Origin of the sequence: Ekhidna sp. (genome assembly GCF_965212185.1) — a bacterium.
Taxonomy (GTDB): domain Bacteria; phylum Bacteroidota; class Bacteroidia; order Cytophagales; family Cyclobacteriaceae; genus Ekhidna.
This window is the reverse complement of record NZ_OZ243102.1, coordinates 2156959-2214629: the sequence shown is the minus strand read 5'-3', so window position 1 is coordinate 2214629 and position 57671 is coordinate 2156959. Positions and strand designations below refer to the sequence as shown.

Annotated in this window: 35 protein-coding genes (2 of these 35 only partly in view); 17 read left to right on the top strand and 18 right to left on the bottom strand. The window is 39.1% G+C overall.

What is annotated here, in order from left to right:
- A protein-coding gene (locus ACOMC3_RS09550) for a sigma-54-dependent transcriptional regulator (protein ID WP_420315655.1) crosses the window boundary here: on the top strand, positions 1-564 show its end. The gene continues 594 nt to the left of window position 1, outside the view; only the last 564 of its 1158 coding nucleotides appear in the window; its start codon lies beyond the left edge, outside the window; the stop codon is at positions 562-564.
- Here ACOMC3_RS09550 and ACOMC3_RS09545 read toward each other — a convergent pair.
- Both ACOMC3_RS09545 and ACOMC3_RS09540 read right to left on the bottom strand, forming a co-directional pair.
- Entirely contained in the window at positions 561-689 is a 129-nt protein-coding gene (locus ACOMC3_RS09545) for a hypothetical protein (RefSeq protein ID WP_420315654.1), read from the bottom strand. The genes ACOMC3_RS09550 and ACOMC3_RS09545 overlap by 4 nt on opposite strands.
- A gap of 106 nt (positions 690-795) precedes the next feature.
- On the bottom strand, positions 796-1755 hold the full coding sequence (locus tag ACOMC3_RS09540) for an acyl transferase (RefSeq protein WP_420315653.1): 960 nt from the start codon (positions 1753-1755) through the stop codon (positions 796-798).
- Between the two features lie 47 nt (positions 1756-1802).
- Between ACOMC3_RS09540 and ACOMC3_RS09535 the strand changes: the two genes are divergently transcribed.
- On the top strand, positions 1803-2564 hold the full coding sequence (locus ACOMC3_RS09535; protein WP_420315652.1) for a hypothetical protein: 762 nt from the start codon (positions 1803-1805) through the stop codon (positions 2562-2564).
- On the opposite strand, the gene ACOMC3_RS09530 is transcribed toward ACOMC3_RS09535, so the two are convergent.
- On the bottom strand, positions 2554-4959 hold the full coding sequence (locus tag ACOMC3_RS09530; RefSeq protein ID WP_420315651.1) for an alpha-ketoacid dehydrogenase subunit alpha/beta: 2406 nt from the start codon (positions 4957-4959) through the stop codon (positions 2554-2556). The two genes, ACOMC3_RS09535 and ACOMC3_RS09530, sit on opposite strands and share 11 nt — an antisense overlap.
- A gap of 266 nt (positions 4960-5225) precedes the next feature.
- On the opposite strand from ACOMC3_RS09530, the gene ald reads away from it, so the two are divergent.
- The 3 genes from ald to ACOMC3_RS09515 all read left to right on the top strand — a co-directional run bounded on the left by ald (position 5226) and on the right by ACOMC3_RS09515 (position 8236).
- Positions 5226-6338, top strand: coding sequence for an alanine dehydrogenase (gene ald / locus ACOMC3_RS09525; RefSeq protein WP_420315650.1), 1113 nt, complete (start codon positions 5226-5228; stop codon positions 6336-6338).
- A gap of 140 nt (positions 6339-6478) precedes the next feature.
- Complete coding sequence (locus ACOMC3_RS09520; RefSeq protein WP_420315649.1) at positions 6479-7510, top strand: sensor histidine kinase; 1032 nt, start codon at positions 6479-6481, stop codon at positions 7508-7510.
- Between the two features lie 15 nt (positions 7511-7525).
- Positions 7526-8236, top strand: coding sequence for a LytR/AlgR family response regulator transcription factor (locus ACOMC3_RS09515; protein WP_420315648.1), 711 nt, complete (start codon positions 7526-7528; stop codon positions 8234-8236).
- Here ACOMC3_RS09515 and ACOMC3_RS09510 read toward each other — a convergent pair.
- Positions 8214-10478 (bottom strand): patatin-like phospholipase family protein, encoded by a 2265-nt coding sequence (locus tag ACOMC3_RS09510; protein ID WP_420315647.1) that lies wholly within the window; start codon positions 10476-10478, stop codon positions 8214-8216. The genes ACOMC3_RS09515 and ACOMC3_RS09510 overlap by 23 nt on opposite strands.
- Positions 10479-10663: 185 nt before the next feature.
- On the bottom strand, positions 10664-11803 hold the full coding sequence (locus ACOMC3_RS09505; RefSeq protein WP_420315646.1) for a cystathionine gamma-synthase: 1140 nt from the start codon (positions 11801-11803) through the stop codon (positions 10664-10666).
- A 217-nt stretch (positions 11804-12020) separates the two neighbouring features.
- Here ACOMC3_RS09505 and ACOMC3_RS09500 point away from each other — a divergent pair, with 217 nt between their 5' ends.
- From ACOMC3_RS09500 to ACOMC3_RS09475, 6 genes are all read left to right on the top strand, one after another.
- A complete protein-coding gene (locus ACOMC3_RS09500) occupies positions 12021-12491 on the top strand; it encodes a hypothetical protein (protein ID WP_420315645.1) in 471 nt (156 codons plus the stop codon).
- 125 nt (positions 12492-12616) lie between these two features.
- Positions 12617-13771 carry a TIGR03032 family protein gene (locus tag ACOMC3_RS09495; RefSeq protein ID WP_420315644.1) on the top strand — a complete coding sequence of 385 codons (1155 nt, stop codon included), beginning with the start codon at positions 12617-12619 and terminating at the stop codon, positions 13769-13771.
- Positions 13768-16185, top strand: a complete 2418-nt coding sequence (locus ACOMC3_RS09490) for a tetratricopeptide repeat protein (RefSeq protein ID WP_420315643.1) — start codon at positions 13768-13770, stop codon at positions 16183-16185. The genes ACOMC3_RS09495 and ACOMC3_RS09490 overlap by 4 nt, the downstream gene beginning before the upstream one ends.
- Positions 16185-18332, top strand: a complete 2148-nt coding sequence (locus tag ACOMC3_RS09485; RefSeq protein WP_420315642.1) for a tetratricopeptide repeat protein — start codon at positions 16185-16187, stop codon at positions 18330-18332. Before ACOMC3_RS09490 ends, ACOMC3_RS09485 begins: the two co-directional genes overlap by 1 nt.
- 35 nt (positions 18333-18367) lie before the next feature.
- Positions 18368-24160, top strand: coding sequence for an FG-GAP-like repeat-containing protein (locus ACOMC3_RS09480; protein WP_420315641.1), 5793 nt, complete (start codon positions 18368-18370; stop codon positions 24158-24160).
- A 193-nt stretch (positions 24161-24353) separates the two neighbouring features.
- Positions 24354-30149: an FG-GAP-like repeat-containing protein gene (locus ACOMC3_RS09475; RefSeq protein WP_420315640.1), complete on the top strand. Its 5796-nt coding sequence runs from the start codon at positions 24354-24356 to the stop codon at positions 30147-30149.
- 52 nt (positions 30150-30201) lie between these two features.
- Here ACOMC3_RS09475 and ACOMC3_RS09470 read toward each other — a convergent pair whose 3' ends face one another.
- Positions 30202-31797 (bottom strand): mechanosensitive ion channel family protein, encoded by a 1596-nt coding sequence (locus ACOMC3_RS09470; RefSeq protein WP_420315639.1) that lies wholly within the window; start codon positions 31795-31797, stop codon positions 30202-30204.
- A gap of 75 nt (positions 31798-31872) precedes the next feature.
- On the opposite strand from ACOMC3_RS09470, the gene ACOMC3_RS09465 reads away from it, so the two are divergent.
- Positions 31873-33912, top strand: a complete 2040-nt coding sequence (locus ACOMC3_RS09465; RefSeq protein ID WP_420315638.1) for a M3 family metallopeptidase — start codon at positions 31873-31875, stop codon at positions 33910-33912.
- Between the two features lie 2 nt (positions 33913-33914).
- Here ACOMC3_RS09465 and ACOMC3_RS09460 read toward each other — a convergent pair whose 3' ends face one another.
- Positions 33915-34913, bottom strand: a complete 999-nt coding sequence (locus ACOMC3_RS09460; protein ID WP_420315637.1) for a hypothetical protein — start codon at positions 34911-34913, stop codon at positions 33915-33917.
- Positions 34914-35350: 437 nt separating this feature from the next.
- Here ACOMC3_RS09460 and ACOMC3_RS09455 point away from each other — a divergent pair, with 437 nt between their 5' ends.
- Both ACOMC3_RS09455 and ACOMC3_RS09450 read left to right on the top strand, forming a co-directional pair.
- Positions 35351-36757, top strand: a complete 1407-nt coding sequence (locus ACOMC3_RS09455) for an MATE family efflux transporter (RefSeq protein WP_420315636.1) — start codon at positions 35351-35353, stop codon at positions 36755-36757.
- 13 nt (positions 36758-36770) lie between these two features.
- Positions 36771-37304, top strand: a complete 534-nt coding sequence (locus ACOMC3_RS09450) for a dihydrofolate reductase family protein (RefSeq protein WP_420315635.1) — start codon at positions 36771-36773, stop codon at positions 37302-37304.
- On the opposite strand, the gene ACOMC3_RS09445 is transcribed toward ACOMC3_RS09450, so the two are convergent.
- Positions 37294-39984, bottom strand: a complete 2691-nt coding sequence (locus ACOMC3_RS09445) for a hypothetical protein (protein WP_420315634.1) — start codon at positions 39982-39984, stop codon at positions 37294-37296. The two genes, ACOMC3_RS09450 and ACOMC3_RS09445, sit on opposite strands and share 11 nt — an antisense overlap.
- A 130-nt stretch (positions 39985-40114) precedes the next feature.
- Between ACOMC3_RS09445 and ACOMC3_RS09440 the strand changes: the two genes are divergently transcribed.
- Entirely contained in the window at positions 40115-40546 is a 432-nt protein-coding gene (locus ACOMC3_RS09440) for a MarR family winged helix-turn-helix transcriptional regulator (RefSeq protein ID WP_420315633.1), read from the top strand.
- Positions 40547-40552: 6 nt separating this feature from the next.
- On the opposite strand, the gene ACOMC3_RS09435 is transcribed toward ACOMC3_RS09440, so the two are convergent.
- Positions 40553-41851: an amino acid permease gene (locus tag ACOMC3_RS09435; protein ID WP_420315632.1), complete on the bottom strand. Its 1299-nt coding sequence runs from the start codon at positions 41849-41851 to the stop codon at positions 40553-40555.
- 56 nt (positions 41852-41907) lie between these two features.
- Between ACOMC3_RS09435 and ACOMC3_RS09430 the strand changes: the two genes are divergently transcribed.
- Positions 41908-42996, top strand: coding sequence for an aromatic ring-hydroxylating oxygenase subunit alpha (locus tag ACOMC3_RS09430; RefSeq protein WP_420315631.1), 1089 nt, complete (start codon positions 41908-41910; stop codon positions 42994-42996).
- Positions 42997-43006: 10 nt separating this feature from the next.
- Here ACOMC3_RS09430 and ACOMC3_RS09425 read toward each other — a convergent pair whose 3' ends face one another.
- From ACOMC3_RS09425 to ACOMC3_RS09385, 9 genes are all read right to left on the bottom strand, one after another.
- Positions 43007-44215, bottom strand: a complete 1209-nt coding sequence (locus tag ACOMC3_RS09425) for a caspase family protein (protein ID WP_420319296.1) — start codon at positions 44213-44215, stop codon at positions 43007-43009.
- Between the two features lie 70 nt (positions 44216-44285).
- Positions 44286-45974, bottom strand: coding sequence for a sodium:solute symporter family protein (locus ACOMC3_RS09420; RefSeq protein WP_420319295.1), 1689 nt, complete (start codon positions 45972-45974; stop codon positions 44286-44288).
- Between the two features lie 8 nt (positions 45975-45982).
- Complete coding sequence (locus tag ACOMC3_RS09415; protein WP_420319294.1) at positions 45983-46237, bottom strand: DUF4212 domain-containing protein; 255 nt, start codon at positions 46235-46237, stop codon at positions 45983-45985.
- A gap of 98 nt (positions 46238-46335) precedes the next feature.
- Positions 46336-47430, bottom strand: coding sequence for a serine hydrolase domain-containing protein (locus ACOMC3_RS09410; protein ID WP_420319293.1), 1095 nt, complete (start codon positions 47428-47430; stop codon positions 46336-46338).
- 37 nt (positions 47431-47467) lie between these two features.
- A complete protein-coding gene (locus ACOMC3_RS09405) occupies positions 47468-49207 on the bottom strand; it encodes a gamma-glutamyltransferase family protein (RefSeq protein ID WP_420319292.1) in 1740 nt (579 codons plus the stop codon).
- A gap of 334 nt (positions 49208-49541) precedes the next feature.
- On the bottom strand, positions 49542-50102 hold the full coding sequence (locus tag ACOMC3_RS09400) for a hypothetical protein (RefSeq protein ID WP_420319291.1): 561 nt from the start codon (positions 50100-50102) through the stop codon (positions 49542-49544).
- Positions 50103-50314: 212 nt separating this feature from the next.
- A complete protein-coding gene (locus tag ACOMC3_RS09395; RefSeq protein WP_420319290.1) occupies positions 50315-53776 on the bottom strand; it encodes a T9SS type A sorting domain-containing protein in 3462 nt (1153 codons plus the stop codon).
- Between the two features lie 159 nt (positions 53777-53935).
- Positions 53936-55063 (bottom strand): 4-hydroxyphenylpyruvate dioxygenase, encoded by a 1128-nt coding sequence (hppD, locus tag ACOMC3_RS09390; protein ID WP_420319289.1) that lies wholly within the window; start codon positions 55061-55063, stop codon positions 53936-53938.
- Between the two features lie 81 nt (positions 55064-55144).
- Positions 55145-56269, bottom strand: coding sequence for an FAD-dependent oxidoreductase (locus ACOMC3_RS09385; protein ID WP_420319288.1), 1125 nt, complete (start codon positions 56267-56269; stop codon positions 55145-55147).
- A gap of 96 nt (positions 56270-56365) precedes the next feature.
- On the opposite strand from ACOMC3_RS09385, the gene ACOMC3_RS09380 reads away from it, so the two are divergent.
- Positions 56366-57671, top strand: the 5' portion of a protein-coding gene (locus tag ACOMC3_RS09380) for an NAD-dependent succinate-semialdehyde dehydrogenase (RefSeq protein ID WP_420319287.1). The gene runs 56 nt beyond the window's last position; 1306 of the gene's 1362 nt are visible here — the first part of the coding sequence; it begins with the start codon at positions 56366-56368; its stop codon lies beyond the right edge, outside the window.

Below are 57671 nucleotides of genomic sequence, written 5' to 3'. Positions count from 1 at the left end.
ATTCCATCGGAATTGATTGAAAGCGAGCTTTTTGGTCATGAAAAAGGATCATTTACCTCGGCTCATAAGCAGCGAATAGGAAAATTTGAACAGGCAAATGGAGGTACGCTATTTTTGGATGAAATAGGTGATATGAGTCTGTCAGCCCAGGCTAAAGTGTTAAGAGCACTGCAAGACAAAAAGATCACTCGGGTGGGAGGAGATAAATCAATCAATGTAGACGTACGTGTACTTGCTGCTACCAATAAGATTCTTAAAAAGGAGATAGAGGAGGGGAATTTTAGAGAAGATCTTTATCACAGATTGAGCGTGATGGTAATAAGTGTTCCTCCGCTTAGGGAGCGAAAAGAAGACATCAGATTGTTAACTGATCATTTTCTTAGACAGGTTGCTTCAGAATATGGAACTACGAAGAAGACCATTGAAGATGATGCAATTGCACAATTGGAAAAATATGAATGGACGGGCAATATTCGCGAACTAAGAAATGTAGTAGAACGCTTAGTGATCATGTCTCAAGAGAAGATCACTAAAGATGATGTGAAAAAATATGTGGAAGCTTAAGCGTTAGCCTGCTGCTCTGTTTTTACCTCCTTAGCATCCTCTTGTGCATAAGTAGGGCATGTTCTTTGAGTACATGCACTCATTGCAAGGATAATCACAGCTAATATTGTAAGTTTCAATTTCATAAGCGGTTAAATTCGATGAGCAAGCTCATTGTTTGACAACTATTCAAAAATAGGAGAAATAATCTACTATACAACAGAGAACAGTCTAAATTATTATGTGTTTTCGCTAAACCATCAGGTTACATCCACGAATATCACTATTATCAAAACGACCAAGAACTTCAAAATAGTTCCCATAAGACTTACCAAGGTCTTTTGTCTCTATAAATGAACAGGTATCTATGTTGCCAAGATCAATAATATTGATCCCACCTGTTTCATGATTATCTAAGTATGAAAAAGGGTCATTTATATCTCTAATTAAGCATTTCGCCCACTTTGGAAACTTAAATTTTCCTTCCACTCCATACGCTTGACTAAACAACTCGGTCATTCCATATTCAGACCATATTTCGCTAACATTGAATCCTTTTTTTAATCTTTCGTGAAGATCTTGTCTTGTAAGCTCTTTCCTTCTCCCTTTCATTCCTCCAGTTTCCATAATTATCGTCTGATCTAAATGCATCTTACCTTTTTCTGCTGCATCTAAGAGAGCATATGATACGCCAATTATTAACTTTTTTTGAGAGCTCGCTAATTCAGATGCAACATCACCTTCAAGATAATATCCAGATTCAGGATGTGCGTTTTCAATGAAATGATCAACCATTTTAATCAAAGAAGAATTTCCCTGTTGTTGATAGGAAGGAAGAAGCGCAACAATCATTAAATCTTTCAGTGATCCAAACTGCTCTTGGAATGCATGAACGGAAAGTTGATGATAAAACGACACATCTTGTACATAATGAATGCTTCTACCTGCATCAGTTGTGCCACTACTTTTGAAAATGATTGATTCAGACCATTCACCAGATTTTATAGCATGATTTTTGAAGAACTCAATGGGTAAGAAGGGAATATCTCTGATTGCTTTAACATTCTGAGGATTTTTTTTGAGGTAATTACAATATTCATTGTATGTTGAGCAGTTGTAATATTGATACTCGAATACATTAAGTGAACTATCCTCAAAAGTTTTTTCGTTAATGTCGAAAATTGTATGTTTAAAATCCTTTATGAAACTCATTTGATGGTTTCTTTAGGGGCTAATGAAGTTACTTTTGTTATCAAAATATGATTAGAAATCTGATTATCCTTTGTGTTGTTTCTGTGGCTGTATCAGGCTGCTTTGACAAAGATATTTTTCCAGACTCTCCGAAGATAACATTTGAGGAAATAAAGTTCATCGATACAGAGTTAACAGATTCTTTAAAATTAACATTCAGTTTCGAAGATGGTAATGGAGATGTCGGTTTAGAGGGAGGTCAAGATTTATTTAAACCTTATCAGATTTATAATTTTGTAATGGACAGTGAGGATAGTGTGGTGTTTATCAGTCAAGATCCATCTTCTATAGCCTTTCCGCTGTATTCAGTCCCGGTTCTTATAGATCAATTGGATGGAGAGATAGCCTATTTCTTCTTTCCTGATGAAAAGGTTCTTTTTTCTGAAACAGACAACCGTCCAGCTTACAGTTGTGATTCATATGAAATTATTGAATTTGATACGGTATATGTCGCAAGAAATGAATTCTACTATAATTTTCATATTGAATTTCAAAAAAAGATAGCGGAGGATACTTATGAGCCAATCAACTTTAGGCAAATATTTAATAGCCAGGATTGCTCCTTAGGTAATTTTAATGGACGTATTCCGTATTACGACCCTGACGGTAAAAGTGGGACTATCACGTATACAATGTTGTCTTTGTTATTTAGGTTAGGACTTCAAGATGAGGTTCGTGCTAAATTCTATATATACGACAGAGCCCTCAATAAAAGTAATGAGGTATTTACTCCAGATTTTTTTCTTTCAGATATAACTGTTAATAAATAGACGGATAAGTGTCTGGATCTACTTCTGAAAGTAATCCGTAAACTTTATCAAATACTTCCTCAACATTTGGCTTAGAGAAATAATCTCCATCACTGCCGTATGCTGGTCTATGATTCTTACCTGAAATGGTTAAAGGTTTAGAATCCAAGTGGAAGTATCCGTTATCTCGTTCAAGTATTTGCTGAAGAATAAATGCGGTAGCACCTCCTTCAACATCTTCATCTACAATGACCAATCTGTTGGTTTTTTTGAGGGAATCCACAATCATTTTTGGTCTATCAAATGGGATTAATGTTTGAGCATCAATGACTTCTGCTTCAATCCCTTCATTCGCTAGTTGATTTGCTGCTTCCATCACCACCCTGCAAGTTGATCCATAAGTAACAATGGTTACATTAGATCCTTCTCTTAATATTTCAGGTTCACCCAAGGCTAGTTTAAAATCTGATAGGTTTGATGGAATTCTCTCTTTCAGTCGATATCCATTAAGCGATTCGATCACTAAAGCTGGATCATCTGACTGCATGAGGGTGTTGTAGAAGCCTGCAGCTTGTGTCATATTTCGAGGAGTAAGCACAAACATTCCTTTTAGTGAGTTAAGAATCATGCCCATAGGAGATCCTGAATGCCAAACGCCTTCTAACCTATGTCCTCTGGTTCTAATAATAAGCGGTGCTTTTTGTCCTCCATACGTTCTGTACTGTAAGGTTGCCAGGTCGTCAGATAAAGTTTGGATCGCATATAATAAATAATCCAAATACTGAATTTCAGCAATGGGTCTTAAGCCCCTGACTGCAGCTCCAATACCCTGCCCAATTATGGTTGTTTCCCTAATACCTGTGTCAGTAACTTTAAGTTCTCCGTATTTCTGTTGAAGACCAGCAAATCCTTGATTTACATCTCCTATTTTTCCAACATCCTCACCAAAGGCAAAAATTCTCGGATCGATTTCGAGTAGGTGATCGAAGCAGGCATTCAGTACCTCACGACCATCTACCAATTCGTTTTCATCCGAGTATTCTGCAGGAACAGTTTCAACATTGAGTGCCGATTCATTCGATTCACTGTATAACTTCGAGTTAAACTGCTTCGCATAAACATCGGATTTCTCTTTTAGCCAATTGGAAAGGTTATCTTTCTCTGTAAATGACTGGCCTTTCAAAATTCGTAGTGTCTTCTTGGCTGCTTTTATTATATGAGACTTCTCAGGATTAAGTTCTTTCCTAAGAACCTCTGCTATTTTAGATATTTCCACTTTGGATGAAGAGGATATTGCAGCTTTCTCAATAAGACTAATTACTTCCTCTACATCTTTTTTGATGTCCTGAATGTATTCCTTCCAGGCAGTGTCTTTTGCTTGTTTTGCTGCGACTTTTGCTTCTTTTTCTATTACATCTAAGTCTTCAGGACTGGCAATCTTTTCTTTTTCTATCCACTTCCGCATCTGTAAGATGCAATCATATTCTTTCTCCCATTCCAGTCGATCTTTTGACTTATATCTTTCGTGTGAACCAGAAGTAGAGTGACCTTGAGGCTGGGTTACTTCAATTACATGAATTAGACACGGTATATGGTTTTTGCGTGAAATTTCTACTGCTTTATTATATGTCTCAAGTAGTGAGACATAATCCCATGCTTTAACTGTCAGTATTTCAAATCCAGGTTTATCTTTTGTTCGTTGGAAACCACTGAGTGCTTGAGAGATACTTTCTTTTACAGTATGATACTTTTGCGGAACTGAGATTCCATAGCCGTCATCCCATACGGACATAACCATTGGGACCTGAAGTACACCCGCAGCATTCATTGTTTCCCAGAAGTGACCTTCAGAAGTCGAAGCATTACCTATTGTGCCAAAAGCAACTTCATTTCCTTTAAGAGAGAAGTCTTCAAATTCACCTAAAGCTTTGTTTTCTCTGTAAAGTTTGGATGCGTATGCAAGACCCAGGAGCCTTGGCATCTGACCTGCTGTTGGAGAGATATCAGCACTACTATTTTTTTTGTCCGTTTGGGTCAGCCATTCACCTTTTTCATTGAGATACCTGGTGGCAAAGTGACCATTCATCATTCTTCCGGCTGAAGCAGGATCAGCTTCTACATCTGTGTGAGCATAAAGTTGAGCGAAAAATTGTTGAGTCGTTAATTGACCAATCGCCATCATAAACGTTTGGTCTCTGTAGTAGCCAGACCGCCAATCTCCATTTTGGAAATATTTAGCCATTGCAATCTGAGGCACCTCTTTACCATCTCCAAAGATTCCAAACTTAGCCTTTCCCATAAAGACTTCTTTTCGTCCTATTAAACTGGCTTCTCTGCTTTCTACTGCTAATTGATAGTCCTGAAGTATTTCTTTCTTAGAAACCGGAAGTTTTGATTTGCTTTTAGTCTCGCTCATAATCTCAGATATTAAGTCCTTAACTGGAAAAAGTCACTCTCAAAAATACTTAATTTTGATCACTTTTGAAAGCATAAACTTCCATACAAAACTATTGTTTTGATAGTTATAGATATTTATATAGAAATAATATACTGTATATAATGATTTAACAAAATAAAATACTATTATATTTCAAATTTTAGATGTGCATATTTTGTATTTCTAAATGTTAGGATTTGTCTGAATGCCAGTTCCTATATTTGCCCTCCATAAAGATTTTAACCATGATTATAGGCGTCCCAAAAGAGATAAAAAATAACGAAAACAGGGTAGCAGTTACTCCCTCAGGAGTGGTTGAATTTACCAAAAGAGGTCATGAAATATACATTCAGTCAACTGCGGGAGACGGAAGTGGATTTACTGATGAACAGTATATAGAAGCTGGTGCTAAAATTCTCCCAACAATCGAGGAGGTATACGGTATCGCAGAGATGATCATCAAGGTGAAGGAGCCTATTGAGCCTGAATATAAGTTGTGTAAAAAGGATCAACTAATATTTACATATTTCCACTTTGCATCTCATGAGCCTTTGACAAAGGCTATGATTGAGAGCGGTGCTGTGTGTCTTGCTTACGAAACTGTTGAAAAGTCGGATAGGTCTTTACCGCTACTGGTTCCAATGTCTGAAGTTGCTGGACGGATGTCTGTTCAGGAAGGAGCCAAATACCTTGAAAAACCAATGATGGGTAGAGGAATTCTACTTGGAGGGGTTCCCGGAGTGCGGCCTGCAAAAGTGATGATATTGGGAGGAGGAGTAGTAGGGACCAATGCTGCTAAGATGGCAGCTGGAATGGGAGCAGATGTGACCATTTTAGATTTGAGTTTACCAAGATTGAGATACCTCGATGATGTGATGCCGGCTAATGTCAATACCTTCATGAGCAGCGAATACAACATTCGAGAACTTATTAGTACACATGACCTTATTATAGGTGCAGTACTGATACCGGGAGCAAAAGCACCACACTTGATCACGAAGGATATGCTGAAAGAAATGCAACCAGGAACTGTCCTTGTGGATGTAGCAGTAGATCAAGGTGGATGTATTGAGACATGCAAACCAACGACTCACCAGGATCCTACGTACATCATTGACGATGTAGTTCATTATTGTGTGGCAAACATGCCGGGGGCAGTGCCATACACTTCCACGCTTGCATTAACTAACGCTACCTTGCCATATGCGATCCAGCTTGCGAATAAAGGCTGGAAGAAAGCTTGCAGCGATAGCAAAGAGCTTCGTTTGGGTCTTAATGTGATCAATGGAGAGATCGTATACAAAGGTGTGGCAGAAGCATTTGATATGCCATACACTGAGGTGGATAAGTATTTGTAGTAAAAAATAAATTGTGACATAAAGCCTGCCAAATCGAGCAGGCTTTTTTATTTCCATTCATGGAACGCTTTCGACCATTCGCTTCAAAGCGTACGGCTCTATGAGGTTATAACTATTTATTTGTGATTGGATTAACATTTATGACCCGAAACAACTCATATTGGCTTTTGCAATCGCTGGGATGGTTTACCTATGGAATCATCGGTGTAGGTATAGCCATTATATTCTATGAGAATGTCGATTTCTGGGTTATTTTGGCTCAATTTTTTGGTGCGATAGTTATGTTTTTATCCACTCATCTGCTGAGATATAAAATAAAGCTTGATGGATGGTTAAAACTAAAAATTCAAACACTCATCTTAAGATTACTTCCTACCCTTGCAATCCTTGCAATCCTCGCAAATGGCATTGTGGTCGGATATACAATTCTTACCACTGATATCATTGATGTAGAACGTTTTAGTTTTACAGTTTTCTTCCTGTTTGCATTTCAAACTTTTGTATACTTACTTCTTTGGACGGCCGTCTACTTGATCATTTATTTCTTTAGAAATTATAAAAAAGAGGAAGTAGAGAAGTGGCAACTTCAAACGGCAGTAAAGGATGCAGAACTTATAGCACTGAAAGCTCAGATCAATCCTCATTTTTTATTCAATGCACTTAATAATATTCGAGCACTCATTCTTGAAGACCATATGAAAGCTCGAGACATGGTTTCACATATCTCCGAACTTTTAAGGTATTCGATTCAATTCAATGATAATGAGAAAGTTACGATTGCAGAAGAACTTGAAATTGTAAATAAATACCTTGAACTTGAAAGCATTCATTATGAAAACCGACTTCATTATGAAATTCTCTCAAAAGAAGAATTGAATAGGTGTAAGATTCCACCTATGCTGATTCAATTGATGGCTGAAAATGCTGTAAAACATGGCATATCACAGGTAAAAAATGGTGGAGATATTTTAATTTCTATTGATACAGACGGAAAGGATTTGGTTCTTGAAGTGTGTAATACAGGAAAACTAAAAAAGAATCTGGGCAATGGGATTGGTCTGAGAAATGCCACAGAAAGGATAAGAATTTTGTTTGATAGTGAGCCTGATCTGGAGTTGAAACAAGAAGGTAATATGGTAAGGTCACGACTCAAATTACCAATAGAGAAGTAATAAATGAATCATTGAATGAAAGCAATAATTGTTGATGACACACGGTTGGCTCGTCAAGAGCTACAATTCTTACTCAAGAATCACAAAGACGTTCAGGTAATAGGAGAGGCTGAGAATGCTGATCAGGCCAAAGAAATGATTGAAGAATTGAAACCTGATTTAGTATTTCTTGATATTCAAATGCCTGATAAAGATGGTTTTGAACTCTTAGAAATGCTTGATGAAGTTCCTCAAATCATTTTCACTACCGCTTACAGTGAATATGCAATTAAAGCTTTTGATTATAATGCGCTCGATTACCTAAAGAAACCAATTACAGACGATCGACTGACATTGGCTCTTCAAAGAGTACAAGAGAATATTGAGCAAAGTGAGGATTCCAAAGATGTTCTTAACGAAAACAGTCAGGTTTTTGTAAAAGATGGAGAAAAATGCTGGTTTGTCACTTTAAAAGATGTTCGACTCTTTGAAATATGGGATAATTATACGAGAATCTACTTTGAAGATCATAAACCAATGATTCCTAAAACGCTTCAGTATATGGAAAGCAGGCTTGATCCTAAAGTGTTTTTTAGAGCCAACAGGCAGCAAATCATCAATATGAAGTGGATAGATAAAATAGAACCCTGGTTTAGTGGTACTATAAGGCTATACCTTAAAGATGGAACTGAAATTGAAGTTAGCAGAAGACAAACTTCTAGATTTAAGGAGTTGATGAGTTTTTAAGCAAGTCTTTTAGTTTATTTATCGCTTTCTGATTGCTCTCTATATTGATGTTTTCAATTACATGCTGCTTTTCTTTGGTAGTAAGGTGCCAGCTCAATGAAGCTCTTTCTGCTTCTGAAGGATTGCCATTATTCTGATAGGAATCATAAGCCAATTCTATTATATCCACATCACCATCAAACCAACTTTTCATTTGTTCGATACGAATATCGTTGTTGATGTCTTGCATGTTCATCAGGTTATTGTACACACTGGCAATGGGGTAAGTGAGTCTGTCCACCACAGAGGGGTCTGGTCTTGGCTCAATTGGTGAATTTGACTTAGTATCTCTGATAACAAGTAACACGATTCCATCAGTATTTTCAGATATCCAGTCTTCAAATACTTGAATAAATCTGATAGCGTCTGAGATACCAAAATTATCAGAGATACCAGCATCCATAATCTCAACTCTTGGCTTGGCTGGCAAACTAATATTTGGTGTAATGTAAGGAAATGATGCTGACATTCTCAGTGCCGTTAAAAAACTCAAACTAGAAGGGTCATTTGTTTTGAAAAACGTCTGAAAATCTACTCCTCTTACCGCTGATTTTTTTCCTTTCGTAACTTCAGATGAAATCGCTAAAAATGAAACTGGTTGAGAAGAGATGTACAACTTCCTACCATCATTTGCAATCGTAGGAGACATGATCAATGTTGGAATCTGAGACTGCACTTCAGGCGCATGATATTCTTTGATTTGTTTGTCTAAAATGAAGCCAAGATTTTTATCTAAATTTCTTTCAAATACATAGCCTCTATCTACATTATATGTTCTACCAGCATATTCATGAGTTCTGATCTTTAAGAAAAGGTCATTGGCTAAGAGACCGAATATTACTGGATTTAGGTTGTCTTTGCCCATCTTGAGAATCATATTCTCTTTACCATTATTCAGATAATTTCTATCCCTAAGAAACATTTCACGATAAAATGCCGCACCGATTACACCACCAGATGCACCTGTGATTAAAAACGTATTATCCATCAATGTACCACCTACTGATTGGTCCGCCTCTAGCAATGAATTGACGGTCCATAGTGCTGCTCTCTGACCACCACCACTAACACATAGAAAAACCATTTTTTGCTTCTCTTTTGTTTGCCATTTGGCTTTCCAGTTTTCTAGGGTCTCCAGCATATGCCATTTGTCATGCAGAAATTGTTCCTTGGAATGTACGGACTCAAGGTTTTCAATAGAGTATGTCGTATGAATCGTGTCATAATTAAGTCCGGGGGCCTTATTGTATCCCTTTCCTAATCCTGCTTTCGCTCCGAAATTCACCAGGATGAATATTCCTAGTGCAAAAGCCAACCCCCATCCTTTAAACCAATAGCTGATTGCTCCTACCAACATGACGGCTATAGCAAAAATCAACAGGGAACTCGCTGCAGCAGGAATTTGAAGGAATTCTATATGCATGAAAAAACCCAGCAATAGGATTACTCCAATTATGCAAAGCTCAACTACGACAGAATTGAAATGATTCTGATCAAATACTCTTAGAATAGCTTTTTTGTTTCTGAAATCAACAATGTGCTCGGTAGACCTAACCTTGAGTTTCAGGTCAAGATAGTTTGTCACATTATATCTATCTGCTCGGTTCTCCCTTAGTCGCTCCATGACTCTGTCACGACTCAGAATGTTTTTTCTAAGCTTACGATCTAATGTTCCGGCAAGAAATATAAAGATGTCTTTGTTGGTGAATCGGAAATACAGAATCATTATTAAATGCATCGCAATGATTCCCAATATCAAACCGGTAACAAAAAGTCCAATTTGGAAGGAGGAAGTTAGTCCATTGTTAATCTGAAACCTTACCAATAAAACGATGTAAATGAGTAGTGTAAATAAGGGTATAAGGCTATTGTTAATTGAGAATTTAGTGAATGGGCGTTGCAAGACGCCAATAAATCTAAACCTATGACCATCCAGGATGTAGGTAGTGATGTGCCAGGCCATAATGAGATTACCAAATGACACACCGACAATAAAAAAACTCCAGAAACTAACTTTACCTAGGTATTCAGGATCAAGAAACAAGTAGTGAATTCCATACACTTTACCTAACCCACCACTAAACGCTGAAATTATAATGATCCAAACAGTAAGCAACGCCAAATTCTTTTTTAAATGATGAAAAGTCAATTGCACCATTAAAGAATGAAGAATTTGATTCAACTTATGTTTGATGTTGTTCATAATTGATTAATCGAATAAAAATACCTATCGAGGTGATTAAACTGGTTGGTTGTCGAAACCAACCAACCAAGACCGAATATAGTAAGTATATTCATACAACCATTCACTACTAATTCCGATTTCAAGGTCTTTTCGACGTAGCATAATAAATCCCGGCAAACACTGCTGGGATTATTTTTTTATGGCTATCTCAATGCTCCCTCCAGATCATTGATCAAATCGACAACATCCTCTATTCCAACGCTTAGCCTGATTAATGAATCTTTAAGTCCTACTTTTAGCCGCTGTTCTTTAGGAACACTGGCATGTGTCATACTTGCTGGATGTCCTACCAGAGATTCTACTCCGCCAAGGGATTCTGCAAGGCTGAATATTTTAAATCTGCTTAGTGTTTCTTTTGCTTGTTCAAGCGTATCTTCTTTTTGGATGAAGGAAATCATTCCCCCAAATCCTTTCATTTGCTTTTTAGCAACTTCGTGATTTGGGTGATCTTCAAACCCAGGCCAGAATACTTTCTCCACATTCGGATGATTTCTTAAGTAGTTTGCTACAACCTCTCCATTTTCACAATGACGTTGCATTCTCACGTGCAGAGTTTTAATGCCTCTTAATGTTAGAAAGCAATCCTGCGGTCCGGGGATGGCTCCACTGGATTTTTGTATGAATCCAAAATCCTCATCAAGTGATGGGTCATTTGTGCCTAAGAATCCCATAACCACATCTGAGTGGCCGGCGATAAATTTTGTAACCGAATGCATGACAACATCTGCCCCTAGATCGAGTGGATTCTGCAGATAGGGTGATGCAAAAGTGTTGTCGACTGCTGTGATAATATTTCTTAGTCTTCCGATTTCAGCAATTTCTTTAATGTCTATAATCTTCATCATTGGATTGGTAGGCGTTTCAATCCAAATAAGTTTTGACTTATCTGTTATTACCTTTTCAACATTGGAAGAATCTTTCATGTCAACAAATATGAATTTGATGCCAAACTTTGAGAATACTTTAGTAAAAAGCCGATAGGATCCACCATATAAATCAGACGTGCTTATGACTTCATCTCCGGGTTTTAAAATTTTAAGGACCGTTTCTGTGGCACTCATTCCTGAACTAAAGCATCTCCCAAATTTGCCATTTTCTAAAGCTGCAAGGTTGTGTTCTAACACATTTCTTGTTGGGTTTTGAGTTCTTGCGTATTCATAGCCTTTGTGAACACCAGGTGCCTCCTGTACATAAGTGGAAGTTTGAAAAATAGGGGTCATTATTGCTCCGGTGGAAGGATCCGGAGAAATGCCAGCGTGTAGTGCTTTAGTACCGAATTTCATAATGTTGATTTATATCTCTGAAAAGAGTGAATTTATAAATTATGAGCGGCCTTCAGAAATACTTCTGATTTTAGGTTCATTGATTAAAATCTTGGTTTTGTCGAAGTGAATATTCCAACTGTCGTAATTGAGGCTTATGTTACTGAGAATATTCGTATTCTTGATGTATCAAACAGCTATTTATTTTTTGACTCACCACTCAAGAAAATATAGCAAAATGAAAATTATCGCCTCTGCATTACTGTTTTTAGCGACTCTTTATTCGTATGGTCAATACTATTCAGGCAATTATGTAAGTGAACCTCAAGTTCATTCATTTGATCACTTCAAGATCAAGCATAAACACGACCAAACCAAATTGGATGGAGACCTTACGATTCATGCCTTTTCGAGTCAGAGTGAATTATGGAATCAGACTGCCCATTTTGTCGCAGATAAAGAAATCAGTCAGAAAATTATCAACTCTTATGGCTCTGATGAAGCAATTATTTCCGTTCATATGTTAAAGTTTATGTGGGATGGCAATGAATGGGAATATATCTTACTTGGATACCTGGGAGATGATCATCACCGTCATTTTATTGTGATTGAAGAAGTCTTTAATGATGAAACTGAAACAGAATTACTAGAATTCAATAGGTTTGATTGGGTGAAAGGTCATCACATTACAGCTACAGGAAAACCTTAGAATACATACTTTCAGAGGTCATTCGGATTCATAATTAAAAAGGCATCATTTAGCGCCTTTTCTCTGCTTTCAGATACTTTCTTGGTAAAAGACTTTAATTTAACATTCAAAAAATATCTGTTTGGATGAATGATTCAGAATCGACCCATACGAAAGAACTGAAAGAGGATAATCCTTTTGTTTACCATCATACCAAGTCATTCGCTCAAATTTTACATGGTTTAAAGAGCAGTTTAGTGTTGAGTACCTATCAAACGGGAAAGGTGGTGATGTTTAGTCCAAAATCTGAAGAGCAGATGATTCAACTTCCACGAAATTTCAGAAAACCATTAGGAGTTGCCACTTATGACAAACATTTAGCAATTGCCTGCTACAATGAAGTAGTACTTACTCATCGATCACAAAATGCCGCAAAATCGTATCCAAAGAAACCTGGTGTATACGATGCAATATATTTGCCACGATCCTCACATTATACTGGTGCGGTTGACACACATGATATTAGCTATGGCAAAGGTGGTCTTTGGGCAGTTATCACACAGTTTTCGTGTATTGCACAGTTAGATCCAAGATTCAGTTTTCTTCCTAAGTGGAAACCTCATTTTATATCTGAGATTGCTCCAGGAGATAGGTGTCATTTAAATGGGATGACCTTAAAAGATGGGCTTCCAAAATATGTAACAGCATTAGGAAAAACTGACAATCCTGGCGGATGGCGAGATAGCAAATTGAATGGAGGAATTCTCATGGATGTGGACTCTAATGAGATTTTACTTAATAATCTGGCCATGCCTCATAGTCCAAGATTGGTTGGAGATGATATTTACTATTTACAATCTGCTGTTGGAGAGTTATGGAAATATCACATTCCGTCTAAATCTAATGAGCGAATTTGCGAAGTTCCTGGGTTTGCCAGAGGTATGTCATTTCATCAAAACTTTTTGTTTGTTGGATTATCCAAAATCCGAGAGGATAGTAAGGACTTTGGCAAAATGCCAATTGCGTCCAAAAATCCAATTGCTGGAGTTGCAATTGTAAATCTTCGAACAAAGGAGGTGCAGGCAATTTTGGAATATAAAAATGCGGTCAAAGAATTGTATGATGTACATGTCTTACCTGGCATAATTCGGCCTAATATCCTTAATACATTTGATGATTTACATGCCCGCGCAATCATCACACCTAAAAAAATCTTTTGGCAAGAAGAACCAAAAGAAAAAGGTAATTCAGTTTCTTCTCAAAGTGAATCTTTAAAAACTCCTATTGATGATTCAAAATGAGCAGAGTGAGCATAAATGCCTACTTTAAATTAGCCCTCGATTTACATAAATCAGGCAAACTTCCTCAAGCTCGAAAAATTTATCAGGAAGTCCTCAATATCGACCCTAAAAATCTGGATAGCCTTTTCATGATTGGTCAATCATTTTATCAAGAGGCAAATTTTGAAATGGCCCTTGAATACTTTGACAAATTGCTAACCATTGAAGCATCAAATGTCAATTTTCTTTTACAAAAAGGAAAAACACTTATAAAACTTGGTCGACATGAAGAGGCTAAATTACTTTTTGGCGAAATGATTAAAGCCTATCCAACGAATCCCAGCGTATTATTTCACTCCGCAAGAAATATGAAGGCGATGGGACAATATGAGTCTGCGATTGAATTATATAATAAAGTCATCAAGCTTGAACCAGAAAATAAGAAAGCTCTAAACAACCTTGCAAATGCGTATCAGCAGGTTCATGACTATAAAAATTCTATGCAGTGCTATGATCGATTAATTACGCTGGATCAAAATTTCATAATGGCCCATTGTAATAAAGCGGGTCTACTGCAAAAGATGAATCAATTGGTAGATGCGGAGAGGCTTTATCATGATGTTTTAGAAATTGATAAATCCAATGCTATAGCCATGTATAATTTGGGTGTAATTCATAATCGTCGATTTGAATATAAGCAGGCAATTGGTTGGATTGAACAGTCGATTAAATACTCCCCCAATAATCATAAATACTTAAGTACTTATGCACATACACTTTACCAATTAGGTAAAAAGGTGGAGGCTATTTCTATTTTAAGGAAGCTTATTGAGACAGGTTCTGTGAAAGAAGAACCTTACCTTAAACTGGCAAGGATTTACATGTCAGAGCATCAGTTAACAAGTGTAATTGAACTTCTCGAGCCGTATATTCATAAAAACCCTTACAGTTATGAAGCAATATGTTTGGTAGGCACAGTCTATGACTTGACCCAGCAATTTGAGAAAGCGGAGAACTGTCTTACAAAGATCAATCATCATGAAGAGTTTGCACTTAGAGCTAACTTAATTCTTCAGCTTATGTATTCTAAGATGGGAAGAATGGATATGTATGAAGAGATGATCGAAAGAATTTCCGTTTTATTAAAGAAATTCATCACTGATGAGCGACCAGACAATGAAATACCCATTTATAACCTAACATATTTTCCATACGATGCAGATCTAGTTACCAAAGCGACGAAAAGGTTTTCAGAAAATTTAGTTAATAGCATTCGCCCGCTTCGAGTTCGACTCCAGTTTAAATATGAACCAAAGAAACAACGAATTAGGATTGGATATTTATCACCGTATTTTAAGAATCATCCAGCGGGACAGTTGGTGAAAGATGTACTGAAAAATCATAATCGTGAAAGGTTTGAAGTCATTGGATATGCAATCGATGGAGGGACAGATGAAGTAAATGCGGAATTCCGTTCATTGGTAGATGAATATAAGGAACTAGGAAACATGAAAGTTTCTGATGCAGCCAAAATAATTAATGATGACGGTGTGCAGATTTTGGTAAGTATGGCGGGGTATAATTACGGCATGAGATCAGAAATTCCTGCTTTAAAACCAGCCCCAATTCAGGTGATCTGTATGGACTGCCATGAAACGATGCAGGCAGATTTTTATGATTACGTTTTCAAAGATGAAGTTGTCTTAACTGAGGAAAATCGAACAAATTTCAGTGAATCGATTGCACTACTACCTCCGAGCCATTTTTTCAATACCGAATTGATACCATCAAAGAATCGGTTGGACAGAAGTACCTATGGATTACCTTCAGATGAGTTTGTTTTTGGTTGCCTTAATCATCCGCGAAAATTAAACCCATGGGCGATTGAGGCATGGGCTAAAATATTGAAGCAAGTGCCAAAATCGGTATTATGGTTGTACGATGCAGGAATTGATTCGTTTAAAACGAATATTCGCGATCTAATGGAAAATGAGGGTGTTGATGCATCTAGAATTCTTTTTTGTGGGAGAGAATACCAAAAGGATCACTACCGGCGAATGGAACTCATCGACCTATTTTTAGATACTCCGATATATAACGGACACACTACTTGTCTGGAAGCACTCTGGATGAGTGTACCTGTATTAACAGTTCAGGGAAAATCCGTGAGCTCACGTTTATGCAGCTCATTTCTCGTTGCAATGAACATCAAAGAAATGATTTGCCAGTCTATGGAAGAGTATGTGAACAAAGCAGTGAGTTTGGCTCAAAATCAAAAGGACTACCAAAAGGTAAAAAATGAATTTATCAGGTCCAGAGAATCAAGTCCATTTTTTGATCTTAAGGTCTTAACGAAAAATATGGAGGAGGCATACGTTAAAATGTGGGATAAATACGAGAAAGGGGAGTCACCTTCAGATTTTAAGATAGCGTAGTGGAAGTTTCGCAATATATCGATGAAGTAAAAAAAGCCATTGCTCTATTTAATAACGGAGCGATGAATGAAGCAATGAATGCATGCTCAAGGCTTATTAAAGAGCGGCCTGAACGGAAAGGTGCGTATCTCTTACTTGCTCAGATCTATTCTAAGAAAGGTGAGCTTCAGGAAGCAGAAAATACTTTAAAAACAGGTCTTGAAGAATCAAATGATCCTGATTTCCATTCTAAAATAGGAATCATTCAATCCAAAATGGGATTGCACAACGAAGCTGTGAAGTCATTTTCTAAATCCGCAAACAAGGAAGGGGATAATGAAATGACCTATTTCTATCATGCCAAATCTTTAACGGCTATTGGACTCATTGAGGAGGCCATCCATCAATACAAAAAAAGTCTGCAGTGTAAACCGGGTTACAAGATGGCATTAAACAATCTAGCCAATCTACTGTATCAATCAGGTAAATTCATGGAAGCCATTAAGTTCTTCCGAAGACTGACTGAATTGTACCCGGAAGAAGCGATAGCTTATTGCAATCTTGGGAGCATTTACGAGAAGCAAAATCAATTAAACGAAGCAAGGCGTTGCTATGAAAAATCGTTAAAGCTTGATCCTTCTATGTCAATAGCATATTTCAATTTAGCTCAATTACTTGGTGGTCGTTTAAATGACTTTAGAGGAGCACTTACACTATTAGATCGAGGGTTGAAGTTAGGAGATAGCCAATATCAAAAGGGAATAAGATTCTACCAAATTTTGTATCGGCAGCATGTTTCTGATTGGTCAGATCATGAGACTGATGTTGCTGATTTAAACAGAATCCTGGAAGAGTCTTTATCCAATGATTCTGAGTTGCCATTTGAAATTGTCCCTTACTCTTTGTCACATTCCAAAGTTGATAACCACTTATACCGGAGGCTTGCGGAACGATATGCAAAAACGATTGAAAAAAGAGTAAGCACAAAATATCCTGGAGTGAAGTATGATCATTCATTGAGTGATGGCAAGATGAAAATTGGCTATTACTCCCCAAACATGCGTCTACATCCGGGAGGGCTTTTGGTAAGAGGGCTATTTGATTATCATGACTCAAGCAACTTTGAAATTCACGCCTTTTCATTAGTAAAATCGGAAGATTTTGTAAGTAAGGAAATTAAGAATTCAGTTGATTACTATCATGATATTTCGACCCTAGACACCTTGGAGATTGCTAACCTCATCAATCGGAAAGGGATTGATATATTGGTTAGTTTGGCTTTTTATAACACCGCCATGAATGTAGAGGTATTGGCGCTTAGACCTTCCCCTCTTCAAATGGTCTTGATAGGATCGCATGAAACAACAGGAGCTTCATTTATTGATTATGCTTTCTCAGATGAATCCATGATGGATAAGGAGATTAGGGAAAATTTCACTGAAAATATTATCACCTTGCCATGTTCTCTATTGTTGAATAGCGAACTACCTGTTGACGAATCAATTAATTCCTCTAGGTCCGATCACGGCCTGCCTGAAAATGCTTTCATTTACACCAGTTTTAACCATCCACGGAAACTCGATCCTGAAACCTTTGATGCTTGGATGGAAATTCTTAAAGCTGTTCCAGATGCTGTTCTTTGGATTTACGATGCAGGGAATGAAGATTTTATCCGGACATTAAAATCCATAGCTAAAAAAAAAGGTGTCTTAAATGAGCAAATTGTTTTTGCTCCACCTTTAGATATAAAGAAGCATTGGGAGCGAATAAAACATGCGGACCTTTTTCTAGATTCTTTTAACTACAATGCACATGTCACAGGTGTAGAGGCCTTAAGAATGGGGATGCCGATTCTTACAATGCGAGGAGACAATCATAACAGTCGCTTAGGGTCCAGTTTGGTTCACTATTCAAACCTCCCTAATTGTGCAATTTTCACTAAGAATGATTATATTGAGAGGTCAATTCAGCTTGCGGTAAATAGGGTAGAAATAAACACTTTGAAAAAAAGCCTGCAATCTGAGTTTGATAAACTCATTTTCGATACGGAATTGCAAGTTAAATACCTGGAAAAGGCCTATCAAAAAGCATTTCTTAGATTGAAAAAGAAACTACCACCAAAGGATTTCTCTGTGGGTTCTGCCTTAAGGTTAGATTCTTTGGTTTGAACGTATTTATTATCGCCACACAATATTAAACCACTATGAATATTTATCACCTTACTCTTCGAGCTACCAAAGAAAAATACTTGAAGTTTAAACATAGATTGGAGAAGAGCATTTCTTCTGGGTCTTTCGACAAACTTTCGAGAAAAGATAAGAATAGTCGCATTGCTCGTGTCGAGAAGTTGAGGTCTCGACTTGAGAATTACTCCCTTTTTAAGAAAAGTATGCTAGCAGCAGGGTCTGCTGCCTTTATCCCAACAATGGCCTTGTCACAAGTCATTGCTTTACCACCTCCAGATCCAGAGCTTCGTTTTGAAAAAGGTGAATTTGATTTGAATCAATCTGGCTCGAATGTGCAGATTGAGGTAGTGAATATTGATTCAGATTCAGATCTTGAAGTATTGCTTTCTACCACATCCGCAGGTTTTATCCAACAAAGAGAAGGAGCCAAGTTTGAAGATTCCAGTCCACCTTCATTGCAAAATATGACTGAAGAATTTTTCATCGGTGATATAGATGGAGATTTAGATATAGATATTGTTTTTAAAAATGGTAATTATTTCTTCCTGGCCTTTAATGATGGTGATGGCAATTTTGAACTAACGAGTCAAGCCTATTATTACTCCGCATCTTCAACTCCAGGAGCCATAGGACGTGAGACAAGTGCTCAAGATGTGGATTTGGTTGACTTTGATAGTGATGGAGATTTAGACCTTGTGATTGCCAATAATGGAAGCAACTTAAAGCATTTCAAAAATGATGGTAGTGGAAACTTTAGCAGCGCCGGTTATTTGTCGGTTGGAAGCTATTCCGGTATTACTGATTTTGAATTTGCTAATCTGGATGGAGATGGAGATCTGGATTTAGTACACAATCAAAATAATGGTGCTTATGAATCCGCAGTTTATGCAAAAGAAAATGTTCTTAATGCAGCTGGCGATCCTGATTTGTCAGGTGCGGATGCTGAGTTGATGTATTATAACTATGCTAATCTTCAAAACATTGTCACCTTTGATATGGACGGAGATGGTGATCTTGATGTCCTTATTTCAGAGAGTAAATACAGTTATCATCTGGTATTAGAAAATGAATATGATGATGGTGCATCACCGTTTTCATTCTTAAGTGTGCCTCTGTCAGGATTTCCAACAGAAAACATCAATGACGTTGCAGTATCTGACCTAAACGGTGATGGTAATGATGATTTATTATTAGCCTTTTCTTCAGATAGTAAAGTAGGTGTTTTAGAAGATGGCACATTTACAGTCTCTAGCAATAGCTTGAATGGGGACATTGGTGATGCAACAAGCGCATTTGTTACTGTGGCAATTGGAGATTTGGATAGTGATGGTTTGAGTGATATTGTAGGAGCGCAAAATAACATCAATGACCCATATATTTATTATGATCGATCTGCACCACGCCTTTCGGGTTGGATAGGTGATAACATAATAGATGAAAATCGTCCTGCGGGAGTTGTTGGTGAGCTGGTTTTTAGTGATTTTCATGGGGATCCCGTTACAACTTTCGGTTTATCGGGAAGTGATGCGAGTTCATTTACATGGGATGCAGCTACTAACGAATTATCAAGTAATCAAGCGTTTGATTGGGAGGAAGTTGGGAGTGAATTGGATCTATCATTGACATTAAGTGATGGTATAAAAACGCGAACTGAAAAGCTCAGCGTTCGCATTAATAACGTTGCTGAAAAGGGACATGGATTATTGGAAGAACAAGAAGCTAGGTTGGACCTTATTGAAAATAAGTACCTCGAGAATTTCATTCCAGTAGATTTTGATGTGGATGGGGATATGGATCTATTCTACGGAGAAAATTACTTATTAACTAAAAATGATATAACATTTACTGAGCAATGGATCAGTGGATTCTCAAGTGGTGCTACAGAGGTCGCATTTGCAGATTTTGATCTCGATGGAGATTTGGATCTTTTTGGGAAGGATAACTTCGCTATTTATTTACAGGAAAATGTGGAGAGATCAGTATCCTCAGATGGATGGTACGTTTTTGATACGTATGGGGTTGGGAGTAATAGTTTCGGATTAGTAGCTGGTGATTTTGATAATGACGGTCTAAAGGAAGTGGCTTTAATAGGTTACTCTGGAGGATCATATAATTTTCAAACCATTGAGGTCTCCAATGATGGCAGAAGTGGCATGGTCCTCGACCAAGATATTCCACTGCAATTCTCAGCCGGTGGTGGTTACATGGATGGCTATGGCCAGTTTGTAGATATTGCAATTGCAGATTTTGATGGGGACGGTAATGATGATTTACTAGTGATAACAGAAGCTAGTGGAGGTCCAGGTACAGACGCAATATTCCTTGGAACACCTAGCAGTGGGTTTGACACAAACGTAACTGCATTTACAGGTGGCGATGATAATGGCTTTAATCGAGTAGAGGTTGGTGATTTCAATGGAGATGGTGATCCTGACATAGCGTTTATGCGATCAAATGGTATCTCTATCGAAATCGATGTGATGAATAATGATGGAACAGGTGGTTTTACAGTCGGCCAAACACTAGATGTAGGAGGAGAGGAAGGTACCGGTCAATTTGATATGAAGCTTGGTGATATGGATGGTGATGGGGTATTGGATATTGTAGCTTCTGCATCCGATTACAGCGATAACCACTCCTTGAAAATGTGGGGAAATGATGGGGCTGGAAATTTCAATCTTTTGCAGACGATATCAGATGTGAGTGGCTATGAGTTTGAGCTAATGGATATTGATGGAGATGATGACTTAGATGTGATCGTCAGAGAAGATCTAAACGTCTTTAGCTTTGGTTACCTAAATATTCATTTTAATGTCAATTTACCAGCGACTGATATAGCGCTCTCAGCTACTTCATTTGACGAACACATTTCAGAAGACACCCAAGTGGCTACAATTTCTGTAACAGATGCAAATGTTACAGACACTCATGTGTTCACGCTTGCTGCAGGAGATGGCTCGAATGATGCTCATAATAATTTCTTTAGTGTCAATGGAAATAACTTAGTTCTTACGCGAGATGTTAGCACCGAAGAGTTCCCAACATTGAATATACTCTTGGCGGCTGATGATGGTGAGAATATTTACCAGCAAGCATATACGTTGACTGTAAATCAAGTCAATGTAGCCCCTACGGCTATATCTGCCCCTGCAAGTTTTGATGAAGGCACTGCAGCTGGTACATCCATCGGAACACTATCAGCGACTGATGATGGAGTCGAGAGTATCTCGTTTGCTTTAGCAATAGGTGACGGTAGCAATGATGCAGATAATGGATCTTTTATAATCGATGGTGATCAACTAATCATTACTGAAGCATCAAGTTTTGAAGCAAAGCCTTCCTATAACGTATACATAAGTGCTTCAGATATTGACGGCACTATTGAGCAAGCATTTACCATTAATGTAAATGACCTAAATCAAGCACCTACAGGTATTACACTTTCTTCAACAACCATTGAGGAGAATGTGGCTGCAGGCACAGCTATTGCTACGCTCGATGCTACTGATGCCAATATATCAGATGAGCACGAATTTGAATTGGTAGCCGGAGACGGATCCAATGATTCAGACAATAATAAGTTCGTTATTGAAGGGGATCAACTAATCATAAAACAAAATTCTAGTTTTGAGACACAGCCAAGTTACAATATCTACTTGCAAGCGTCAGATAGTGAAGGAAGCGTAGAGCAAGCCTTTACGATAACGGTTAACAACACAAACTCAATTCCAACAGGAATCCAACTTTCCAGCACTTCATTTGATGAAGGCGTTGCAGGAGGGTCTTCTGTTTCGACATTGACTGCTGATGATGTAGATACCGGAGATAGTCATACCTTCACTCTTGCGACAGGCGATGGCTCAAACGATGCAGACAATGCCAAGTTCTTGATCGATGGTGATCAGTTGGTGATCAAGTCCTCCCCGAGCTTTGAAACCCAATCGAGTTACAATATTTACCTATCCGCTGCTGATTCCGAAGGCAGTGTGGAACAGGCGGTAACACTTACGGTCAATAATCTGAATAGTGTTCCAACAGGGATTCAGCTTTCCAGCACTTCATTTGATGAAGGCCTAGCAGGTGGGTCCTCTGTTTCGACATTGACTGCTGATGATGTAGATACTGGAGATAGTCACACGTTCTCATTAGCAACAGGAGATGGATCGAATGATGTGGACAATGCCAAGTTCTTGATCGATGGTGATCAGTTGGTGATCAAGTCTTCCCCAAGCTTTGAGACCCAATCGAGTTACAATATTTACTTATCCGCTGCTGATTCTGAGGGCAGTGTGGAACAAGCGATAACACTTACGGTCAATAATCTGAATAGTGTTCCAACAGGAATCCAACTTTCCAGCACTTCATTTGATGAAGGCATAGCAGGAGGGTCCTCTGTTTCGACATTGACTGCTGATGATGTAGATACTGGAGATAGTCACACGTTCTCATTAGCAACAGGAGATGGGTCGAATGATGTGGACAATGCCAAGTTCTTGATCGATGGCGATCAGTTGGTGATCAAGTCGTCTCCGAGCTTTGAGACCCAATCGAGTTACAACATTTACTTATCCGCTGCTGATTCTGAAGGCAGTGTGGAACAAGCGGTAACGCTTACGGTCAATAATCTGAATAGTGTTCCAACAGGAATACAACTTTCCAGCACTTCATTTGATGAAGGCATAGCAGGAGGGTCCTCTGTTTCGACATTGACTGCTGATGATGTAGACACTGGCGATAGTCATACTTTCTCCCTGGCAACAGGAGATGGAACCAATGATGTTGACAATGCCAAGTTCTTAATCGATGGCGATCAGTTGGTGATCAAGTCGTCTCCGAGCTTTGAGACCCAATCGAGTTACAGTATTTACCTATCCGCTGCTGATTCCGAAGGCAGTGTAGAGCAGGCGTTTGTGCTAGATGTGAATAATATCAATGAGATTCCTACAGCCATAAGTCTTTCATCTACTTCTCTGGATGAGGATACCCCTGCAGGTTCAGCAGTTGCGACCATTGACGCGACTGATGTAAATGCATCTGATGTCCATGAATTTGCATTGGCTTCAGGAGATGGGACCAATGATGCGGATAACAGCAAATTCCTCATAGAAGGAGATCAATTGATTATCAAACAGAATTCACGATTTGAGACTCAGGCAAGCTATAATATCTATTTATCAGCATCTGATGCTGAAGGTAGTGTAGCCCAAGCCTTTGTTATAGATGTTGTTGATGTCAATCAGGCGCCAAACTCCATTTCTTTATCCATCACCTCTCTGGACGAAAGTGTAAGCCCGGGATCTTCTGCTGCTACTATTACAGCGACCGATCCTAATGCTGGGGATGTTCATACATTCACGCTTGCAGAAGGAGATGGTACTAATGATGCCCACAATGATTTATTTGTAATCAGTGGTGACAAGCTGATTTTATTGGAAGCGATTGAATTTAATGATCTACCATCCATTAGCATCAATATTCAGGCAGATGATGGAGAAGAGACCTTTACTCAGGTATTTACATTAATAATAAATGAAGTGCTGGGAGTATCAGATGAAGTATCCAATACCTTGGGAGTTTATCCGAATCCGGGACGAGAAAGATTCCAGATTAACTTTGAGAGCACCTATCGTGGAGAAGTGTCCATTAGAGTAAGTGATTTATCAGGTAAAATGATTCATGATTTATCTACTCAAAAAACAATAGAAACTCTGACCTATGAAGTAGACATGAGTGGTGCAGAGACTGGCGTTTACATCATTGAGTTGATATCAGATGATGAAGTCATTACTCAACGATGGGTTAAGAAATAGGATTACCTAATCAGATTTTGATAAAGCGATTGGTCCGATTGGGCAGGTCGCTTTTTTTATTTTTCAGCAACTACATTTCGATAAAATTGAATAATACAAAGATGTAATTGCAGTTTACTCTGAGATGATTACGTTAAAGTACGTATCTTTACCTAGTTAAAATTCTTAGTATTTCACCTACATCATTATCCGTATGAACCACTACCAGCGGCTACTTCTCAACTCAACCCGAACCAAGTACTTTAAATACAAAACTCGACTGGACAAAAACATTGCGAATGGATCATTTCAAATGATGCCCTATCGCAAGAAGAAAAGTCTTATAGAAAAGGTTGAAAAGTTTAGAAAAAGGCTTGAAACCTGGAATAATTCTCTTCGAAGAGCTGTGGCAGCAGGAACGGTTGCTGGGGCTGCAATGATGCCCAACTTAGCAGATGCCCAAATTGATCCAAATATTTATTTAAACGAAGGATCTACAATATCACTTTCATCACCAAGAAATATTGTAGCAATCAATATCGATGAAGATGATGACCTTGAATTAATAGCAACTACCCCTGTAGGAGGTGAAGTCGGTCAGTGGGACGGAAAGGATAGTTATGTATTTAACAGACCCAATTCACTTGAATATGCAACTCAGTTGCTGCTTGTTGGCGATATCGATGGTGATTCAGATGAGGATATCATATTCACCAATAATGGAGACTATACCTATTTATATAAAGGGATCAATACAGGTGTTGGAACCATTGTTTCCACTAATATTGGAACAAGTGAACGGCCCGATGATATAGAGCTGGTTGATTGGGATTCGGATGGAGATTTAGACATTGTTGTAGCCAGTGGAGAAACCTACCTGGAAGTATTTGAAAATGATGGTGGAGGCAACTTCTCACCGTTTGGAAATTTTGATTTGGGAGGAGTAGGAACTATTGGTGGTGAAGGTCTGATTAATAGTTTTGAGTTTGTCGATTTTGACGAAGATGGAGATATGGACCTCATCCATAATGGTTATTATTCTACTATTCCATATACAGGTAGTATTGTATTATTAGAAAATACCACTGACGATATTGGGACACCTACGATTGATCCTTCAAATCCTGCTTTCGTTCATCAGGTAAATTATTCAAGACTTGGTAACATAGAATCTCTTGATTTTGATGGGGATGGAGATTTAGATATTTTCTTCTCTCCCAACTTTGCAAATGGTTATGCTTTTTCTAACCAATACATTGAGGGATCTCCACTGTCATTTAATCCCATTACAGTTTCATATATAGGTTCAGGAAATATAAATGATGTAGTATCAGGAGATTTTGATAATGACGGAAACGATGAACTCGTCATAGCAGGTAGTTCATTCAATCGTTTATTAAGTTTTGATGCAGGTATTCTTCAAGGTATAGGAGGAAATCTTGGAGGTGAGATAGGCAATATTTATGGAGACTTAAATTCCATTTTTATTGCAGACTTGAATGGTGATGATAATCTGGATTTAGTAGGAGTAGACAATGTAGCAGGAAGTGTAGCTACATATCTTGATCGATCAGCACCTTACATTTCATATTTTGCTGGGGATTTAATAGTGGATGAAAACACTCCGGTGGGTCATTCATTTGGGACATTTGGATTTTCCGACGTACAAGGAGATCCAATTACCATTTCATTGACTGGAGATGATGCTTCTTTTTTTAATTATGATGATGTCACCGGTAATCTTACATTAAACGCTGAATTAGATTGGGAAACGAAAGGGAGCGATTTATCTCTTCTCTTTGATTTGTCCGATGGATCAAAATCTCAGGTTCAAGGAGGGACTGTCAAAATCAATAATCTAGCGGAAGCGGGGAATGGTACTTTTGATCCTGAGCCCATTAAATTGTTTGGAGACAGGCAAGTCACACTTTTTGAGCCCGGTGACTATGATATGGATGGTGATATTGATCTTTTTTTATCATCTCCAAATAGTCTATTTTATAATAGTTTGCTACAGCAAAACGCTGGAAGTTTTACTGATGTTGGTATAGGCCCATTCAGTGGTGAGCAAAATGCCGCAGGGTTCGTTCATGCTTACGCGGCACAAGATCTTATATTACATGATCCATCAACTAATGAGATACGACTATTTAGAAACGATGGCGGGTTTTCATCAAGTTATAATACCCTTCAGACTGGAATAACAGATGTTGACCAAATAGTGACTGGCGATTTTGATGGAGATGGCAGTTTCGAGTTTGCCATAAAAGCAACTAACACACTTGGGTATGAAGTGGTGCACACTTTCGAAGATGACCCTAGTGATGGTTGGATGAATAATCAATACTTTCTGATGAGTGATGGCTCCTCTACCGGTATACTTGATGGTGTTGGTGGTTTTAATGCAATTGAAATTGCTGATTTCAACGGAGACTCTTATGATGATATGTTGGCTACAACAGTTAATGGAGATGACGTTATTTTTCTTGGTGGGGAAACAGGTATAAGTAGTTCATTCTCCCCATTAATCACTCAAGCAGATGGAGGGGAAACAGAGATAGCCATTGGTGATATTGATGGTGATGGATCTATTGATATAGCAATTATGCGTTGGCAGGATAATGTTGATTATCAGATTCATGTAGACATTCATGTAAATAATGGATATGGCTCATTTTCATTGGATCAAAGCATTGCTTTAGGAGGTGAATTCTGGGGGAGCATTGACTTGAATGATATTGATGGAGATGGAGATAAGGATTTAATAACAACAAATCTAAAAGCTGTAGATATAGGAGGGGAATTCGATTTTTCACTTGAGATCGAAACATTTACAAATGATGGCTTAGGGTATTTTACTCTATTTCAGACGGTAGAAGAGGCTGGAGGTGAAGGATTTAAGATGATGGACGTGGATGGTGATGATGATTTGGATATTGTCTTAATAGGAGATTTAGGTGCGCCAGTAGGTGAAGAACTTCAATTGAAAGTTTTTAAGAATACAAACGTTTCTCCTACAGCTATCAATTTGAGTTCATCTACAATAGATGAACACTTACCAATTGATACTGAAATTGCAACCATTAGTGTGGATGATTTAAACATCAGCGATAATCACATTCTAAGTCTCGCAACGGGAGATGGCTCCAATGATTTGCATAACAGTTATTTTAATTTAAATGGCAATAGCCTACGCTTAACAAAAGATGTAAAGTTTGAAGAAACACCACAACTATTCATTTTGCTAAGTGCCAATGATGGTCATCAGATTTTTGAACAAGCTGTTGTAATCAATGTCAATGACATCAACCAGGCACCAACTGCAATAGGTTTGTCTTCGACAAGTTTTGATGAAAGCACTTTAGGAGGAACAGCCGTTTCAGATATTATCGCTACTGATCCGAATGGTGGGGATACACATACCTTTGATTTTGCAATTGGCGATGGTTCCAATGATGCAGACAATGACAAGTTTGCCATTGAGGGAGATCAATTGATTTTACTGCAAAAGCTAGCGAATGAGGATCAAAGCAGCGTAAGTATTTATTTAGAAGCTACAGACTCCTATGGAGAAACTTTTGAGCAAGCACTTACACTGACAGTCAATAATGTAAACAGTGCACCTACAGGGATTCAATTATCAAGCTCAGGTTTTGATGAGGATACAACACCAGGATCATCAGTAGCAACTTTAAGTGCTGATGATGTAGATGGTTCAGATTCGCACTCCTTTGAATTGGCAACCGGAGATGGATCGAACGATGCAGACAATGACAAGTTTGCGGTAGAAGGAGACCAATTAATTCTATTACAGTCGATCTCTCAAGAAGACCAAAGTAGTGTTAATCTTTATTTAAGAACCAGCGATTCATTTAATGAATCATTTGAACAAGCGGTAACGCTTACGGTTAATAACACAAACTCAATTCCAACAGGAATCCAACTTTCCAGCACTTCATTTGATGAAGGCATTGCAGGAGGGTCTTCTGTTTCGACATTGACTGCTGATGATGTAGATACCGGAGATAGTCATACCTTCTCCCTGGCGACAGGCGATGGGTCAAACGATGCAGACAATGCCAAGTTCTTAATCGATGGCGATCAGTTGGTGATCAAGTCGTCCCCGAGTTTTGAGACCCAATCGAGTTACAATATTTACTTATCCGCTGCTGATTCTGAAGGCAGTGTGGAACAGGCGGTAACGCTTACAGTCAATAATCTGAATAGTGTTCCAACAGGGATCCAACTTTCCAGCGCTTCATTTGATGAAGGCATAGCAGGCGGGTCTTCTGTTTCGACATTGACTGCTGATGATGTAGACTCTGGCGATAGTCATACATTCTCCCTGACAACAGGTGATGGATCAAACGATGCAGACAATGCCAAGTTCTTGATCGATGGTGATCAGTTGGTGATCAAGTCCTCTCCGAGCTTTGAGACCCAGTCGAGTTACAATATTTACTTATCCGCTGCTGATTCCGAAGGCAGTGTGGAACAGGCGGTAACACTTACGGTCAATAATCTGAATAGTGTTCCAACAGGAATCCAACTTTCCAGCACTTCATTTGATGAAGGCATAGCAGGAGGGTCCTCTGTTTCGACATTGACTGCTGATGATGTAGACACAGGCGATAGTCATACTTTCTTCCTGGTGATAGGAGATGGATCGAATGATGTGGACAATGCCAAGTTCTTAATCGATGGCGATCAGTTGGTGATCAAGTCTTCCCCAAGCTTTGAGACCCAATCGAGTTACAATATTTACCTATCCGCTGCTGATTCTGAGGGCAGTGTGGAACAGGCGGTAACGCTTACGGTCAATAATCTGAATAGTGTTCCAACAGGGATCCAGCTTTCCAGCACTTCATTTGATGAAGGCATAGCGGGCGGATCTTCTGTTTCGACATTGACTGCTGATGATGTAGACACTGGCGATAGTCATACCTTCTCTCTTGTAACAGGAGATGGATCGAATGATGCAGACAATGCCAAGTTCTTAATCGATGGCGATCAGTTGGTGATCAAGTCTTCCCCAAGCTTTGAGACCCAATCGAGTTACAGTATTTATCTATCCGCTGTTGATTCCGAAGGCAGTGTGGAGCAGGCGTTTGTGCTAGATGTGAATAATATCAATGAGATTCCTACAGCCTTAAGTCTTTCATCTACTTCTCTAGATGAGGATACCCCTGCAGGTTCAGCAGTTGCGACCATTGACGCGACTGATGTAAATGCATCTGATGTCCATGAATTTGCATTGGCTTCAGGAGATGGGACCAATGATGCGGATAACAGCAAATTCCTCATAGAAGGAGATCAATTGATTATCAAACAGAATTCACGTTTTGAGACTCAGGCAAGCTATAATATCTATTTATCAGCATCTGATGCTGAAGGTAGTGTAGCCCAAGCCTTTGTTATAGATGTTGTTGATGTCAATCAGGCACCAAACTCCATTTCTTTATCCATCACCTCTCTGGACGAAAGTGTAAGCCCGGGATCTACTGCTGCTACTATCACTGCTACCGATCCTAATGCTGGGGATGTTCATACATTCACGCTTGCAGAAGGAGATGGTACTAATGATGCCCACAATGATTTATTTGTAATCAGTGGTGACAAGCTGATTTTATTGGAAGCGATTGAATTTAATGATCTACCATCCCTTAGCATCAATATTCAGGCAGATGATGGAGAAGAGACATTTACTCAGGCATTTACATTAATAATAAATGAAGTACTGGGAGTATCAGATGAAGTATCCAATACCTTGGGGGTTTATCCGAATCCGGGACGAGAAAGATTCCAGATCAACTTTGAGAGCACCTATCGTGGAGAAGTGTCCATTAGAGTAAGTGATTTATCAGGTAAAATGATTCACGATTTATCTATTCAAAAAACAATAGAAACTCTGACCTATGAAGTAGACATGAGTGGTGCAGAGACTGGTGTATACATCATTGAGTTGATATCAGATGATGAAGTCATTACTCAACGATGGGTTAAGAAATAGCATTACCTAATCAGATTTTGATAAAGCGATTGATGTTAAGTCAATCGCTTTTTTAATGCCCTTTAAAAAACGACTGCAATTTCATTTCAGCATCCTGGCCACTTGGATAAGAAGGCGACAGTGAAGGCTGACCTGGTAAGTTTTCGATATGCAGCGTTTGTGTAGGGAAAGCAAAATTGACACCAAGCTCTTTTCCTAATTTCACAACACTCATCAGAATTTCATGTCTGCATTTCAACTCTTCAGCCCAGGTTGGTACCTGAAAGAAAATATAGAACATGATATTTAGTGAGCTGGAAGCCATTTCATTAAAATACACGTGATAGTTGTCCTTCCACGTTTTAGGGTGATCTTCAACTATTTGTCTAAGACCCTTTACAAACACTTCAATCATTTCTGGCGGTGTATCATACGTGATTGATATTTGCGTATAGAATCTACGGTATTTCCTTAGTCCGTGGTTATCAATTGTGTTATCAGCTAATTTACTATTAGGTACGTAAAACACGGAATTTCTAAAAGTACGTATTCTTGAAGATCTAAAGCCAACTTCTTCGACTGTTCCATCTACATCGTTAGAAGTAATCCAATCACCTACCTGAAATGGTTTGTCCACAAAAATCATCACTGATCCAAAGAAGTTTTTGATAGTGTCTTGTGCAGCTAATGCGAACGCTAAACCACCAATTGAAAGTCCTGTTAAGAGCGGCAGAATGGGAACATCCAGGTTGTCCAGAATAAGCAGTGTCCCAATGATAATTACGAACGTTTTCAATGTCTTTCGCAGCAGCGGAACCAGCTGGTCATCTAATGTGCTTTCAGTTCTTAGCGCTGCTCTAGCCAAAAACACACTTGCAATAGATACCAACCGATACATGATGACTGTACCAAAAAGCGGCACCATCACTCTTAGGATGATATTTACATACTTTGAATAGGTGACGGGAAGCTGGAGAGCTGGGGTGACCAAGAGAAGTAAGAGAACAATTATGAACACACTGGTTGGACGAGCAACTTGCCATAAATACTTTTCAGAAGTTTCACCCGCAAGGCCAGATCGTTTTACGATTCTACTAAATATCCGCTCCGTAAAAAATGAGAAAATCTTGTAAACAAGCGTACTTATCAGAGCTAGAATGAAGATAGTGATGTATTGATAGGTGTAAAGTCCGAAGGTTTTTTTGGTTCCCAGTTTGGGAAGAAGATTTAATAACTGTCCTGTACCAAAACGAAAGGTTTCAGAATACAACTCTTCTATTCGGTCCAGACTGGAGTCAGAGAAAAGCCACTCGCCATTGTCTGATTTTAACAGAAATATCTTTGGATAGTCATCAATAAGAATGTATTTGTTTTTACTACTAGCAGAATCCAGGTATGCCTTCGATTTTGGTACCTCGTCGAGGTAAATTAGAATTCCTCTGCCATCGAGCACTCTTTTAAACTTGATTGCTCCATTTATTGCCTCACCTAAACTTCGCTCTTTGGTCTTGAAAGGTAACGCGGCTAGTGAATCATTGCGATGATCAGGCTGCAGATTTTCTAAGAATGTCTTTACTGAACTCTGTGGTGTGCTCAGATTTACATAGCCCTCTTGGCCATGGACCAACGTAAAAGAAAAAAATATTAGGAATGCAAGAACAATTCTCATAGGTAAGCTTGTTTGTTGCAAAAGTAAACGTCTGTGGCAATTACCTTTGCCCATCGATTTAAATAAAATATAAATATGTCTAATCCTCTATTATCTGCATTTGATACAAAACATGAAATGCCGCCATTCTCAAAGATTTCCATTGATCACTACATGGAGGGTATAGAGTCTGCATTGGCAGAGGCGAAAAATGAAATTGAAGCAATCATTTCAAATGAAGAGGAGCCAACCTTTGAAAATACCATTGAGGCTCTTGAAAATAGTGGTGATAAGCTCCAGCGAAACAATTCTATTCTATTTAACCTTAATTCAGCGGAAACTTCTGATGAACTACAGAAAATCGCTCAGGATATCTCACCAAAACTCTCAGAGTTCAATAGCGAGGTGAAACAAAATGAGCAACTTTTCAAACGTGTAAAAGCTGTATATGCTAAGAAAGATGATTTAGACCTTTCCAGAGAGCAAAGGAAATTACTTCACGAAACTTATTTTGATTTTGTAAGAAGGGGTGTCGAACTAGAAGGTGAAAAGAAACAGCGATTCAAGGAGATCAGCATTGAATTATCTAAACTATCTCTAACATTCTCCGAAAACATTTTGTCAGAAACTAATGATTATGAGTTAGTGATTGAGGATGAAAATGATCTATCTGGTTTACCAGAAGATGTAATAGGAAGAGCACAAGAGCTGGCACAAAAGAAAGAAAAGAAGGGATGGATGTTTACTCTTCAAGCACCTAGCTATATACCATTCATGGAATATGCTGACAACCGATCGATTCGTGAGAAGATGTACCGGGCCTTTATGAGCAAATGCTTTAAGAATGATGATCGCGATAATCAGGAAATCATATTAAAAACCATTCGACTAAAAGCTGAACTAGCATCCCTACTTGGCTATTCAACATTTGCAGACTACATTCTTGAGCAACGAATGGCCGAATCATCGGATAAGGTAATGTCATTCTTAAAAGACCTTTTGGAGAAGAGTTTTCCTAAGGCAAAGGAAGAGGTAGCAGAATTGAAAGCCTTTATTAAAAGCCTTGGTGATGAAATAGAACTTCAACGATGGGACTGGTCCTATTACTCTGAGAAATTAAGAAAAGAAAAGTACGAATTGGATGATGAAATTGTAAAGCCTTATTTCAAACTTGAAAACGTCATCAATGGAGTTTTTATGACTGCTGAAAAGCTTTTCGACATTTCCTTCAAGCAGAATGATGAGTTAGAAATTTATCATAAGGATGTCCAGGCGTATGAAGTAATAGATCAAACAGGTAAAACAGTAGCTATCTTCTTAGCGGACTTTTTTCCTCGTGATGGAAAACGTGGCGGTGCGTGGATGACCTCCTTTAGGAGTCAATCAAATCATGATGGTCACAGAGTCATTCCACAGGTGAGCATTGTTTGCAATTTCACACCATCTTCTCCAGATCACCCTTCACTATTAAAGTTTAGTGAAGTAGAAACATTGTTTCATGAATTTGGTCATGCGCTTCACGGCATGTTAGCCGATACAACCTATAAAAGTTTATCAGGAACCAGTGTTTACTGGGATTTCGTAGAGTTACCTTCTCAGATCATGGAGAATTGGTGTTTTGAGAAAGAATGCCTGGACCTTTTTGCAACTCATTACGAAACAGGTGAATTAATCCCGGAAGATTTGGTTGATCGTATAAAAAGATCTTCTACCTATCATGAAGCGTATGCTACCCTTCGACAAGTAAGTTTTGCTTTGCTAGACATGGCCTGGCATAGTCTGACTGTGGATGAGGCAAATGCAGTCAGCAGTGTTTCAGCCTTTGAAGAAAAAGCTTTTGCAAGCACAGATTTATTTCCAAAGGTTGAGGGTACCAATATGAGTGCACAGTTCAGTCATATTTTTGCCGGTGGGTATGCTGCGGGCTATTATAGCTACAAATGGGCAGAGGTCTTAGATGCCGATGCATTTTCTGTTTTTAAGCAAAATGGGGTTTTTGATAAAGCTACTGCTGATTCATTTAAAGAGAATATCCTAAGTAAAGGAGGCACTGAACACCCAATGACATTATATAAGAAGTTTAGAGGTCAGGAGCCAACTCCTGATGCATTATTGAAAAGAGCAGGACTAAAATAGATTTAGAGGTACTCTACTTCTGAAGTAATCGATTTGTTCATTGGATCGAGCTCTTGCTTAAGATCCACAATGAGTTGCTTTAAAACTGTGTTTAATTTTTTAACTTCTTGTTGTTTTTCGGGTCGTCCTCCAAAAACTCTGTCTTTTTCAGACGGAGAGAGAAGTAACGCGAAAAACTCTCTTTCATTTCCCAGTTTCTCTAAGAGCTCTGAAACAAGAGGTAAAAGTGAAAGCACCTTATTGGGTGGAACTGTTAAATCAGCTTCAGGAATATTATAAAGGATCGCATTTATTTCGGAATCTTTCAGATCAATTCGTTCATCTGAATCCGATTTTAATGATTTCAACAACCTTGACATAGCTTTTAAGTGGCCATTTGAGTGTTGATCTTTTGCGTTAATTCTGGCAATATTCAGGAAGGGGAGGTATTTTTTTACTTTTCTATTAGCAAAGTCAAACTCAGCAATTCCGCGATAGATTTCATTCTTTGTTTTAAGGTATTCAGCACTATCAATCCAGAGCGATGGTAATACATCAATCTCACAAGTAGGCTTTTGGGCAGTTATCCTGATTCTAGTTTTATCGCTGTAGTCAACGGATTTAAAAGTTGGATCCTTTCTTAGGATATCCATTATATCCATTGCCAACGTTTGCATATCAGCATGAGGTTTTTCCGTCACATTTTTCTTGATTGCAATGATTTCTACATCTCCATAGAGTAAAATATTTGAGTATGTTTTCAGTGCTCCCTGGTAGCGGTAATCCATGTTATACCCTTTCTTTTTTAGGGTTTTGCTGATGATCTCATGAATTCTTCTGGAATTGGCGTAAACCTTGTATGCATAGGATGCATCTATTTCAACCATTGATTCCAATGTATATCTTAAACAATCGGAGTAACCACATTTGTGAAATGAGTCAGAGAGCACCTGCTCACGCAGTGCTTCATCATACCTTCTTCCCTTTAGGTTTTCTACAAACAGGCTGTAGTCGTGTTCCATTGGTTTTGCCAAAATAATCAATTATAAAGATATGAATTGTATTTTTAGAAGATTATCGTTGGGGTTCAGTTTTGTGTAGATCAAAAAAACACCAAGCTTAAGCACTAAAAAAGGTCCTCAATCGTGAGTTTTTTATTAAATAAGCTGCTTATAATCCAATAATAAGCTTGTGCATATGCAATGAGACAGTTTTGAAGGAAACGAAGATTTTTTTCGCGGAGTAAAAAAAACTCATTCAAATTGAGGACCTAAATAAAAAAAATATACTACCATTGTGGTCTTATGAAGTCTTTCACAGAGATTGTTAATACCACACCCTCTAGAATCAGAGGGTAACCCCTAGGCTGGGTATCTCAACTATCCATTTATTTCTTTAACAATTTTCTTATGCTGCCATTGTATTTAGGCGGCACCAAATCTTTAATTTCATTTTAGAAATGTCGAAAGAATCATTAACTCTTTCCAGAGTTTTCAAACTCTTTGTTTCTGCTCTTAAAGGAGAAGAAACTGAATTTACTACCGGAAGCATAAATAAGGCGATCGTATTGCTATCAATCCCAATGATTGCAGAAATGATTGGTGAATCACTATTTGCAGTGGTTGATATGATATTCGTATCGCGAATAAGTGTAAATGCCATTGCAACAGTCGCTCTAACAGAAACACCATTAATGATCATATATTCGTTGGCGGTGGGCTTAAGTATGGCTGCAACGGCTATAGTAGCCCGTAGAGTTGGAGAGAAAAGACTTGTTAGAGCAGCAGATGCAGGCTTTCAAGCAATAGTAATTTCCATAGTCATTGGTGCTGTATTTGGTGTTGTAGGTTTCGTTTTTGCTGAAGATATCCTCGCATTGATGGGAGGAGAATCAGATTTAATAGCTGAAGGAGTAGGGTATACAAAGATTATGTATGCCGGTAACCTGAGTATCATTTTGATTTTCTTAATCAATGGAATATTCCGAGGAGCTGGAAATGCTTCCATTGCAATGAAGTCGCTTTTGCTTGCCAATGGATTAAATATGCTCCTTGATCCTGTTTTTATTTTTGGTTTGGGGCCAATCCCAGCGATGGGCGTAGAGGGGGCTGCTATAGCCACAACGACAGGAAGGTCTATAGGTGTGGTTTATCAATTGGTTCACATATTCAATGGGAGCTCTCTGATAAAGCTAACAATCAAAAATTTTGTCATCCGATTAAAAACGGTTTTCGAGATTATTAAGATTGGTTCAGCTGGTATTGGTCAATTTTTGGTTGAAACACTTAGCTGGCTATTCCTGGTTCGAATAGTTGCAGAGTTTGGGACTGAATCGGTAGCCGGTTATCAGCTAGCTTTCAGAGTAATTGTTTTCACTTTATTACCATCTTGGGGCATGGCTAATGCGGCTGCCACACTTGTGGGTCAGAATTTGGGTGCAAAAAGACCAGGTCGGGCAGAAATATCAGTCTGGAGAACGGCTAAGTGGAATACAATATTTTTAATAGGGGTGGCTATATTATTTTCAATATTCTCCAATCAGGTCTTGGCAATATTTAATCAATCTGGGGTTGTCCTTGAAACAGCCATCAATGCACTTCGAATTATATGTTTTGGATACATATTTTTTGCCTACGGGATGGTTATTGGTCAGGCCTTCAATGGAGCAGGGGATACATTAACTCCACTTTGGATAAACATTGTCGTTTTCTGGATTATCCAAATTCCATTAACCTATGTTTTGGCCATAATCTATAACTGGGGACCAAATGGTGTCTTTTTCTGTATTGCGTTTTGCCATAGTTTGTATGCGATAGTAGCTATTTTGTTATTTAAGCGTGGCAAGTGGAAAACGGTAGAAGTTTAAAAAGCTGCTGATTATGAGACGAATCGTTTACTATGTGGCGACATCCCTTGATGGATTTATTGCTGGAAAAAATGGTGACTGCAGCATGTTTAAAGCTGATGGAGAAGGAGTGGAGCAATACTTCTATGATCTGGAATCCTTTGATACGGTGATCATGGGAAGAAAGACCTATGAGTTTGGATATCAGTTTGGTCTAAAACCCGGACAGCCGGCTTATCAGCACATGGATCATTACATTTTTTCAGAAAGTCTGAAGTTTGAAAAATGTGCTGACCAGGTCAAAGTTGTTCCTTTAGACTTAAGTAAAATAGTTGAACTGAAGAATGAGATTGGGAGTGATATTTATTTGTGCGGTGGTGGGATTTTCTCCGGGTGGCTAATGAAAAATGGACTGATAGATATCGTAAAACTGAAGATTAATCCAATCATTTTGGGAAGTGGTGTCAGACTTTTTGAAGGATATAATGGAACAAACGCTCTTAAGACGATTTATCATCAGTCATTTGATGATTTGCAAATCGTTACCTATGCTGTGTCTAATAGTTGAAAGTATATAATTCCAGGTTAGATCCCCAAGTGGTGAAAACCTGGAATTCCTTCTTAGCAGAAGAGTAAATCAAACTAACCTCATGAGCTGAGTTTAATGGATTACCTGTAATCAGATTTCCTGATTTATCGTAAATGTAAAGTACATTATTCTGCTTATCTGTAAATATCACAAGGTCTTTACCCGCACCAAATTGATAATATTGAATCAAAATTGGTCCCTCAGAAAGGTAATCTTTTTTGAACAACATATTTCCGGTATCATCTAGCACTTCATACGTATTTCCTTCATTTCGTATGATGATGAACGAGTCATCACTCGTGTCTGGAATAAGCTTAAATCTGGTATCAACACTGGTTTTCAGCAATTGATCACGTTTGATTACGCCTCCTTCCAAGGTGAGTTCAATGAGTTCACCCCCTGTGGTGATAACCGTTATTGAAGAATTGCCAAGGGCATTTGACTGGCGTAAGAAGTAGTTGCGACTTAATGATTGTTTGGTGTCAAATGGGAATCCACCCAACGGGTCTCCTCGCCGATTCATAAGATGAATCACACCATTTTCATGCGTTGAAATCATGACATCTCTTCTTCCCAATCGCGAATGATCCAGAGGCTGGTATGCGGGACGATTAAGTTTTCTAGGGTTCCAACCATCAAGAATTTTGAGGTCCTTGTCTGTAAGGAAAACATTACCGTCAACATCGGTAATGGCTAATCGATAGTTTCTACTTCGGTCATAATCTATCAAGTTTAAGTGCTGAATTTGTGCCTCTTTTGGGAGTACTTTGGGATAACCTGGGATTGGCGCACCTGTACGATCGAGGATAAATACTTTTTCAGCGGTTGCAAGCAGGTATTGGATTTTACCGTTCTTATAGTAATCAATCGGGAAAATGTTACTGACGATGGGTTTTTCAATATCTTCAGACCATAGTGCATTCTGATTTCTATCCAGGTAGTAAATGGTGTTTGTGCTATCCTGAACAATGATGTCAAACTCTTTATGCGCATGAGTTCGAACCAGAAATGGTTTTGTAGTCAACTTTCCAATAAATCTGACTCCATTTTCAGGATTGGTTTTCGGTATGCTTTTCGTCTTTTTTTGAGGTTGAGATATGGTATAGTTGGTGAAATATTTTCCATCAATGTAGCTATACTGAAAAGCCGCCAGGTCTATGGATCGGTATGTAGATGAATTAGATTTAAAATGATCTTCCCATTGAGGTATCAAATTGTCGAGTATTGTTGTCCATGCACGGGGAATGTTTACAAACAAACTCACATTAGCAGCATTATTTGTTCGGGATAGGAAATTATTCATTTGAATGGATTTCCCCCAGGTATCCTCATCCTCCACTGAAGAAATGAGTGTTTTTAACTCTAAAAGGTCATTTGAAAAGATCAAATAATTCCTATAGCTGATGTAAAAACATTGGTTAAAGCCTGTCCCCATGGCACCTAAAATGGTTGATGGAAAATCTTTTATAGGAAGAAACCTAATTTCATTATCACTGTATGATTCAGTGTACACAGTATCTCCCCTGGATAATGCGATGCGTTGAGTTAGTTGACTGAAAAAATCCAATGATTCTTCCATGTCATTGACCTCCAGAATCATCATTTTCCTAAGGTCAGTTAATCGCGGTGATTCCAGTGTGACTATTCCAATCTCATTATCCACTAAGTCAAAAACCTGATCAGCATTAAAATCATAACTAGCTTTTAATGAATCTTGTAGCTTCTTTATTGTGCCATTTTTTCTAATATGGTCAATCTGATGGTCTTTCCATCCTTTCATATATAAGGATGTGATATGAAGCATATAGGAAGTTTTTTCTGGAATTATCTCCGCCATATCAAAAGTTGCTGGCTGCTCCTTATGAGTCGCAAGCCATTCATTATTCGTAGCGTGCGAGAATCCTGAAAGTTGTAAAAATGAGGAATCAATCAGCAACTCATAATTACCAGCAACAATGGGTATTTCCTGGCCTTTAGATATAAATGAACCTAAAAGGTCTCCGGTTTTATCATAATTGACATATATAGAGGCAAGACCTTCTGATCCAGGATTAATTAATTGGTTGAATTTTTCTTTAAATGAAATAATTTCAGAATCGCTGACCGCTCTAACTGCATCCTCGACCAAATAAGGGGTAAAACTTGCCAAAAAGAAGTTTTTGTAAAAAATGAATGTCAAGGTCTTTCCTTCACTGCTGATCTCACTGATTTTAAAATCATTGTAATTCCGGGACTTAAATCGAAATCCCTTTTTTTGCAATCTTCCGATTGTTGCATTTACAAATGTGTTTTGCGAAATATTTTGAAGCTCAACGACAAAAAGAAAATCCAGATTATCACTGCCTACTTTGTGAATGGATGTCAATACTGGTGCAGTTTCAAAAATGGCACTAAATCCCCCTTCGCCATTTATTGAATCAAGAAAAGTTAAACCTTGATTGAAACCATCGAATGCAGAGGATTGATTTATTATAGACCATATTGGATAATGTTTCAGTGTATTAAGGTCCTTAACTACTTCCGCTTCCAATACCATTGCAGCATCAGATGGAATGAAACTCCATGCAGTGATATTTGCGTGCTTCACCCACTTCTCATAAGTGAAATAACCTACACCAGCCAGCAGTAAAATAGATATGATGATTAAAACTTTTTTCAAGCTACAAAGTTGATTTACTCAAAAATAACTTAGTTGCAGAGCTTTTAGTGTTCATCACAATCTTTGTGTGAAAAATTTTCAATTTGATGTCATTTCTAGCTCAATCAGAAAAACGATATATTAGCTTCTTATGTCTGAATACAAAGAAATTGGATCGTTTATAGACCGCACATACAAAGTGGTCAGACAAGATTTAATAAATCGGTTTAAACACGCTGATGTAGACATCACTCCTGAGCAATGGGTTATTCTCTCGAAGATCGGTGAGAAAGACATGTATCAGACGGACCTGGCCAATATGAGCTTCCGTGATAAACCGACTGTGTCAAGAATTGTGGATCTCCTGGTTCAGAAAGAGTTAGTAGAGAGAATAAAAGATAAAAAAGATGGTAGAAAATTCCATGTACGAATAACGTCCAAAGGATGTAGCCTCATTTCAAAAGCAAACCCGGCTGTTGAAGCATCTAGAAAATTGGGATGGACAGATCTTTCTGAATCAGAATATAACACGTTAGTTACTCTGCTTGATAAAGTTTTTTCAAACTACAGCGAGAAAGAATAATTCAATTTATTTCTTCTTCTTTATTTGCATCCATGCAAATAGTGGAAGTCCGGCCATTAAAAGAATAAATCCCCAATAAACAATCTCAATCCCTGATCCGGCGATTGCCCAAATAGCAAATAGAAAAGCGATTGTTGCGATCGCACCCTTCATCATAAATCCTTTCGAAGTTCCTTCTTTTCTGGCGGTAACAATAGTGTAACTCACTGAGGTGAATAAGTAAGCAAGTAGGGATGTCATTGAAGAGAGCAAGAGGACAAATTGAAAAGCCTTGACCAGTCCTTTTGAATAATTCATTATCATCAGCGCAGAAATAAGCACACTTGAAATAACAATACTCAGAGCAGGAACTCCATTTTTGTTTTCTTTAGCGAAGATTGGAGGAAAAAGTTTGTCTCTTGCAATGGCTGCAGGTATCTGACCCTGAATAAGGATCCAACCGTTCAAAGCTCCTAATGTTGAAATAATGGCTCCTATTGCAACTAAGTTTTCCGCCCAGGGTCCCCAAATAATAGATGCTGCGTCTGAAAATGGTGCTTGAGAGTTTTGCAGTTCCTCAGCTGGTATTATTCCCATTAAAGCAGATGTTCCAAGTATGTAAATCAATGCGACAATGCCAAGTCCAAAATAGGTTGATCGAGGGATGGTTTTCTTTGGATTTTCAATGTCTCCCGAAGGAATCGTTGCACATTCAATGCCCATATATGCAAAAAAGGTCAAGGTAGCAGATGCTGTTAACGCTTGTAAATTTGATAATTCACTGATATTGAATGATCTGAAATTCTCCAGATTGATGTAGAATAAACCAAATATGGCTATTGCCAAAAGCGGGGTGATTTTAAGAATACTTGTTATTAAAGAAAAGATAGCTGCTTCTCTGATCCCTATGGTATTGATCCAAACAACACCCCACACAATGGCTAACCCGGTAATGACTGCTGTGATATTACTTGTTTGAAGCATAGGGAAAAAGACACCCAGGTAACTGACAAGCGCGATAACAATTGCCGCATTGGCACACCAGATGGAGATCCAATACCCCCATGCAACCAAAAAGCCAGCAAAATCTCCTAATCCATTTCTCGAGTACACATAAGGTCCACCTGAAGTGCCTGGTAGCATCTTGCTGAATTCAATAAATACAAATGCTAAAGCGGCTGCCCCGCATGCTGAAATGATCCAACCAAATATGCTGATGCTCCCATATGAAGCGAGTGAGGCAGGCAGAAGAAATATACCAGAGCCAATCATATTACCGATTACTAAGGATGAGCTGGTCCAAAACCCAAGCTTTTTTCGACTCATTTGATTAGCTAATGTTGGCTGTAAAAACTGTATTTTTGAAAAGATACCCCATTTTTATGAGCACACCTAAGTATTCTATCAATCCCAATATCACTGAAGCTGAAACGCTACCGGCATCCTTCTATCGGGATCAAAACACCTTTGATTTGATAAAAGAGAAAGTGTTTTATCACTCATGGCAATGGGTAGGAGACGAGAACCTTGTTAAGCTCGCCAGACAAACACATCCATTTGTTTTGTATGATGGGTTTCTAACGGAACCAATGGTTTTGACCAAAGATGATCAGGGCACTATTCATTGCTTGAGTAATGTATGCACCCACAGAGGGAACCTGGTTGCACAAAATCCAGGGTCAAATCGAAAGCTTATGTGCATGTATCATGGAAGGAAATTTGGATTGGATGGAGTGTTTGAATCCATGCCGGAATTCAAAGACACTAAGAATTTCCCGAGAGATTGTGAAGATCTCCACCGTTTTGATATCGTAAAGTGGGGCCCGATGCTTTTTGCGAACCTTGGTAGTGCTGTTGATTTCAATAAGGTAATCACAGAAATGAACAGCTACGTAGATTTTTTACCTCTAGAAGAGTTTGTACATAGCAAAGTTCAATCAAAGGATTATCTGGTGAATGCGCATTGGGCGTTGTATTGTGACAACTACCTGGAAGGATTTCATATTCCATTTGTTCATAGTGATCTCAATGAGGCGCTGGATTATGGAAGCTATGAAACGGTGCTCCATGAGCATTTTAATGTACAGATTGGATATTCTGAAGGTTCTGAGGACATCTTTGAGTTGCCAAAAGATCATCAACACCATGGGAAGCGAGTGGCGGCCTATTATTTTTGGGTGTTCCCTAATATGATGTTTAATTTTTATCCGTGGGGGCTGTCAGTGAACATTGTACGTCCAATCTCACTTAATCAGACGAAGGTTTCATTCCTGACGTACATCTATGATGAGTCGAAGTTGAATAAAGGAGCGGGGGCGCTACTGGATAAGGTGGAACGTGAAGATGAATTTGTAGTAGAGGGCGTTCAAAAAGGGTTAAAATCACGGTATTACACCTCTGGACGATTTTCACCAAAACGAGAAACTGGCGTTCATCAATTTCATCAGATGTTAGCGAAAAGTTTGATTTAGCACTTTTTACTTATTTCTTAAAATAGTAGATGCCTCTCAATCGAAACAATTCCCATGGACTTTGTTGATTATCAGTTGCCTCCTCCACGTTGATGCGGGTCTTCATAAAAACATCTTCAATTCGCTGAGGCTTTTTCATCTGTTTAACTAATTCCTGGGTATACACTCCGTTGTTGCCATCCCCATCAAAAGCGATTGCTCCCGGAGAAGTTGCAAACGCTATCACAGTTCCAGTTGGGGGTCTCATTTCCGAAAGTCCACTTCCGGCGCTCCTTGCGCCAGTCTGATAGGGGTTATTTCTACAAGCATCCAGGATTAAAATATTCAAACTTTCCTTGTTAGTGTATTCAAACACCTTCAAAAGAATATTTGTATTGATAGCTTCGAAGGTTAGATCCTTGGATCCATTTTTTAAAGTAGCATCAATTGGAATGAGATAATTATCTCCGTTTAGCTGCATCCCATGTCCTGCATAATAGAATAGCACGATATCAGCTCCATTGATTATGTAACTAAATTCTTTTATGGCTCCAATCATCGTTTGATAATTCAAATTGACATGATGATGAACCTCAAATCCAAGGTCATTTAAAGTAGTAAACATTAATTGGGCATCATTGGAAGGATTTTTAAGTGTACCAATGCCTCGATAGTCATCATTTCCTATAATTAGAGCTACCTTTTTGATGGGCGATTGTCTATCTTCTCTGATCTCATTTATGGGTACTTCTTTTTGTTCTGCAGTGTATTCCTCAGAATTTCTCTGATAAACACCGAAAAAGTTTTTAGCCAAATCAGAGTTCTTAACCACAGTGAGTTCAACCCGTCGATTCATTGCGGCTACTTCTTCCGAAAGTGGTCTTGCTCCACCATACGCATTAACCTCAATTCTTTTTTTGTCAGCACCATTTTCTATTAGAAAATCTGTAACAATGTCAGCTCTCATTTTGGCTAGTTTGATATTTGCTTTCAGATTACCCCGAAAGTCCGTATGACCTGCTACTTCAATTTTTAAATCATCGTACTCTTCAAAGCCTTTAGCTATGATTCTTAAATCCTCTTTTGCAACAGAATCTAATGTTGAACGGCCCTGATTAAATTTCACAAGAAATGTAGTCCCTTGTTTGAGGTCGCTGAAATTGATTTTTTGGGCAGCTGCTTGATTAATAAATAGCCCTAAGAACAAAAGAAGTAAACTGATTCTTTTTTGATTGGCCATGCTGGTTGAATTTGAAACCTCTTTTAAAGGTATGGAATTCAGTTGTTTGTGGCAAGTGGCTGTAAATCAATCATCCATGCGTCGCACCTCCGGCACCACGCGGGTGTCTGATACTTTCAACCATTTCCTGTACATCATTTGGTGGTGCTGGATAAAATCGTGAAATAGTAAATGATATTGTGAAGTTGACGAGCATAGCGACCGTTCCAAACCCCTCTGGTGAAATACCAAACCACCAATCTTCTTTGCTACCTCCACCAAATAGTCCAAGTTTGTACTTCATCATGTAGAATAACATCAATAAAATCCCAACGACCATTCCAGCGACGGCACCTTCTTTATTCATACGTTTATCAAATATGCCTAAGATGATAGCAGGGAAGAAAGAGGCAGCTGCTAACCCAAAGGCCAGTGCTACTACTGCCGCTACAAAACCTGGTGGATTGATTCCGAAATATCCGGCAATACAAACAGCAATGACTGCCCCAATTCGTGCCCAAACCAGCTCGCCTTTTTCGGAAATATCTGGCTTGATCTGCTTTTTGATCAGATCATGAGAAATGCTGGCTGAAATTACCAGAAGTAGCCCTGCTGCTGTAGATAGAGCAGCAGCTAATCCTCCAGCCGCTACCAATCCAACCACCCAATTAGGTAGCTTAGCTATTTCCGGATTCGCCAACACCATGATATCCCGGTCTATGGTCAATTCATTTTGATTTTCATCAGCAACGTACTGTATTAACCCATCATTGTTTTTGTCTTCAAAGGTGATTAAGCCGGTGGTTTCCCAATTTGAAAACCACTCTGGCATATTGCTATATTCTTTTCCTGATACCGTTTCGATCAGATTCGTTCGCGCAAAAGCTGCAATGGCTGGAGCAGTGGTATACAGGATGGCAATAAAGATCAGCGCCCATCCTGCGGACATGCGCGCATCTCGAACCTTCTTCACGGTAAAAAACCGAACGATTACATGGGGGAGACCTGCAGTTCCTACCATCAGAGCAAAGGTGATAGCAAACACATCGATTACTGATTTTGATCCGCTGGTATATTCCGCAAAGCCTAATTCTTTGTGCAAGCCGTCTAATTTATCTAACAAATAAGTACCGTCAGATAATGTGCCACCAAAACCCAATTGTGGAATGATGTTGTCGGTAAGCTGAAAAGAGATGAAAAAGGCCGGTACCATGAAAGCGAATATTAGTATACAGTACTGAGCTACCTGTGTGTAGGTGATCCCCTTCATGCCTCCAAGCGTTGCATAAAAGAGTACGATGATCATCCCGATAAATACTCCCGTATTGACGGGGACTTCCAGGAAACGTGCGAACACAACACCAACACCACGCATTTGACCTGCTACGTACGTGAAAGACACAATGATTGCACAGACGACCGCCACAGTTCTTGCAATGTTTGAGTAATAGCGATCACCAATGAAATCGGGAACGGTGTACTTTCCGAACTTTCTTAGATAGGGGGCAAGGAGCAAAGCTAGAAGCACGTAACCTCCGGTCCAGCCCATTAAATATACGGCTCCATCATACCCCATGAAGCTGATGAGTCCAGCCATGGAAATAAAGGAAGCAGCAGACATCCAGTCTGCAGCTGTAGCCATACCATTGGCAAGTGGTGAGACACCACCACCAGCTACATAAAAATCATTGGTTGTAGATGCCCGAGACCAAATTGCAATGATGATATACATAGCAAATGTGATTCCTACGAGTGCGAAAGTCCAGGTTTGTACGTCCATTGATTGGCTTATTTTTCGTCTACATCAAATTCCTTGTCCAGCTTATTCATCAGGCGGACATATATTAGGATCAGAACTACAAAAACATAAATGGATCCTTGCTGTGCAAACCAGAAGCCAAGTTTAAAGCCTCCCATCCGGATTGAGTTTAATTGCTCTGCAAACAAAATCCCAGCACCGTACGAAACGATGAACCAAACAGAGAGGAGGATTAGCAAATACTTCAGGTTTCGGGACCAGTACTTTTTGAGATCAGGTTTCATGGGCAGATATTAGGTTAGCATTAAAACTGAATGATAGTAAATATAGCACTTCAGGAATCTTTGAATACGCAATAATCAAATGACTGTACAAAGTCTTCTTAATCATCAAACAGGATCGGTTCAATTTGACCATGTGCTAATTCGAAAATATCGACAAACCCATAGTTAGTTAATATAATGAGAGTAGTTTCTCTGTTTTCATAGCGAAAGTTGAAACTATGATGGCCAGAGCTATTTCCTGCATGACCCGCACCTTCCTTATTCGAATTTACATTTATGATGTTAAAAACATAGCCAAAATAAGTGCCCTCCCAACCAGTGAAAACGTGATGCTCTGTCATAGGTGTCAGCAGCTTTTCATCGAATAATTGACCTGAAAACAATGCTTTGTCAAATTCAAATAAATCTATTGCACTTGACCACATACCACCTGCTGATAAAACGACTAGCGCTTGCTCATCTTTGTATCTGTTTTTTTCACTTATTTGCTCCTTTTCATTTTTAATGTATCCTTTCGCAAACCTTCCATCGCGTCCTGCATAATCCTGAACTTGGAAGTATGTATCGAAAGTTGTTCGCTTTAAGTCTAGTTTTGAAATGATATTCTCCTTGACATATTCAGGAAATGTAAGGTCGGAGATCTTCTCAACTATTGCTCCTAATATAAGGAGATTGGAGGTAGCATAGTAGACACTGTCTCCTGGCTCAAAAAGTAGTGGTTCGGTTTTAATAAATGGTAATACATCTATACACGAAGTGATGTTTTGGTAGCTAAAACCTTTAACAATTTGAAAATGACCTAATCCGGAAGAATGGGTCATTAGTTGATGAATGTTAATATTTTTTGCATTGATGAGCTCTGGGAAAAATTCCTTGATTTTAGTGTTGAAGGACAACTTGTTTTGATCAATTAACTGAGCGATTGCAACTGCAGTAAAGAGCTTCGATCCTGATGAAAGGTCAAATTGAGTGGAAAGATTCAGTGGGATTTTCCTAGCATAATCAGCATATCCAAACGCATTGGTGTACATTATTTCGTTCCCTTCCGCAACAAACACTATACCCGAGAAACGTTGTTCTTGAGATCGTGCATTGAGTAATGAATCAAGTTTTAAATACCTTTCCTGACTAACTAAGTTGCCCAAAACCATAGTAGATAACAGCAGCAGGATGAAGAATTTGATTTGATTCATTCCGAAGGAGTGTTATTAAGTATATGTATTGAATCTGCTATTCTTCACATACATTTTCTTCTACACCTCTCGCTGCTCCTTCCCAATCAAGATCAGCCATTCCTGACCAAATATTGGTTTCAGGATTACGGGAAATGGCATGTACTCTGGAAAATGCACCGTAGCGGGTAATGGCTTCAATTTCAAAGCCTTGATCCTGCCAATAGATGGAATCTTCCGCTGACCATCCGTTGGTAGGGGTATATTCAGCGCTAAACTTTGTTGCAAACACCTCACGATTTCCATCGCTATAGTCAGCTGATGGATGAATCCTGGGAGCTGCTACCGCATCTTCGATGGATAAGCCTTGATCGACGTAGCGTGAAATGACCTGAACGATACCTGAGAGTATTCGTAGGCCTCCTGCTGCACCAAGCACCATGACGGTTTCTCCGTTTTTAGTTACTACAGTAGGGGCAATGGTCGTTCTTGGTCTGGAGCCGGGAGCCTGATCGGATCCTGATAGATAGGCACCCATGGTCGAAGCATAAACAAACCCAAGCCCTGGAGTGATGACTTTTGAGCCGAATAAAGGTCCGATGGTCTGAGTTATGGAGACCACCATTCCTGAACAATCAGCCGTCACAAAATGGGTAGTATGATGGCTATCTTCTCCCCAGGTATTCCCGCTCCAATCGGTGTTTTCTGCTAAGAGCTTTTGAGGTTGTATCAAACCGGCCGCTGTTTGTTCATTTATGGGATCTGGGATGATTACCTGACCTGCTTTTTCTTTCGCCCATTCCTTGCTTTGCACCTGATCTAAGTCTTCTTCGGCATAATCATATTCCATGCTTTCCATAGAGAATGCCAATGCTTGATTGACAGCAGCCGCCCACTGCGCATCAGACATGCTGGACAGGTCAAAATTCTCCATAATATTAAGCGCCTTGACTACCAATCCACCCCCAGCAGGAGCTGGAATGGAATGAATTTCATGATCCCGATACGTAATGGAGACATACCGGGCATCAAGTGCCTGATAATTGGCTAGGTCTTCTGAAGTCACAAAACCATCATTAAGGGACATATCTGCAGCAATCATGTTTGCCGTTTCTCCTCTATAAAAGTCTTCACCGTTTGTGTCGGCTATTCGCTGCAGCGTACTGGCTAAATCCGGTTGCTTGAGAATCTCTCCAACCTGATAAGTAGTGGTATCACTTTTTAGCATTTGTTTTCTGAATCCCGGATCTTGTTTAATAGCATCAAGCCCAAGACTGTGGCGTCTAGCCTCGCCCTCCAGTAATTCAAAACCTTCTGAAGCATGTTTGATCGCAGGTTTCATGAGTTCTTTTAGAGGCATAGTGCCATGTTCTTTGTGTAATCGCATCAAGGATGCCACCACTCCCGGAATCGCTACTACACGGTGACCTGAATTTGGTGGATCTTCATCCGGAACGAAACTAGCTGGAACCTCTGTCATGCCATTGTATCCGCTGAAGCTTCCATCTGTTTGCCTGATAAAAACCTGATTTCTACCGCCAATGCCATTCATTGTAGGCTCCACCACTGCAATCACAAAAGCGGCTGCCACTGCTGCATCTGCCGCATTGCCACCGGCCTCCAACATTTGAACGCCAGCCTGAGTAGCCAATGGTTGTGCGGCTGCCACCATTCCTCCTGAGGCAGAAGACATTTTTGTGGTTTCAACAACCATGGGTTGTTTCTCTGTTTCTTGGGGAGGATTACACGAAATGAATAGAACAATGAGGATTAGCGAAATGGATAGGTTACTCTTCATCTTACATTAGGTTAGGGCAATGAAGATATGAAAAAAATAACGGAATCTGGAACGGTTATTAACGAGCGGTTGAATCGGTTTAACTACGGGTCTAGAAGTTTATTGATTCGCTTGTGAACAAACTTAATTGAGGAGAAACTGGTGTCTTCCGTGATGATGATTTTGCCGCTCCTAATTACTCCACGGACTTTCATTAGACAGAAAACCTCTTGATTTATCACAAAAGATAGATTCTTTCCGTAAATAGATCTTACTTACGGCGGTCAGCTTTTTTCTTCCTCGCCTTTATAATCTCTGGCAAAGCCATATCGAATGTCATTCAATTCTACCTCCATCACTTTTCTTTTAGAAGGTATTCCATTGCCTGGTCCAAAGCTTGTTTAAAGTTTTTTGATGTATCAAAATAGCTTATACCGTAATGTCTACACGTTTTTTCAATTCGTTTACTGTATTCCACCATATTGTGAATATGATCCTCCACATACTGCTTTGATTCCTGTGTCAGCCAGTCTTTTTTATCTTGATGGTACTCATATACCTCTTTCACCTTTTGAAGAACACTTACGTGTGCATAACCTAGGAAGCACACTCTCATACAACGGGTATGTTTCTTTTGGAAGTCAATGATTAATTCGGGAAGTACAGCTTCACCTTCAATGATTATATCTGAGTCAGACCAAATGATGCTTTCAAGTATCGCTTTTAAATAATCCCAAAGCCTTTCAGCAATTTCATCAGGCCATAATTTATCATGGATGCCATATTCTGGGATACCATTAGTGAAGCCCATGACCAGCCAGTCAAGCGACACTAATGGAATTACTCGCCTTTGCATCAGGTTTTGAGCTAGTAGCGTTTTTCCCGATCGTGATGTTCCACTGATGATATAGATCACTCCTTATCAAGGTTTAGAAAGAAAAGTTATGAAGAAAGCTCATTGAACTCAAATAGCCGTATTAATAAACGGATATATCCGGATATATCCGTTTGTAGTCGTTTGTAATTGGATTTTTATCAATGATATAAAATAATAGATTTTGAAAGCGTACAAAAAAAGAAGCCCTTTCAAGCTCCTTTTCAGTGTGATTAGTAGTGAGTCTGAAAAACCTATTCTATTACAATAGATCGGTGCGCTGTATTGCCCTTCAATGAAATTTGGAGCTGATAGAGCCCTGGCGACAGTTTTAAGTTTTGAATTAGAAATTCTGATCCGGAGGTAAGAAGTTCAGTAAACACTACTTTGCCATTTAAATCAATGATCTTGATTTGTTCATTTTGAATCGGCTCATGAAATATGATTTGAAAATATTCCGAAACCGGATTTGGAAAAACTTTCACTGCTTCTAATTTTTCAAAACCAAGAATTTTTTCAACCTCAATAGTAAAAACAGAAGTGACAGAAAGATTTCCAATGTCGGTAGATGAAATACGGACAGAAAGTTCGTCGGGAAGACTATTGGAAAGAGGTGCATTGACTAAAAGCTTATCCACTTCAATTGAAAAAAGCGCGTTATGATCATCTCCGTCACCTTCAACTAATGAATAGGTAAAACCATCATTCTCATCCTCATCAATCGAACTCAAGACACCTACTTCTGAGCCTATTTCATCAATCGTAGAAACAGCAGAGGCGCTTAGTATCAGCTCTGTAGGAGCCTCATTGATATTTTCCACCTCGATCAGAAATATTTTTGAAAATGTACCTCCAGTGTTATCAGTAGCTTGGATTCGAATCGAATGACAGGCTAGTTCCTCATAATTCAATGCTTCATTTGATTTGAGCGCTGAACCATCTATTTCAAAAGATTCATTGTTTTCACTCCCTGCTCCTGCAATGAGTGAGAAAGTAAACGAATCTTCCAAGTCTTCATCGATTGCAGTAAGGATTCCAATGGTTGATCCTGATGGTAAGTTTTCCTGAATCGTGGAATTGCTAATGGCAATGTCTGTTGGAGCCTCAGGGACATCTTCCAGTTCGATTATAAAAGATTTTGAATAAACGCCCTCATTGCCATCATTGGACTCTACTCTTATTGAATAAGTTGATTTGCTTTCAAAGTTGCCAATTTCATTAATGGACAGTTGGCCATTCTGTATGATAAAAATTCCATTGTCGTCATCTCCATCACCAGCAACTAAAGAATAGAAGTGCGTATCATTGACGTCCTGATCTGCTGAAGTTAAAGTACCGATTAATGTTCCTGCTTCTTCATTTTCTGCAATGACTGAATTTGATAAGGTTATGTCGGTTGGCGCATCATTGGTGTCAGTAATTGAAATGGAGAAAGATTTTGAAAACGTACCAAGGTTGCTATCATTGGTTTCCACTCGTATGGTGTAAACTGATTTGGTTTCAAAATCAAACGTAGTATCAGAAAGGAGATTAGCCCCCACAATTTCAAACAGTGAATTATCCGAATCACCTTCACCATTTGCCAAACTGTAGGTATATGATTCACCTGCATCTTCATCCGTCGAAGTGAACATTCCAATTGTAAAGCCACTGCTTTGATTTTCAGGTAATTCTTGATTGCTCAATGATATATCTGTTGGAGACTCACTGACATCATTAACGTCAATTGAAAATGCTTTTGAAAATGAGGCGCCTTCTGAATCAGTTGTTTGAATCCTGACGGTATAAGAAGACTTAGTTTCAAAATTGAAAACCTCCGAGGTTATCAGAAGATTGTTATCTATCGCAAATGAATTGTTATCTGAATCTCCCACTCCAGTTACTATCAAATATGTATGTGAATCATTTTCGTTTGCATCATTTGTAGTTAATGTACCAATGGTAAATCCTATGTCCTGATTTTCATCAATTACATTATTGGATAGGATAATGTCAGTAGGAGCATCATTTGCTGGAGTCACTGTTATGGTAAAGGTTTCTTCAAAAGAGTTTGTGTTTCCGTCGTTAGTAGCTACCCGGATGGAATAACTACTTTTTACATTTAAATCAAACACCTCATTTGACAGCAGTTGATTATTAGAAATTTGAAAAGAAGCGTTATCATCATCACCTGTACCCGCTATAAAATCGTATGTATAATTTTCGCCTTGATCTTCATCGATAGTAGTGAAAATGCCAACCTGTGTGCTTATTGGTTGATTTTCAGCAATCACATGACTACTCAATACCAGTCCCGTTGGGGCCTCTACAAGATCACTCACCACAATTGAAAAAATTTCTGAAAATACGCCTCCATTCTCATCATCTGTTTGTATTCTAATGCTGAGAACATCTTTTGACTCATGATTAAAAATACTGGCAGATTGGAGTTCTGCATCGACAATGGCAAAGAGTGAATTATCTGTACCTCCCTCACCTTCAACCAAAGAATAGGAATGCGTATCTCCAACGTTAATATCGGTTGTAGATAGGTTTCCTATAATGGTTCCGATGGCTTGATTTTCATCTATTGTATTGTTGGACAATGTAATGTCAGTAGGAAAATCATTCTCGTCTACTATGGTTATTGAAAAAGGTTTTGAGAAAGTGTTTTCTCCATCATTAGTTTGAATTCTAACGGAATACATCGACTTGTTTTCAAAATCAAATTGAGTAAAAGTCCTTAATTCATCTCCAACAATTTCAAATGAGGCATTATCATCATCTCCAGTTCCAGTTGAAAGACTATACACATAAGATTCTCCCATATCAGGATCGGTTGTTGAAAGTATCCCAACTACAGAACCAATGGTCGAATTCTCACCAATAGATTGGTTGCTAAGACTAATATCAGAAGGAGGTTCAGCATCATTGGTTATAGTTATTGAAAAGGATTTCTCGAAAGTGTTGCTATTGCCATCGTCTGTTTGAATTCTGATTGAGTACACCGATTTCAATTCAAAATCAAACACCTCATTACTCAAAAGTTCAGCGCCCGAAATTGTAAACGAAGTATTATCATCACTGCCCGCTCCGACAACAAGCGTATAGGTATGATTGTCCTCTGTATCCGGATCTTCTGTTGTCAGAACTCCAACAACAGTATTTGTTGCCATGTTTTCTTCAATGGTTGAATTAGAAAGCGTTATATCGGTTGGCGCTTGATTTGGTGGAGTGGTGCCTTCCCAAAAGAATACTCCATTCTGTGTGCCATCGCCTGTATAGAAGAAGGGTTCGGTATCACTAACAAAATCTCCTGTATTCCATATGCCTTTTGAAACTGCAACACTCTCTCGTCCATGACCACCGCTTCCCCATTGCACAAAATCCACCATCGCTGATGAAGAACCAAAACTTCCACTAGGAAGGTATAACCCCAAGTCAGCTTCATTGGCAAGGTTTTGCCAGGAACTGGAAGCGCCTCCGGGAGCAACAAATTCAACCTCTTCACCTGCCGCTAGATTCATAGATCCACTATTGATTGTGATCCCAGTTGTTAGATTGGAGGTGTACTTAATTAAAGAGCACAAGCGATAACCAGAGATATCTACTGTACTAGCGCCAAAGTTTTTAACTTTTATTGTATTTGTGGAGGGCTCGACATAGGTAATTCGAATTTGCGAAAACGTACAAATTGCAATAAGAATAAATGAGAAGCTTAGGGTGATCTTTTTCATAACCAAGAAAGTTTTCCTATCTAAGTTACTCAGGAATAGGAGCTTTTGGAATGAGATAACGAACTATTCAGTTCGGGATTTGCTAGTATTCTTCCATAGAAACAAAAAAAGGAGCCTTTTCAAGCTCCTTTTCCGTGTGATTAGTAGTGAGTGGTATGATTAAAGCGTTCCACGAAGCTCTTGCTCTCTTTCGAGCGCTTCGAACAATGCCTTAAAATTTCCTTTTCCGAAAGAGGTGGCACCTTTTCGTTGGATGATTTCGAAGAACATAGTAGGACGTGCCTGCACCGTCTTAGTGAAGATCTGTAATAAATACCCTTCGTCATCACGGTCCACCAAAATACCCAATGGTCTTAGCGCCTCAATGTCTTCATCTATCTGACCCACACGCTCTGTAAGCACATCATAGTAGGTGTCGGGCACTTGTAAGAATTCAACGCCTCGGCTTTTCAGATTTGTGACCGTCTGAATGATGTTGTCAGTAGCCACCGCAATGTGCTGCACACCAGCACCTTCATAGAATTCCAGGTATTCGTCTACCTGAGATTTCTTAAGCCCCGGAGCGGGTTCATTGATAGGGAATTTGATGCGTCCATTGCCATTGCTCATCACCTTACTCATAAGTGCGGTGAATTCGGTAGAGATGTCTTTGTCATCAAACGACATGATCTGTTTGAACCCCATCACTTCCTCGTAGAACTTCACATATTTGTTCATGTCGCCAAGCTCTACATTACCTACCATGTGATCCACGTATTTAAGACCTACCGGCTCTGGGTTGTAGTCCGTCTTCCATTCCTTATATCCGGGAAGGAAAATTCCGTTGTAATTTTTTCTTTCAATGAAGATGTGAACCACTTCACCGTAGGTATGGATGCCGGAACGAACCACCGTACCGTGCTGATCTTCTAGGGTATTGGGCTCCATGAATGATTGAGCTCCTCGCTTCACCGCCTCATTATATGCATGTGTCGCATCATCAACCCAAAGAGCTGTCACTTTCACCCCGTCACCGTGCTTGTCAATGTGTTTACCAATCTCGGTACCACTTTTAAGTGGAGAGGTTAAAACCAGACGTATTTTATCTTGCACTACCACGTAAGATTCACGATCCTTAACACCAGTTTCCAGGCCAGCGTAAGCCAGCGATTTAAATCCAAATGCAGACTTGTAGTAATGAGCCGCTTGTTTAGCATTGCTCACATACAATTCCAGATAGTCAGTGCCATTGATGGGCATGAAATCTTTTGCTTCGTCCGTTTTCGGTGCTGTTGCTGTGGTTTCCATGATAGCTATATTTACTTAGTTGTTATAACAACAAAATTACTCATTAATATTTGGTATTCAAATTTTACGATGGTTTGGGCATCATTGTTTAAGTCCCTCAGCGATCTTTTGATGACCGTTAAGGATGCGCTTGATTTCTTGCTCATTGGTGCTAAGGCTCCAATTGTCTTTTTCAGATGTACCACCGAGGATAATTCCATCTTTTCGCGGGAACATGTAAAGCAGACCATCATAAGATGGGTATACGTACCCGTATTTGATTTCTTCCTGTGGCAGAAGTACAGCCAGTTGTCCCTGAATAGGGATCAAGGTCTTATCACCAAACAGGTGATGGGATCCAAGCCCGGTACAGTTCATGATGACGGGTTGGTTTAGCTGTGTCAACTCACTGGTTTGATTGAACTTTCGGATAACCAACTTACCGCCCAATTGATAAAAATCATCCAGAAGAGCTTTGAGGTAAATAGGCGGTTCTATCATTAATGAATGGATCTCTTCAGTAATCGGGTGATCATTGAATGGAGAAGTGGATGCTGTCAGTTCTTTATAATTGGGATATAGATTTAAACCACCAGGAAAATCAAAATTTCCACCGAGAAAGTACGTTTTTATCCACCAGACTCCATAGCGGTCACCCACCAGGTCCTGGAACATTCGCTGTGAAATCTGCGATGCTTTATTGAATTGATCCATGAAACCTTCACCAATCTGATCCGATTCATAAACAGAAACAGGTGCCCAAAAAGCCGCAGCTACATTGGATGTAGTATTTGGTGGTAGCTTATCGGTGTAGAGTGTCACAGATTTTCCCTGCTTCAACAGTAGAATCGCAGTGGATAGACCAACTACTCCTGCTCCAAGAACAGCCACTTGTTGCGTTTCATTTTCGATCTTTGCAATGGCAAGGGAAGCCGTCCCCCATGAAAGAGAAATGCCTCCGCCACCATGACCGTAGTTGTGAATAATTACCTTATTATCGAGTTTTTGTACGCTTAGATTGAATCCTGAAGGACGATAGGGACGTAAACCCACCACTTTTCTTATCAATCGCTCGTGAGAAACATTTACGGGTGGCAATCCTGTAAAGGATACCGGGTCTGTAAGTGCATTAAATGCAAAGGAAGGGAAGCTGGTCATCAGGATTCCGGCTGCTCCAAGCTGCTTAATGAAATTTCTTCTGCTTTCTTCTTGTTGTATGTGTGTCATGGCAACAATTGTTGGAAAAAATGACTTTTATCTAATAGGTGATAAGTTACGAAATTTCACCAAATCGATCATTTTTCAACCATTCAAAAGAATCTTATGCAAGCAATAAATCCGGCTACAGAAGAACCGCTAAAAGCATTTGAAAATCACAGTGACCAAGAAATCATTAATACCATTGAGTCTGCGCATCAGGCATTTGGGGAGTGGAAGCACACTTCTTTTGAGCAAAGAGCACAATTAATGAAGTCCGCTGGTGAAGTTCTGAGAAAGGAGAGACGTGCATTCGCCAATATAATGACTCAGGAAATGGGTAAGACCTTGAAAGAAAGTGAAGCAGAAGTGGAAAAGTGTGCCTGGGTCTGTGAGTTTTATGCTGATAATGCTAAGAAATTTCTTAAAGATGAAATCATTGAAACCGATGCAACCAAAAGCTATGTCACGCATACTCCGTTAGGGATAGTCTTTGCAATTATGCCCTGGAATTATCCATTCTGGCAGGTATTTCGCTTTGCAGCACCGGGGTTGATGGCTGGAAATGTTACATTACTTAAACATGCACCAAATGTGCCAGGATGTGCGGAAGCCATTGTTTCTGTTTTTGAAAAAGCAGGATTCCCGAAAGGAGCATTTAGCAATCTATACATCAGCAATGAGCAGGCATCTAAAGTAATAGAACACAGACACGTGAAAGCAGTGACACTGACTGGTAGTACAAGAGCCGGAAAGGAAGTGGCTAAACAAGCCGGAGTGGTTTTGAAGAAATGTGTACTAGAGCTTGGTGGGAGTGATCCTTACATCATTTTGGAGGATGCGGATTTGGATTTGGCCATTGAGACGACTGTTTCCAGTCGCTTAAAGAACAATGGGCAAAGTTGCATATCCGCTAAACGATTCATTGTGCCAGAATCAATAAAAGGGGAAGTGGAGAAGCGATTAATCAAAGAAATGAGCTCCTACACATTCGGCGATCCATTGGACGATTCTACTGATTTAGGTCCATTGGTAGGAGAGAAGTACCGTGATCAATTGCATGATCAGGTACAGCGCTCGATTGCTGCTGGAGCTAAATGCATTTTAGGGGGTAAAGTACCGGAAATGAAAGGGTATTACTATCCGCCTACGATTCTAACAGATGTGAAAAAGGGAATGCCAGCTTATGAAGAGGAGCTATTTGGTCCTGTTGCGACAGTTATTACTGTGAAAGATGAAGATGAAGCATTGGAAGTAGCCAATGATTCGTTCTATGGATTGGGTGGAGCCATCTTCTCCAGTGATATTGAGAAAGCAGAGAAACTTGCAGCGACCAAGCTCGATGCAGGCTCATGTTTTGTAAACGAAATGGTCTCTTCCGATCCTCGATTACCTTTTGGTGGAATCAATGAGAGTGGCTTTGGCAGAGAGC

Bases quoted from the DNA above. Each gene is read 5' to 3' on its own strand.
- ACOMC3_RS09405 (WP_420319292.1), bottom strand. From the start codon at position 49,207: ATGAAGAGTAACCTATCCATTTCGCTAATCCTCATTGTTCTATTCATT.
- ACOMC3_RS09520 (WP_420315649.1), top strand. From the start codon at position 6,479: ATGACCCGAAACAACTCATATTGGCTTTTGCAATCGCTGGGATGGTTT.
- hppD (WP_420319289.1), bottom strand. From the start codon at position 55,063: ATGGAAACCACAGCAACAGCACCGAAAACGGACGAAGCAAAAGATTTC.
- ACOMC3_RS09475 (WP_420315640.1), top strand. From the start codon at position 24,354: ATGAACCACTACCAGCGGCTACTTCTCAACTCAACCCGAACCAAGTAC.
- ACOMC3_RS09535 (WP_420315652.1), top strand. From the start codon at position 1,803: ATGATTAGAAATCTGATTATCCTTTGTGTTGTTTCTGTGGCTGTATCA.
- ACOMC3_RS09425 (WP_420319296.1), bottom strand. From the start codon at position 44,215: ATGGCCAATCAAAAAAGAATCAGTTTACTTCTTTTGTTCTTAGGGCTA.
- ald (WP_420315650.1), top strand. From the start codon at position 5,226: ATGATTATAGGCGTCCCAAAAGAGATAAAAAATAACGAAAACAGGGTA.
- ACOMC3_RS09450 (WP_420315635.1), top strand. From the start codon at position 36,771: ATGAGACGAATCGTTTACTATGTGGCGACATCCCTTGATGGATTTATT.
- ACOMC3_RS09420 (WP_420319295.1), bottom strand. From the start codon at position 45,974: ATGGACGTACAAACCTGGACTTTCGCACTCGTAGGAATCACATTTGCT.
- ACOMC3_RS09505 (WP_420315646.1), bottom strand. From the start codon at position 11,803: ATGAAATTCGGTACTAAAGCACTACACGCTGGCATTTCTCCGGATCCT.
- ACOMC3_RS09410 (WP_420319293.1), bottom strand. From the start codon at position 47,430: ATGAATCAAATCAAATTCTTCATCCTGCTGCTGTTATCTACTATGGTT.
- ACOMC3_RS09395 (WP_420319290.1), bottom strand. From the start codon at position 53,776: ATGAAAAAGATCACCCTAAGCTTCTCATTTATTCTTATTGCAATTTGT.
- ACOMC3_RS09510 (WP_420315647.1), bottom strand. From the start codon at position 10,478: ATGAACAACATCAAACATAAGTTGAATCAAATTCTTCATTCTTTAATG.
- ACOMC3_RS09540 (WP_420315653.1), bottom strand. From the start codon at position 1,755: ATGAGTTTCATAAAGGATTTTAAACATACAATTTTCGACATTAACGAA.
- ACOMC3_RS09480 (WP_420315641.1), top strand. From the start codon at position 18,368: ATGAATATTTATCACCTTACTCTTCGAGCTACCAAAGAAAAATACTTG.
- ACOMC3_RS09385 (WP_420319288.1), bottom strand. From the start codon at position 56,269: ATGACACACATACAACAAGAAGAAAGCAGAAGAAATTTCATTAAGCAG.
- ACOMC3_RS09495 (WP_420315644.1), top strand. From the start codon at position 12,617: ATGAATGATTCAGAATCGACCCATACGAAAGAACTGAAAGAGGATAAT.
- ACOMC3_RS09430 (WP_420315631.1), top strand. From the start codon at position 41,908: ATGAGCACACCTAAGTATTCTATCAATCCCAATATCACTGAAGCTGAA.
- ACOMC3_RS09455 (WP_420315636.1), top strand. From the start codon at position 35,351: ATGTCGAAAGAATCATTAACTCTTTCCAGAGTTTTCAAACTCTTTGTT.
- ACOMC3_RS09465 (WP_420315638.1), top strand. From the start codon at position 31,873: ATGTCTAATCCTCTATTATCTGCATTTGATACAAAACATGAAATGCCG.
- ACOMC3_RS09515 (WP_420315648.1), top strand. From the start codon at position 7,526: ATGAAAGCAATAATTGTTGATGACACACGGTTGGCTCGTCAAGAGCTA.
- ACOMC3_RS09415 (WP_420319294.1), bottom strand. From the start codon at position 46,237: ATGAAACCTGATCTCAAAAAGTACTGGTCCCGAAACCTGAAGTATTTG.
- ACOMC3_RS09490 (WP_420315643.1), top strand. From the start codon at position 13,768: ATGAGCAGAGTGAGCATAAATGCCTACTTTAAATTAGCCCTCGATTTA.
- ACOMC3_RS09460 (WP_420315637.1), bottom strand. From the start codon at position 34,913: ATGGAACACGACTACAGCCTGTTTGTAGAAAACCTAAAGGGAAGAAGG.
- ACOMC3_RS09530 (WP_420315651.1), bottom strand. From the start codon at position 4,959: ATGAGCGAGACTAAAAGCAAATCAAAACTTCCGGTTTCTAAGAAAGAA.
- ACOMC3_RS09435 (WP_420315632.1), bottom strand. From the start codon at position 41,851: ATGAGTCGAAAAAAGCTTGGGTTTTGGACCAGCTCATCCTTAGTAATC.
- ACOMC3_RS09440 (WP_420315633.1), top strand. From the start codon at position 40,115: ATGTCTGAATACAAAGAAATTGGATCGTTTATAGACCGCACATACAAA.
- ACOMC3_RS09500 (WP_420315645.1), top strand. From the start codon at position 12,021: ATGAAAATTATCGCCTCTGCATTACTGTTTTTAGCGACTCTTTATTCG.
- ACOMC3_RS09545 (WP_420315654.1), bottom strand. From the start codon at position 689: ATGAAATTGAAACTTACAATATTAGCTGTGATTATCCTTGCAATGAGT.
- ACOMC3_RS09470 (WP_420315639.1), bottom strand. From the start codon at position 31,797: ATGAGAATTGTTCTTGCATTCCTAATATTTTTTTCTTTTACGTTGGTC.